The organism is Fredinandcohnia onubensis, from assembly GCF_002734215.1.
In the GTDB taxonomy this organism is placed as follows: Bacteria; Bacillota; Bacilli; order Bacillales; family Bacillaceae_L; genus Ferdinandcohnia; species Ferdinandcohnia onubensis.
In genome coordinates, this window is the sequence record NZ_NSEB01000023.1 from 119773 (window position 1) to 177443 (window position 57671).

At 37.4% G+C, this 57671-nt stretch carries 56 protein-coding genes and 1 riboswitch (1 of these 57 running past the window's edge); of the genes, 41 read left to right on the forward strand and 15 right to left on the reverse strand.

Features of this window, described 5'->3' with window-relative positions:
- Window positions 1-938, forward strand: partial view of a kynureninase gene (kynU, locus tag CKK03_RS21805; RefSeq protein ID WP_099364607.1) — the 3' portion only. Its footprint begins 331 nt before the window's first position; the window shows 938 of its 1269 coding nt (coding positions 332-1269); its start codon lies off the left edge, out of view; it ends in the stop codon at window positions 936-938.
- Between the two features lie 48 nt (window positions 939-986).
- On the forward strand, window positions 987-1730 hold the full coding sequence (locus CKK03_RS21810; protein ID WP_099364608.1) for a hypothetical protein: 744 nt from the start codon (window positions 987-989) through the stop codon (window positions 1728-1730).
- Window positions 1731-1883: 153 nt separating this feature from the next.
- Here CKK03_RS21810 and CKK03_RS21815 read toward each other — a convergent pair whose 3' ends face one another.
- Window positions 1884-2879 carry a zinc-binding dehydrogenase gene (locus CKK03_RS21815; RefSeq protein WP_099364609.1) on the reverse strand — a complete coding sequence of 332 codons (996 nt, stop codon included), beginning with the start codon at window positions 2877-2879 and terminating at the stop codon, window positions 1884-1886.
- Between the two features lie 528 nt (window positions 2880-3407).
- Between CKK03_RS21815 and CKK03_RS21820 the strand changes: the two genes are divergently transcribed.
- The gene (locus CKK03_RS21820; RefSeq protein ID WP_099364610.1) at window positions 3408-4460 is read left to right on the forward strand and encodes a DmpA family aminopeptidase; all 1053 of its coding nucleotides are present in this window, start codon (window positions 3408-3410) and stop codon (window positions 4458-4460) included.
- A 12-nt stretch (window positions 4461-4472) separates the two neighbouring features.
- Window positions 4473-5174: a gamma-glutamyl-gamma-aminobutyrate hydrolase family protein gene (locus CKK03_RS21825; RefSeq protein ID WP_099364611.1), complete on the forward strand. Its 702-nt coding sequence runs from the start codon at window positions 4473-4475 to the stop codon at window positions 5172-5174.
- A 46-nt stretch (window positions 5175-5220) separates the two neighbouring features.
- Here CKK03_RS21825 and CKK03_RS21830 read toward each other — a convergent pair whose 3' ends face one another.
- From CKK03_RS21830 to CKK03_RS21840, 3 genes are all read right to left on the reverse strand, one after another.
- A complete protein-coding gene (locus tag CKK03_RS21830) occupies window positions 5221-5544 on the reverse strand; it encodes a hypothetical protein (RefSeq protein ID WP_099364612.1) in 324 nt (107 codons plus the stop codon).
- A gap of 99 nt (window positions 5545-5643) precedes the next feature.
- Window positions 5644-6645, reverse strand: a complete 1002-nt coding sequence (locus CKK03_RS21835) for an HAAS signaling domain-containing protein (protein WP_099364613.1) — start codon at window positions 6643-6645, stop codon at window positions 5644-5646.
- Complete coding sequence (locus CKK03_RS21840; protein WP_099364614.1) at window positions 6632-6979, reverse strand: PadR family transcriptional regulator; 348 nt, start codon at window positions 6977-6979, stop codon at window positions 6632-6634. Before CKK03_RS21840 ends, CKK03_RS21835 begins: the two co-directional genes overlap by 14 nt.
- Before the next feature lie 170 nt (window positions 6980-7149).
- Between CKK03_RS21840 and CKK03_RS21845 the strand changes: the two genes are divergently transcribed.
- The 4 genes from CKK03_RS21845 to thiD all read left to right on the forward strand — a co-directional run bounded on the left by CKK03_RS21845 (window position 7150) and on the right by thiD (window position 10361).
- On the forward strand, window positions 7150-7848 hold the full coding sequence (locus CKK03_RS21845) for a YetF domain-containing protein (protein ID WP_099364615.1): 699 nt from the start codon (window positions 7150-7152) through the stop codon (window positions 7846-7848).
- A gap of 99 nt (window positions 7849-7947) precedes the next feature.
- A riboswitch (TPP riboswitch) is annotated at window positions 7948-8057 on the forward strand.
- Window positions 8058-8117: 60 nt separating this feature from the next.
- Window positions 8118-8942: a hydroxyethylthiazole kinase gene (gene thiM / locus CKK03_RS21850; RefSeq protein ID WP_099364616.1), complete on the forward strand. Its 825-nt coding sequence runs from the start codon at window positions 8118-8120 to the stop codon at window positions 8940-8942.
- Entirely contained in the window at window positions 8929-9576 is a 648-nt protein-coding gene (thiE, locus tag CKK03_RS21855; RefSeq protein ID WP_099364617.1) for a thiamine phosphate synthase, read from the forward strand. Before thiM ends, thiE begins: the two co-directional genes overlap by 14 nt.
- Entirely contained in the window at window positions 9576-10361 is a 786-nt protein-coding gene (thiD, locus tag CKK03_RS21860; RefSeq protein ID WP_099364618.1) for a bifunctional hydroxymethylpyrimidine kinase/phosphomethylpyrimidine kinase, read from the forward strand. The genes thiE and thiD overlap by 1 nt, the downstream gene beginning before the upstream one ends.
- Window positions 10362-10447: 86 nt before the next feature.
- Here thiD and CKK03_RS21865 read toward each other — a convergent pair whose 3' ends face one another.
- The 5 genes from CKK03_RS21865 to CKK03_RS21885 form a co-directional block, all read right to left on the reverse strand.
- Window positions 10448-11521 (reverse strand): NAD(P)H-dependent flavin oxidoreductase, encoded by a 1074-nt coding sequence (locus CKK03_RS21865; protein WP_099364619.1) that lies wholly within the window; start codon window positions 11519-11521, stop codon window positions 10448-10450.
- A 52-nt stretch (window positions 11522-11573) separates the two neighbouring features.
- Complete coding sequence (locus CKK03_RS21870; protein WP_099364620.1) at window positions 11574-12344, reverse strand: class I SAM-dependent methyltransferase; 771 nt, start codon at window positions 12342-12344, stop codon at window positions 11574-11576.
- A 508-nt stretch (window positions 12345-12852) separates the two neighbouring features.
- Window positions 12853-13317 carry a spore coat protein gene (locus tag CKK03_RS21875; RefSeq protein WP_099364621.1) on the reverse strand — a complete coding sequence of 155 codons (465 nt, stop codon included), beginning with the start codon at window positions 13315-13317 and terminating at the stop codon, window positions 12853-12855.
- Between the two features lie 44 nt (window positions 13318-13361).
- Window positions 13362-13673: a hypothetical protein gene (locus tag CKK03_RS21880; protein ID WP_099364622.1), complete on the reverse strand. Its 312-nt coding sequence runs from the start codon at window positions 13671-13673 to the stop codon at window positions 13362-13364.
- 480 nt (window positions 13674-14153) lie between these two features.
- Window positions 14154-15416: an ATP-binding protein gene (locus CKK03_RS21885; RefSeq protein ID WP_099364623.1), complete on the reverse strand. Its 1263-nt coding sequence runs from the start codon at window positions 15414-15416 to the stop codon at window positions 14154-14156.
- Between the two features lie 255 nt (window positions 15417-15671).
- Between CKK03_RS21885 and CKK03_RS21890 the strand changes: the two genes are divergently transcribed.
- Both CKK03_RS21890 and CKK03_RS21895 read left to right on the forward strand, forming a co-directional pair.
- Window positions 15672-16379 (forward strand): oxidoreductase, encoded by a 708-nt coding sequence (locus tag CKK03_RS21890; protein WP_245864253.1) that lies wholly within the window; start codon window positions 15672-15674, stop codon window positions 16377-16379.
- A gap of 139 nt (window positions 16380-16518) precedes the next feature.
- Complete coding sequence (locus tag CKK03_RS21895) at window positions 16519-17064, forward strand: histidine phosphatase family protein (RefSeq protein WP_099364624.1); 546 nt, start codon at window positions 16519-16521, stop codon at window positions 17062-17064.
- A gap of 85 nt (window positions 17065-17149) precedes the next feature.
- On the opposite strand, the gene trhO is transcribed toward CKK03_RS21895, so the two are convergent.
- Together trhO and CKK03_RS21905 are read right to left on the reverse strand one after the other, a co-directional pair.
- Window positions 17150-18070 (reverse strand): oxygen-dependent tRNA uridine(34) hydroxylase TrhO, encoded by a 921-nt coding sequence (trhO, locus tag CKK03_RS21900; protein WP_142354051.1) that lies wholly within the window; start codon window positions 18068-18070, stop codon window positions 17150-17152.
- 94 nt (window positions 18071-18164) lie between these two features.
- Complete coding sequence (locus tag CKK03_RS21905) at window positions 18165-19418, reverse strand: helix-turn-helix domain-containing protein (protein ID WP_099364626.1); 1254 nt, start codon at window positions 19416-19418, stop codon at window positions 18165-18167.
- 129 nt (window positions 19419-19547) lie between these two features.
- Here CKK03_RS21905 and CKK03_RS21910 point away from each other — a divergent pair, with 129 nt between their 5' ends.
- The 5 genes from CKK03_RS21910 (at window position 19548) to CKK03_RS21930 (ending at window position 24473) form a co-directional block, all read left to right on the forward strand.
- Window positions 19548-20849 (forward strand): MFS transporter, encoded by a 1302-nt coding sequence (locus CKK03_RS21910; protein WP_099364627.1) that lies wholly within the window; start codon window positions 19548-19550, stop codon window positions 20847-20849.
- Window positions 20850-21110: 261 nt separating this feature from the next.
- Window positions 21111-21827, forward strand: coding sequence for a GTP pyrophosphokinase (locus CKK03_RS21915; protein WP_099364628.1), 717 nt, complete (start codon window positions 21111-21113; stop codon window positions 21825-21827).
- A gap of 12 nt (window positions 21828-21839) precedes the next feature.
- Entirely contained in the window at window positions 21840-22445 is a 606-nt protein-coding gene (locus tag CKK03_RS21920; protein ID WP_099364629.1) for a TetR/AcrR family transcriptional regulator, read from the forward strand.
- A 119-nt stretch (window positions 22446-22564) separates the two neighbouring features.
- Entirely contained in the window at window positions 22565-23488 is a 924-nt protein-coding gene (locus tag CKK03_RS21925; protein ID WP_099364630.1) for a DMT family transporter, read from the forward strand.
- Between the two features lie 199 nt (window positions 23489-23687).
- Window positions 23688-24473: an SDR family oxidoreductase gene (locus CKK03_RS21930; RefSeq protein ID WP_099364631.1), complete on the forward strand. Its 786-nt coding sequence runs from the start codon at window positions 23688-23690 to the stop codon at window positions 24471-24473.
- A gap of 34 nt (window positions 24474-24507) precedes the next feature.
- Here the strand turns inward: CKK03_RS21930 and aspA are convergent, their stop codons facing one another.
- Window positions 24508-25926 (reverse strand): aspartate ammonia-lyase, encoded by a 1419-nt coding sequence (aspA, locus tag CKK03_RS21935; protein ID WP_099364632.1) that lies wholly within the window; start codon window positions 25924-25926, stop codon window positions 24508-24510.
- 276 nt (window positions 25927-26202) lie between these two features.
- Between aspA and CKK03_RS21940 the strand changes: the two genes are divergently transcribed.
- From CKK03_RS21940 to CKK03_RS21965, 6 genes are all read left to right on the forward strand, one after another.
- Window positions 26203-26514 (forward strand): hypothetical protein, encoded by a 312-nt coding sequence (locus CKK03_RS21940; RefSeq protein WP_099364633.1) that lies wholly within the window; start codon window positions 26203-26205, stop codon window positions 26512-26514.
- 172 nt (window positions 26515-26686) lie between these two features.
- The gene (locus CKK03_RS21945; protein WP_099364634.1) at window positions 26687-27259 is read left to right on the forward strand and encodes an RNA polymerase sigma factor; all 573 of its coding nucleotides are present in this window, start codon (window positions 26687-26689) and stop codon (window positions 27257-27259) included.
- Window positions 27231-28043, forward strand: coding sequence for a hypothetical protein (locus tag CKK03_RS21950; RefSeq protein WP_099364635.1), 813 nt, complete (start codon window positions 27231-27233; stop codon window positions 28041-28043). The genes CKK03_RS21945 and CKK03_RS21950 overlap by 29 nt, the downstream gene beginning before the upstream one ends.
- Complete coding sequence (locus CKK03_RS21955; RefSeq protein WP_099364636.1) at window positions 28027-28899, forward strand: ABC transporter ATP-binding protein; 873 nt, start codon at window positions 28027-28029, stop codon at window positions 28897-28899. The genes CKK03_RS21950 and CKK03_RS21955 overlap by 17 nt, the downstream gene beginning before the upstream one ends.
- Window positions 28900-30000: a hypothetical protein gene (locus CKK03_RS21960; RefSeq protein ID WP_099364637.1), complete on the forward strand. Its 1101-nt coding sequence runs from the start codon at window positions 28900-28902 to the stop codon at window positions 29998-30000. It begins immediately after the preceding gene.
- Window positions 30001-30428: 428 nt separating this feature from the next.
- Window positions 30429-31994, forward strand: coding sequence for an FAD-dependent oxidoreductase (locus CKK03_RS21965; protein ID WP_099364638.1), 1566 nt, complete (start codon window positions 30429-30431; stop codon window positions 31992-31994).
- A 142-nt stretch (window positions 31995-32136) separates the two neighbouring features.
- Here CKK03_RS21965 and CKK03_RS21970 read toward each other — a convergent pair whose 3' ends face one another.
- Both CKK03_RS21970 and CKK03_RS21975 read right to left on the reverse strand, forming a co-directional pair.
- Entirely contained in the window at window positions 32137-33039 is a 903-nt protein-coding gene (locus CKK03_RS21970; RefSeq protein ID WP_099364639.1) for a selenium metabolism-associated LysR family transcriptional regulator, read from the reverse strand.
- Between the two features lie 214 nt (window positions 33040-33253).
- Window positions 33254-34432 (reverse strand): YeiH family protein, encoded by a 1179-nt coding sequence (locus tag CKK03_RS21975; RefSeq protein WP_099364697.1) that lies wholly within the window; start codon window positions 34430-34432, stop codon window positions 33254-33256.
- Window positions 34433-34664: 232 nt separating this feature from the next.
- Here CKK03_RS21975 and CKK03_RS21980 point away from each other — a divergent pair, with 232 nt between their 5' ends.
- The 8 genes from CKK03_RS21980 to CKK03_RS22015 are packed head-to-tail and all read left to right on the forward strand — an operon-like array spanning window position 34665 to window position 40511.
- Window positions 34665-35042: a NifB/NifX family molybdenum-iron cluster-binding protein gene (locus tag CKK03_RS21980; RefSeq protein ID WP_099364640.1), complete on the forward strand. Its 378-nt coding sequence runs from the start codon at window positions 34665-34667 to the stop codon at window positions 35040-35042.
- Between the two features lie 17 nt (window positions 35043-35059).
- Window positions 35060-36298, forward strand: coding sequence for a CaiB/BaiF CoA transferase family protein (locus CKK03_RS21985; RefSeq protein WP_099364641.1), 1239 nt, complete (start codon window positions 35060-35062; stop codon window positions 36296-36298).
- 36 nt (window positions 36299-36334) lie between these two features.
- Window positions 36335-37069 (forward strand): enoyl-CoA hydratase/isomerase family protein, encoded by a 735-nt coding sequence (locus CKK03_RS21990; protein WP_099364642.1) that lies wholly within the window; start codon window positions 36335-36337, stop codon window positions 37067-37069.
- A 44-nt stretch (window positions 37070-37113) separates the two neighbouring features.
- Window positions 37114-37503: a hypothetical protein gene (locus tag CKK03_RS21995; RefSeq protein WP_099364643.1), complete on the forward strand. Its 390-nt coding sequence runs from the start codon at window positions 37114-37116 to the stop codon at window positions 37501-37503.
- Window positions 37504-37521: 18 nt separating this feature from the next.
- Window positions 37522-37881 carry a MaoC family dehydratase gene (locus tag CKK03_RS22000; protein ID WP_180271355.1) on the forward strand — a complete coding sequence of 120 codons (360 nt, stop codon included), beginning with the start codon at window positions 37522-37524 and terminating at the stop codon, window positions 37879-37881.
- Between the two features lie 24 nt (window positions 37882-37905).
- Window positions 37906-38688 (forward strand): enoyl-CoA hydratase/isomerase family protein, encoded by a 783-nt coding sequence (locus tag CKK03_RS22005; protein WP_099364645.1) that lies wholly within the window; start codon window positions 37906-37908, stop codon window positions 38686-38688.
- Window positions 38689-38701: 13 nt separating this feature from the next.
- A complete protein-coding gene (locus CKK03_RS22010) occupies window positions 38702-39883 on the forward strand; it encodes a CaiB/BaiF CoA transferase family protein (protein ID WP_099364646.1) in 1182 nt (393 codons plus the stop codon).
- Window positions 39884-39932: 49 nt separating this feature from the next.
- Complete coding sequence (locus tag CKK03_RS22015) at window positions 39933-40511, forward strand: cysteine dioxygenase family protein (RefSeq protein ID WP_099364647.1); 579 nt, start codon at window positions 39933-39935, stop codon at window positions 40509-40511.
- A 71-nt stretch (window positions 40512-40582) separates the two neighbouring features.
- Here CKK03_RS22015 and CKK03_RS22020 read toward each other — a convergent pair whose 3' ends face one another.
- Window positions 40583-41500 (reverse strand): LysR family transcriptional regulator, encoded by a 918-nt coding sequence (locus CKK03_RS22020; RefSeq protein ID WP_180271356.1) that lies wholly within the window; start codon window positions 41498-41500, stop codon window positions 40583-40585.
- A gap of 477 nt (window positions 41501-41977) precedes the next feature.
- Between CKK03_RS22020 and CKK03_RS22025 the strand changes: the two genes are divergently transcribed.
- The 12 genes from CKK03_RS22025 (at window position 41978) to CKK03_RS22080 (ending at window position 57543) form a co-directional block, all read left to right on the forward strand.
- Window positions 41978-43540, forward strand: coding sequence for an ABC transporter substrate-binding protein (locus tag CKK03_RS22025; RefSeq protein WP_099364649.1), 1563 nt, complete (start codon window positions 41978-41980; stop codon window positions 43538-43540).
- 76 nt (window positions 43541-43616) lie between these two features.
- Complete coding sequence (locus CKK03_RS22030; protein ID WP_099364650.1) at window positions 43617-44567, forward strand: ABC transporter permease; 951 nt, start codon at window positions 43617-43619, stop codon at window positions 44565-44567.
- A gap of 14 nt (window positions 44568-44581) precedes the next feature.
- Entirely contained in the window at window positions 44582-45469 is an 888-nt protein-coding gene (locus CKK03_RS22035; protein WP_099364651.1) for an ABC transporter permease, read from the forward strand.
- 74 nt (window positions 45470-45543) lie between these two features.
- A complete protein-coding gene (locus CKK03_RS22040; RefSeq protein WP_099364652.1) occupies window positions 45544-46563 on the forward strand; it encodes an ABC transporter ATP-binding protein in 1020 nt (339 codons plus the stop codon).
- Window positions 46544-47527: an ABC transporter ATP-binding protein gene (locus tag CKK03_RS22045; protein ID WP_099364653.1), complete on the forward strand. Its 984-nt coding sequence runs from the start codon at window positions 46544-46546 to the stop codon at window positions 47525-47527. The genes CKK03_RS22040 and CKK03_RS22045 overlap by 20 nt, the downstream gene beginning before the upstream one ends.
- Window positions 47528-47626: 99 nt before the next feature.
- On the forward strand, window positions 47627-48736 hold the full coding sequence (locus CKK03_RS22050) for a histone deacetylase-like amidohydrolase (protein WP_099364654.1): 1110 nt from the start codon (window positions 47627-47629) through the stop codon (window positions 48734-48736).
- A gap of 157 nt (window positions 48737-48893) precedes the next feature.
- Window positions 48894-50321 carry an NAD-dependent succinate-semialdehyde dehydrogenase gene (locus tag CKK03_RS22055; protein WP_180271357.1) on the forward strand — a complete coding sequence of 476 codons (1428 nt, stop codon included), beginning with the start codon at window positions 48894-48896 and terminating at the stop codon, window positions 50319-50321.
- A gap of 88 nt (window positions 50322-50409) precedes the next feature.
- The gene (locus CKK03_RS22060; RefSeq protein WP_342744923.1) at window positions 50410-51792 is read left to right on the forward strand and encodes an aminotransferase family protein; all 1383 of its coding nucleotides are present in this window, start codon (window positions 50410-50412) and stop codon (window positions 51790-51792) included.
- Between the two features lie 558 nt (window positions 51793-52350).
- On the forward strand, window positions 52351-53361 hold the full coding sequence (locus tag CKK03_RS22065; RefSeq protein WP_099364656.1) for a TAXI family TRAP transporter solute-binding subunit: 1011 nt from the start codon (window positions 52351-52353) through the stop codon (window positions 53359-53361).
- 127 nt (window positions 53362-53488) lie between these two features.
- Complete coding sequence (locus CKK03_RS22070) at window positions 53489-55429, forward strand: TRAP transporter permease (protein ID WP_099364657.1); 1941 nt, start codon at window positions 53489-53491, stop codon at window positions 55427-55429.
- A gap of 93 nt (window positions 55430-55522) precedes the next feature.
- Window positions 55523-56458, forward strand: a complete 936-nt coding sequence (gene trxB, locus CKK03_RS22075) for a thioredoxin-disulfide reductase (RefSeq protein ID WP_099364658.1) — start codon at window positions 55523-55525, stop codon at window positions 56456-56458.
- 92 nt (window positions 56459-56550) lie between these two features.
- Complete coding sequence (locus CKK03_RS22080; RefSeq protein ID WP_281254550.1) at window positions 56551-57543, forward strand: NADPH:quinone oxidoreductase family protein; 993 nt, start codon at window positions 56551-56553, stop codon at window positions 57541-57543.
- Window positions 57544-57671 lie beyond the last annotated feature (128 nt).

Genomic DNA, 57671 nt, shown 5'->3' on the forward strand with positions numbered 1-57671 from the left:
AGCCAAAAGGGAAACGTACAAAGATTGTAGCGGATGAATTAAATTTTCCATCTGATATATATGCCCTTCAAAGTCAGTTGCAGATTCATGGGCTTAATCCTGATGAACATCTTATTCGGGTAAAAAGTCATGAGGGCCGTTATGTAGCTGAAGACGACATTATTGCGGCAATGACCGACGAGGTGGCTTTGGTGGTTTTGCCAAGCGTATTGTATCGGAGTGGTCAAATTTTAGATATGAAGCGTCTTACTGATGAGGCACATAAGCGCGGAATTATAATTGGGTTTGATAGCTGTCATTCGATCGGTGCCATTCCACACTCCTTTTCTGAATGGGATGTTGACTTTGCCTTTTGGTGCAATTATAAGCATCTTAATGGTGGGCCTGGAGCGGTTGCAGGGTTGTATGTGAATCGAAAGCATTTTGGTGTGTTACCGGGCTTAGCGGGCTGGTTTGGGTCAAATAAAGAAAAGCAATTTGATATGGAGCATACGTTTACGCCAGCAGGCAATGCGGGGGCCTTTCAGATTGGGACTCCTCATGTGTTAAGTTTGGCTCCTTTACTCGGTTCACTTGAAATGTTTGCTGAGGCAGGGATTGAAAATATTCGGAGTAAATCTCTTGGTTTGACGAATTTTTTAATCGAACTGATTGATACTGAACTAACAGGGATGGGATTCACGATTGGCTCACCACGTGACATGTCTGTTAGGGGAGGTCACGTCAGTCTTGAGCATAGGGAAGCAGCACGAATTTGTAAGGCGCTCAAAGAAAATGGAGTGATTCCAGATTTTCGAGCTCCTAATATCATTCGACTTGCCCCAGTGCCCCTGTATAATTCCTATGAGGACGTTTGGAAAGTTGTTCAAATGTTAAAAACAATAATGGACGAAAAACAATACGAAAAATATAAAAATGAACGAGACGTAGTAGCTTAAAGGTATACCAATCCGGTATACCTTTTACAACTTAAGGGAGGAATTCATGTGGCAATCGTAGCGGGTTCAAAGTTCGATACATACAAACAAAAAATTTTGTCCTTGCCCATGGACTATCGGGAAGAAGACATAAAGAGTGAGACATTTTTATTGGACAAGGATGAAAAAAAACACCTTGAAATCTACTATGCTCCATTTGAATACGTGAATGAGTCTGCAAAAGTCATGATTGTCGGAATCACACCAGGACTACATCAAATGAAAAAATCATATTCAACAATCCTTGATCCGAAAAATAAAGGTCTTTCTGATGAGCAACTTCTACACGAGGTGAAAAAGAATTCCAGCTTTGAAGGGCCAATGAGGAAAAATCTGATTGGGATGCTCGATGAACTTAGGTTACACTCATACCTCGAAATTGAATCGGCCAGTGAGCTTTTTGCTTCTGCCAGTCATCTTGTTCAAACCGCTTCTGTTATTAGGTATCCAGTATTCTATAAGGGTAAAAACTACAGTGGCTCAACTCCAAAGATGTTAAAAACGGACTTGTTAAAGAAGCATATTATGGATAGTTTTACAGAAGAGTTAGTGCGTATTCAACATCCGCTCATCATTCCTTTAGGGGTTAATGTGACAGCAGTGTTCAACCATCTTGCAGAAAATGGCTATGTATCACCAGATAGCGTTCTTTATGGTTTTCCACATACATCAGGTGGAAATGGGCACCGACACAGGCAATTTGCTGAGAACAAGGAGCAAATGAAGAAAAAATTAGCTTGTTATTTTGGTTGAAAAAACTGCACCCTTATTTAGGTGCAGTTCTATTTAGTCTAGCTTCAGGCAAAATCGGCTCGAAGTCACAAGCGAATCGCATCGGTAGGAAAAAAACGTCTTTTGCTGGTGCTTTCTTGTGCTTGTCGCCGGTATGCGGTGGCCTTGAGCTTTTTAGTCCGCGATTTTTATCGCGATTTTTCCGAATTGTTCAGCTTCATCAATACGCCGCATTGCTTTTTTAGTTTCTTCAAGAGGATACACTTTATCAATGACAGGGTTAATTTTATGTTCATTTACAAATTGCAACATCTCATTAAACTCTTCTGTACTCGCCATTGTGGAGCCGAGTAATGTATATTGACCGTAAAAGAATTCGCGAAGATTGAAGTCCACCGAATCACCAGCAGAAGCGCCGAATGTAACCATTTTTCCACCTTTTCGAAGCTGTCCAAGTGATTTATGGAAGGTGGCTGCTCCAACTGTTTCAACGACGATATCTACTTTTTCTCCATTTAACGCCTCATTCCAGTCGCCATTGCTATCTATCGCGACATCAGCGCCCAATTCAAGAGCTTGTTTTAACTTCGCTTCAGAGCGAGAAGTAACGATAACACGAGCCCCGATTGCTTTCGTGAATAGTAGAAGGAACGTTACGGCACCACTTCCGATTCCAGGTAATAAGACAGTATCAGTCGGTTTTACATCCGCACGAGTGAATAATGCGCGATAGGCAGTCATGGCCGCAAGTGATAAGACACCAGCTTCATCCCATGATAAATGTGCTGGCTTTGGACCAACATTATCCGCAGAGAGTGTGATCTTTTCGGCAAAGGTTCCGTGATCGGGTAAACCAAGAATCTCATGACCTTCAGGTGGAGCATCACTTTTTTCTTTCCATCCTAAAGACGGATTGAGGATGACTTCATCTCCGACCTGAATACCTTCAACACCAGGGCCAACCGCTTCAACAATCCCAGCACCATCCGACCCAATTACTAATGGCGGATCTGTTTCTTTATGTCTATGTAAAACAAATAAATCACGGTGATTGAGTCCAGCGCTTTTTAGCTTAACCTTCACCTCACCTTGTTTTGGTTCAATTTCATCAATATCCGAATACGATGTTCCGTCCATTCCAGGAACTTTGTAATGTACAAACGCTTTCATATTTTCCCCTCCTAAATAGTCAAAACGATAGTTTAATTCTAAAGGAATTCTACAGAACATTTCAACTAATTCGATTGGGGGAGAGGGGGATGTGAGAGTGGAAAGGGAGCGCAAGCGTGGGATACGTGCCCGATTGGTAGAATAGTAGTGGAAAAGAGTAACGCAAAGGCTAAAAGTGTAGATAGATCGCCTACTAAACACTCAAAAGAGGTCAATATTTGGATAAAATTAGGAGAATGCGAATCAGCAAAGCCGCGAAAGAAGCCTGCATCTGGATAAAATTAGGAAACAGCGAACCAGCAATACCGCGAAAGAAGCCCGCGTCTGGATAATATTAGGAAACTCCGAACTAGCAACACCGCGAAAGACGCCCGTATCTGGATAGAAGTAGGAAACACCGAACCAGCAACACCACAAAACATAAAACTCATTCCAATAAAACATAAATATCCCTCCCCACCACCTATACTCAACCCGCCCATCTAACCTATACTAATAACAAATACCAATCGGAAAGGGTTAAACAAAATGAAAAAAAGACTAAAAGATTACGGGATAAATATCGGCAACTTACCAACAGGAGCTTTAAATAAAATCACAGATGTAAAAGGCGTGAGAGTCGGCCACTCCACCATATCCAACGTGGATATCCAGACAGGGGTGACAGCCATCATCCCACATGATACAAATATTTTTAACAATAAAGTGGTTGCTGCTTCATATGCTATGAATGGGTTCGGAAAGACGATGGGAACTCTTCAAATCGATGAACTAGGCACGATTGAAACACCTATTCTGCTCACAAATACGTTAAGCGTGGGGGTTGTCGCCAATCACCTTATCGGCTATATGCTTGAGCAAAATAAGGAAATCGGTGATACAACCGGGACAGTAAATCCTGTCATTGGTGAGTGCAATGATATGTTTTTAAATAATATCCGAAAACAGTCAATCACGGAAACAAATGTCCGGGAAGCCCTCGAAACAGCAACAACCAATTTCGAAGAGGGCATTATCGGAGCAGGGGCAGGAATGAAATGCTTTGGGCTAAAAGGGGGGATTGGTTCTTCGTCACGCATCCTTACATATCCTCATGGAAAATACACCTTAGGCGTCTTGGTGCTCTCCAATTTTGGGGAGATTGATCAATTTCGCCTAAACGGAATCCATGTGGGGCCAATCATTAAAGAGAAGCTCCCGACAAAAAGCGAAACGGGTGACAAAGGCTCCATCATGATTATTATCGCAACCGATTTGCCGGTGACTTCACGTCAATTAAAGAGAATCATCAAACGTGCATCGGTGGGACTTAGTAGAACAGGTTCTTTTATTGGTAATGGGAGTGGGGATGTTTTCATCGGTTTCTCAACCGCAAACACAATCAGTCATGAAAATAAAGGGGAACTACAGACTCTAAAAGTCATCCACGAAGATGACCTGGATCAAGCCTTTTTAGCTGCAGCAGACGCCACGGAGGAAGCGATTTTACAGTCATTACTAACAGCGAAAACGACAACTGGCCGAAATGGAAACACACTTTATTCATTGGCTGAACTGATGAGTGAGATTATTTCAAAATGAGGGGGAATCAACATGGATAAACCGATTATTGGTGTGACCTCGCATGTTGAGTTGGATTATAAACATACGCTGTCGAATGATTATATTCAAGCTGTGATTGGAGCCGGAGGAATTCCGGTTATTTTACCAATTGGCATTGATGGAGATGTTTCACAGATTGCAAGTAAGTTAGATGGGCTTCTTTTAACAGGGGGAGGGGATATCGATCCAACCTTATTTGGGGAGGAGCCACATCCGAAGCTAGGTACGATTTCGCCAGGAAGAGATGATTTTGAGCCTGCCATCATTCAGGAGATGTTAACTGCAAATAAGCCAATCCTTGCGATATGTCGGGGAATCCAGATTTTGAATATCGCGCTTGGTGGGGATATGTATCAGGATATTTATGATCAGCATGAAACCGGGCTTCTTCAGCACTCCCAGAAGGCAACAAGGTATCATCTTGCTCATTTTGTGAAAGCGAAGGAAGGCAGTTTGCTAGAGTCCATTGCAGGGACTTCTGAGTTTAAGGTGAATACGTATCATCATCAGGCTGTTCGCCATGTACCCTATCCACTTGAGGTTTCAGGGGTTGCTTCAGATGGAATCATTGAGGCAATCGAAAGTAAGGGACATTCTTTTGTTTTAGGTGTGCAATGGCATCCCGAAGGTTTGGCGGTCAACGGAGATGAGATTGCGAAGCGTATCTTTAAAAGATTTGTAGAAAGTTGCTAAGAAGAAAAGGAGTTAAGCCTCATACATGGGACTTAACTCCTTTTCCTTATCTCCAGTACTCTAAATACTCATAATTGTCGGTGGGAACTCTCTTAATTACTTCATTCGCTTCATTGCGATAAACTTCATATTCTCGGTAGATGTCAACTTTATTTCCGTTGACAATCTCTGTGTCAACATACTGCATTTCCAATTCTGGAATTAGTTCCTCGTCTAAAGTATCCTCTTCCGGGTTTGCCGTTACTTCTTCGTCTGAAGACATACCAGATACAGAGATTGCATTTTTGTATTCATAGACATCATCTGATTCAATTACACCGGTCACAAATATAATAGATAGAATCCCGATTGCGATCAAAAATTTATTCAAGGTCACCAAACTCCTTTGTTCCATATCTATTACTCATCTATATGCATTCGAGAAAAAGATTAGGACAACTAATCCCTCGGGAGTTTGGTAAAGGTCAAATTATCGGATACGGGCCTTTCGAAAACCATCATAGATACTGATTGCTGCAAATACGAAGAGAATAATAATGACACCGATAATTATTCTTGAATTAAAGTTGTCAGGGTTCATGGTAAAAAGGTCTTCGGTCATATAGGTAATAAAGCCAGGGTTCATGATATTCGGATGTAAGAATATGACAGTGAATACAATAGTACCGATTAATTCGACGACGGCATTAAAAATGGCCAAGCCTTTTGTCCATTGTCCCTTGATAAGTTTGTAAAGAGCAAGTGAAATTTCGATAGCAATTACAACTAGAACCATAGGCCAATACTTTAACAAAATGTCTTGGTTTAAGGCAGATATAACAAATTCCAGACCATCTTTTCCGCCTTCGTAGATCCCTAAAAGCTGATTTGCTTTAAAATATAGAGTTGCCCAGATAGCCGTCCATAGTAGTCCACCAAAAACCTCAAACTTTGAGATAGCCTTTTTCTTTGGGATATAGGTAATACTTTTTAAATCATCTGGAGTCCATTTCTTTAGACTGGCTGTTAATGGTTGGTCATCTTTTGATTTATCAGTTCGCTCTATAATGGCAAACACAATAGTCAGCCAAAAAAATGTTTGGATCGAAACATCGATGATTCTCCAAACGCCAAAACCGACAATGTCTAGTACCATATTAATGATGGTTTCCTCATCTTGTTGCCCAAGAAAATACTCAGGGATGATTGCGATGAGTGAGATAACAGCTGCTATCGGTATTATCATCTTTAGTAAGGTAACATACACATCAAAATAACGTGGGCCAATAAGATGCATGGGCCGGTCGAGATACCCACTCGCCAATTTTGCGGGGCTCCCTAATTTTTCTAGCGCGGTCTTTACATCTTCGTCATTGTAATCGTCAGGCAGCATATCCTCGATGGTCGACCGTAACTCAAGTGCAATGTCTTTCCGATTTTTTTCAGGCAGTCTTCGAGTAACTTCCTGAACGTAGATATCAATCAGATTCATAATCTTCCTCTCCCTCTAATAATCTATATAGCTCTTTCGAACTTTGAATCCATTCCTTTTTTAATTGTAAAAAGATTTCCAGACCGAACTCACTTAACACATAGTACTTACGTGGTCTGCTTTCAGATGTATCCCAACTGCTTGTCACCAACTCCTGTTTTTCCAGACGGCGTAGCAAAGGATATAACGTACTTTGGTCAATGGCGATACCTGAACCCTCTAATAATTGGACTAGGGAATATCCATACTGGGGGGTTCGTAATTGACTCAAAACAGCTAGTGTTAAGGTTCCTCTTCTAAGTTCAGTCATTAATGAGTTAAATAGATCACTCATTCACCCACCTCATTTTTTAATACTATATGATGTACAGTATTTGATTCATACTATGTATCGTACACTATTGTGGTGACGAAAGCAATTCTTCTTTTTAAAATTAGGTGTATTCATTAAATCGCTTTATTAGGGATAGAATAAATTTCAACAAGTTAAAAGGAGTTTTTTTGATGGATACTTCACAACTTTTACTAAGGATTACTCTTGCGTTTGTGGTGTTATTTATACTGGCTAGATTAATGGGACGAAAAGAAATCAGTCAAATGACGTTTTTTAATTTTGTTTCGGCAATTGCTATAGGCTCTATTGCCGCAAATTTTGCAATGAATTCAAATGTAAGTATATTAAATGGGGTACTAGCGTTAATAGGCTGGACTGTTTTTACATTAGCAATTGCTTTTATTGATATAAAGTCGAAAAAAGCAAGGAAAGTAACAACAGGGGAACCGATCATTGTGATAAAAGAAGGAAAGGTTATGGAGAATTCACTTCGTTCAACACGACTAGATATGGATACCCTTAATTCAATATTAAGACAAAAAGGGTACTTTTCTATTAAAGATGTACAATATGCCATCTTTGAAACTAGTGGCCAACTTTCGGTGATGCCATACGAACATAAAATGCCTTACACAAAAGAGGATGCCAGTGTTAAGAGTAATCCCTATATATATCCAACCTCGACCGAGGTCATCTCAGACGGTGTAATTAATAACATGAATCTTTCAAGACTAAATTTAGATACAAACTGGCTAAACCAACAATTAAAAAATGCTGGGGTGACGGATGTATCTGAGGTCTTTTATGCAGAAGTACAGAAAGATGGGACTCTTTACATAGACAACAAAGACGATAATCTGTTGCATTAAGAACCATAGTAAGAACCATAGGGACGGTTCCTGTGGTCCCTGATTTTCGAGGGAGCCACTAGAACCGTCCCCGTGGTTCTGTTATAATAGAATCAAATTGAATAAATGCAGGGGAGCTCACACTTGTGGGCTGAGAGTAAGCGAAATGTAGCTTTGACCCTTTACCTGATTTGGATAATGCCAACGTAGGGAATGTGTGTAAGTATGACGATTCATGCGGTATATCTATTTCAGGTATACCGCATTTTTTATTTGAATGGAGGATAACCATGTTTGAGCAAATCTTAAAAAACGTTAGGCGACATACACCGCTCGTCCATAACATTACAAACTATGTGACGGTTAACGATGTTGCAAATATCGTCCTTGCTTGTGGAGGTTCACCAATTATGGCGGACGATCCAAAAGAAGTGGCGGATATTACAAGCATCTGCAATGCGCTTGTGATTAATATCGGTACTTTAAATGAGAGAACAATAGAATCTATGATTTTAGCAGGGAAAACAGCGAACAAACTAGGGCATCCTGTAATTTTGGATCCAGTGGGAGCAGGTGCGTCTAGCTTACGAACCAATACTGTTTATCGACTTTTAGACGAGGTACAATTTGCTGTTATCAGAGGGAACTTATCAGAAATAAAAACGGTACATGCAGGAAGTGGGAATACTAAAGGTGTGGATGCAGCTGCAGAAGACGTCATCAACGAAGGTAATCTCGATGAAATGGTTCAGTTTGCAAAGCAGGTAAGTAAACAAACAGGTGCGGTTATTGCAATCACAGGTGCTATTGATATTGTTGCGAATACGGATGAAGCCTTTGCAATTAGAAATGGCCACCCAATGATGTCAAAAATCACAGGGACAGGCTGTATGCTTACTTCTGTTGTAGCTGCTTATTGTGGAGCGAATCCTGGTGACATTTTAAAAAGTACAGCTGCAGCGGTGAGTGCGATGGGATATTGCGGTGAATTGGCCCATCAAAAAGTAGAAGAAATGAACGCGGGAACTTCATCATTCCGTATGTACTTGATAGATGCGATGAGTAAAATAGATTTTACACAACTACAAGGTGGTATGAACATTGAAAATCGATAAAAAATGTATGCAACTATATGCAGTAACAGATCGTGCCTGGACAGGCAGCCAAACCTTAGTTGAACAAGTGGAAGCAGCGATAAAAGGTGGCATTACATTCCTTCAACTTAGAGAAAAAAGTCTTGGGTATGATCATTTTTTACAAGAAGCCATTGAACTTAAAATGTTAACGGCTTTCTATGATGTTCCTTTTGTAATTAATGATAATGTTGAAATTGCGCAAGCTTGTGATGCAGATGGTGTGCATGTTGGGCAAGAGGATATGCCGGTTGAAAAGGTACGTGAAATGATTGGGCCAGATAAAATTCTCGGTGTGTCGGCTCAAAATGTAGAACAAGCGATTGCTGCCGAAAAAGCGGGTGCAGATTATCTTGGAATTGGTTCGGTATTTCCGACAGGTACAAAAAAAGACGCGAAACCGATGACATTCGAAACTGTTCAAGAAATTTGTAAGAGCGTTTCGATTCCTATTGTTGCAATTGGCGGGATTAATAAAACGAATATTTTAGAGTTAGCTGGAAGTGGGGTAGATGGTGTTGCGGTAGTATCGGCAATCTTTGCACAGTCCGATATCACAGTGGCTACAAAGGAATTACAAGAGCTTTCAGCTAAGATGTTAGGGAGTGAAGGATAATGAAAAAGGTATTGACGATTGCTGGCTCTGATTGTAGTGGGGGAGCGGGTATTCAGGCAGATATTAAAACAATTACAGCCCATAATATGTATGCAATGAGTGCCATTACAGCTCTTACTGCTCAAAATACAACTGGCGTATACGGGGTTCTCGATTCGACTCCTGAATTTGTCGGGCAACAGTTGGATTGCATCATGACTGATATTTTTCCTGATAGTGTGAAAATCGGGATGGTGTCATCACCTGAAATCATCTATAAAATCGTGGAAAAACTAGAAGAATATAAGCCTTCAAATATAGTAGTCGATCCAGTCATGATTTCGACAAGTGGGAGTAGACTTTTGAGTGAATCGGCGATGGACGCCTTGATTAGCAAATTAATTCCGCTTGCTACTATTATTACACCCAATATACATGAGGCTGAGGCGCTTGGCGAGATGGAGATTACCACGAAGAAAGACATGCAAGTGGCTGCCCAAAAATTGTCCGAAACCTATAAAGGTTCCATTTTAATTAAAGGTGGACATCTTGAAGATGCAGCGGATGATCTATTATATAGTAATGGCGAGTTTACATGGTTCCCAGGAGAACGGATCAGTAACCCGAACACACATGGCACAGGTTGTACGCTTTCATCAGCGATTGCTTGTAATTTAGCAAAAGGCCATGATATTAAAACAAGTATACAGGAAGCAAAACACTATATTACGGGAGCAATAGAAGCGGGACTTGACCTTGGAAAAGGCAGTGGACCGTTGAATCATTGTTATGCCATAAAGAACTGATTATAGGAGCAGTGTCCGAAGTTGCTGTGTCAACTTCGGACAAGGGACCGCTACAAGCAAGCCAGTGTCTGAAACGGAGGACAATATTAACATTTTATGTGCTCCACTTCCGAAATGATTGATTCTATTAAGTTTGCAACGCTTTGGTTCTTTGCTAATCTTGGACTTTGTCCAGACCAAAGCGACATAAAGTCCTTATTATTCTGTGAACTTGAGGCCTTCCGGATATCCTGTGTCAGTGAATTCTGAATTGGAAACTCCGGGAGGTCGTTTTCGTGTTCCTTCATGTTTTCAATAAAGGGATTGACGAGTCCTCGTGCCCATTTACCAGAAAATGAACGGGTTACGACCGTTTCGTCATCAGAAGCATTCAGAATGGCATCTTTATGTGCAGGATGTGCCCCACTTTCCATACAGGTCAAAAATGCTGTCCCCATTTGAACCGCCTGTGCGCCTAAGCAAATAGAGGCCATTAAACCTCTGCCATCCATGATTCCACCAGCGGCAATAACGGGAATTTTAACACTGTCGGCCACCTGTGGTATAAGTGACATTAAGCCGATTAAGCCCTCGTGCCCGTTGTTCATAAATCCTCCACGATGTCCGCCTGCTTCACTGCCTTGAACAACAACTAGATCCATTCCTGATTCTTCGACTGCAATGGCTTCTTTAACAGATGTTGCCGTTCCCATTAACACCATTTGATGTTGTTTTAATTCGGCAATCACAGCTTTAGAAGGAAGGCCAAATGTAAAAGAACAGATCGGAACTTTTTCCCCGATGATCACTTTAATTTGCTCATTAAATTTTTCTAATGCATCTGTAAATGAAGGGAGCTCAACATGTTCTCTTGGAGGTACGTTCAATTTTTCACGAATCGGGTTGAGTAATTGATTTGCTGATTTCACTTCATTCTCTTTCGCATGAAATTCGGTCGGAACAAATAGATTAACGCCAAAAGAATGGGAGGTTAGCTTTCTGATTTCCTTAATTTGTTCCTTTAGTTGCAAAGGCGTCATATATCCAGCACCTATCATTCCTAAGCCTCCAGCATTTGAGACAGCCGCAATTAATTCTGAAGTTGTAATTCCACCAGCCATCGGTGCTTGGATAATCGGGTGTTCAATCTTTAACAGTTCAGTAACATTATTTTTTAACAAAACGAAGACCTCCTAAAATAAAAGAAAGTGGAGGTGATCCCCCACTTTTATCCTATAGTTTTGTTGCTTTTAAGACAACTGCTTCTCCTTGGAAGGAGATGATCATGTTATTTTCAATTTGAATCCGAAATTTCTGTTTGACCTTTTCGGAAGAGTGTAGCATATAGCCGTTCAGTTCGGCTTTCTCGGTGTCTAACACATGCATACGGTTACACCAGCTTTCAAAATCAAATGGCTTCTCAAATCGATAGAGTTCTTGGATTTCAAATCCTTCATTTTCTAGCATTTGTAGCCATTCTGACTTTTTCCAAGCACGGAAATGACTATAGTCTCTCTTTTTTTCCACTGTGTTATAAAATTCATCAAATTCCTTGTTTTCAGGAGCTACATTATCATCTAACAAGAATTGTCCACCTGTCTTTAAAACACGTGATACTTCACTCACAAAGCTTGTAATGTTAGGGAAATGGTGAGGAGCAATCCGGCAAGACACTATATCGAATGTCTCATTGGAAAACGGTAGTTTTTCAGCATCGCCTTCAACAAATTCAACGTTTTCATGGCCATTTCCTTTAATGAATTTTTCAGCAGCAGCTAACATTTCTGGTGTTAAATCCAATGCTGTAACCTTTCCTACAAGAGGAGCAAGGGCATTAGCAGTATGTCCGCCACCCGTAGCAACATCAAGGGCTAGCTCTGTTCCTTGGGCATCGGCCAATGCGACCAATGTTTGTAAATCTCCACCTTTTCGGTGACCTTCACTCGTTACATAAGAGGCAGCACTACGGCCAAATTGTTTTTTAACGTCTGATTTAATGTCCATTTTTTTCTCCTCCATTGCGATTGTTACTTTTATCATATAGTAATATCCGATATAAGAAAATTATAAATATTTTATAAATTAATATAAGAAAAGGTTATGAGAAAGCAAAAAAAGAGCATTTCCTAATACATTAAAATGAATAATCGGTGGGGGCCAACAATTGACTGAAGTAATAAAGGTTTTTGTTGGGATTTAAAAAGTGGGGTGGGCGAGACTACGAGCATCTAAAAACATTGCGTTTCGCCTGGCAATATAAACAAGTAGGGGCTTTACATTAATCCAAATCGTCACCTTGTTACTTGGGGTGCTCATTCTTATGTTAAAAACAGTAAACTTGCTAATAAGTATTGTTATATATTAGTAAATAGAGGTGCAAGCTAATTGCACCTCCAAAAGATATTCTTTTTTCCTAGACTCCACTAGTTCCTAATTAAATTATTGTGAAAAAATCAGGCGATTTTTATGTCATGGATCGCCCCATTACCATAGAATACTAGCAGGGGAGTGATTAAAGGATATCAACTTCAACTAATAAAGCAAGTAAAACTTGAAGTAAAAGTTGAATGTTAACTGCAATCTGAGTGTCAGTTGTTGTTACATTAACATTTCTTGAGTTATCAATGACAGTCTTTTGGCGAGAAATCTGTCTGTTTCTAGCTGCTTGTAATAAATCCTGTGTCACTCTCTGAGCTTGTGAGCCATCGGCAATTGAAATGCTTACAACTACAGCAATGGCAGCTTGTAAAGCAGCCTGTAAATTTAGAGCAGCCTTTGTATCTGTAGTTGTTACAGTAACATCACAAGAATCTTTAATAAAAATTAATTCCTCATTAAACTGTAAATTATCTGCAGCTTGAGTGGCCTCTTGAACGAATTCATCATTGTCTTTAAAGCATGGGTGGTCAGAACTTGAATCCAATGCAGACCATCTGTTTTGATCTGCTGTGTTGAAACGGTATGTTTCTTGATTCATAATTATTTTTCCTCCTTTAATTTTTAACCATTTAAGGTATTGAATTATTTTAATTTACGACTTTGGTTTGTTGGTTTGTTTGTAACAACCGATTTATAGACTTTTGGTCTATTTGTATTTTCAACGATACCTGTTTCTGGGTTTACATCATTTTCTGTTAAATTTGTTTGTGAGTTATTTAAAAATTGTTGAGTTTGCTCTTGTAATTTACGAATTGTATCCCGAAGTTCTTGTTTTTGATTCCTTGAAAGATTAGCTGTATTTAATTGAACTCCATTTTTATTTAAAATATTTTTAACAAGCATGGCTGTGAGCTTTTGCTGCGTATCTTGAAAGTTTTGTGGATTTACTCCCATTGTCAACCCTCCTTTATCAATTACACATTGTCACTATATGTAAATGTCATGTATATTGTATAAGTCATTCGTGGAATTTCCTTATATTTATCCAATAATTGGGTAGATGTAATTGCTTAAGAACTGACATTTAATAACACGATAAGTTTAAGAGAAATTTCTAAGTAACTCGGAGGTAGATTTAAAAAACGTAGTGGATGTACAGTGAGTTGGGGAGAAGCACAACCTTTTTTAAATATATAGGTAGAGCATGGGATACTATATATATATATATATATATATAGTATTTAAAAAGGTAGGATAATAACCTAGTTTATAGTTGGATATGCTACACAAAAATAAAAGGCTTAGAGGAAATATTCCTTTAAGCCTTTTGGTTTGAACGATAATGGAATTTATTAATAGAACCGTGTAATGACCTATGTAATTTTGTATATGTAATTCACCAATTTATATTTCTTAAGTACTCGTTCCACAAACTTATTCATGTTGTTCATTTGTAGAAAGGACGGATGGGAATTGGAAGGTGAATTCAGTTCCTTCTCCGATAGTACTTGAAACTTTTATCGTACCTTTCATTGCCTTTACAATACTATAAACGACCATCATTCCAAGACCTGTTCCTTTTGGGCCTTTAGTAGAGTAATAAGGTTCACCAAGTCGCTCAATTTGTTCTTTAGTCATACCCATTCCTGTGTCACGGATGATAATGCTTACATTGAATCGGTCATAACTGGTTTCAACATATAATCTTCCACCACCAGGCATTGCCTCTATCGCATTTTTCATGACGTTGATAAAGCATTGATGGAACTTTTGTCGGTCGCCTTCCATCGAGCCTATCAAAGAAAAATTCGTAATAACTTCTACCGAGTGCTGGTTTGCTGTAGGCTTTAAAATAGATATCACTTGTTGCAATTCGCGTTTGATTTGGAGGGTTTCAACCGTATCTAATGCTGGTTTTGAAAAAGATAGATATTCTTGAATAACATGTTCAGCAGAAGCCAACTCTTCTTTTATAATCGTCAAGTATTCTTTTTGCTTATGTCTCGGTAGAGTATTAGACATCAACAATTGTACAAATCCCATTGCTGCCGTTAAAGGATTTCGGATTTCATGAGAAATCGCCGCTCCCATTTGTTCGACTGCATGGAGCTTCTCAGATTTTAAAATGGTTTGTCGCAATTGGATATTATTACGAAAAAACTCAGTTAAGTAAGATAAAATGCCTAAACCAATCGCTGGAATGAGTATATAGGCAAACCAAGCATCGAAAGTATTTACATTCGGTTTCGAAATTTGAAGTGCGGCCGCTGTAAGGACAGATACAAAAAAGGTCAAAAGTACGGATATGCACACACGCTTATTGGAACTCTGTTTCCAAAACAACGGGTATAGCTTCCACAAACAAAAAGCCAATGGAAGATAAAGGACAATTGTCGCGTAAAAACCAAAATTAATGCCGTAGAACCCTCTTATAATAATAACTGTCAGACACAGGATCGGACCAATTCCAAGATATAGCCCTCCTATTAATACAGGAATAAGACGAAGATCAAAATGGTAAGAAGGGGTAGGTTGATATGAAACGATAAAGCAAGTCAAAATAAGCACAACCAACCCTATGTACGCTTCCCACTTTGAAAGGGTAAGATTTCGTTTTCGTTCAAACCAAATTAAACCTATAAATGAGAGAATGATTAATAATGCAAGGTTAAACAAAATGTGCTTAGTAATTTCCATGATTCACCTTCAAGTAATAAAAATTTACAATATAGTAAATAGTTAGATAAAAGTATTAAATCTATTATAATACAGATGAAACTACTTTTGTGTCTAATTGAGTGAAAATTTTGGTAAAATTAAATGAAAAAGAATGAAATATGGGACTTGTTTCCTAATTTTACCATTATCATCTCTATAAAACTATACTTTTTTCATAAGAAAGTCCTACAACAGATTAGTAACATGCCAAATGAAATAAAAATGGGTATACTTATGAAGGAAAATGAGCGTTTCTTTATGCGAAAGGAAGTTGGCAAAGTGAAAGAGAAGACGGCACTTATTGCTGGGGCTACAGGTTTAATTGGGAATGAACTACTACATAAATTGCTAGAGACATCTGAATATAAACAGGTGAATGCTCTAGTTCGAAATCCACTGAAGATGAATCATCCAAAATTAAAAGAAGTAATCGTCGATTTCCATCGTCTTAATGAATATAAACAATATTTCGCAGTGAATGATGTGTTTGTATGTTTAGGCACTACCATTAAAAAGGCGAAGACCCAAGAAGCTATGTACAAAGTAGATGTAGATTGTCCAGTTGAGATTGGTCGAATTGCAAAAGAGGCTGGCGCAAAACACTATTTAGTAGTTAGTTCAATGAATGCAGACCGTAATGCGAAGCTTTTTTATCCAAGAATGAAGGGTGAACTTGAAGAAAAGGTTCGTCAACTTAACTTTGAACAACTTTCTATCTTTCGTCCATCACTTCTACTTGGAAAGAGAGGCGAATTTCGTCTTGGAGAGAAAATGGCGGCTGTCTTGTTTAAAGGTTTAAAGTTTATATTTACTGGCCCCCTTCAAAAATATAGAGCAATCGAAGGAAAAACAGTAGCAAAAGCGATGTACAAAGTGGCTCAGGAAAAAGAACAAGGGAAAGTGGTTTATGCTTCGGAAGAGATTGAAAAAATAGCAAAATGATGATGAAAAATGTCTGAAAAACAACCGGTAAAAGGTCTTATTATGCCGGTTGTTTTTTTATTGGTTAATGACCGTTGTTGTATAGCTTAGCATACATTAGCAATAAACCAAAAAATGACTTAGAAGGGGGAAGGGTGGTTTGAAGAAATCCTTACTTGATTCCCTTAGAAAAGGTGGATTTATATTTTATGCGAGGCATGGGGAAGCGCCTGTTGGAATGGATTTACCCAATTTAAATTTTCAAAACTGTTTAACTCAAAAAGGTCTTTCTGAAAAGGGACGAAGACAAGCTATTTATTATGGTGAAATTCTCAGATACCTCCGAATACCGGTTAATTACCCAATAGAAACAAGTCCTTTTTGTAGGACAATTGAAACTGGACAGTTAGCATTTGGAAGTGGAAATGTTCAAGTTAATCCATTTTGGTTTGAAGTATATCGGTTGAGTGGAAATGTACCAAGTGGAGACAAACAAAGAATCCTGAATAGTCTTCAGTCAGTTTTAGAATCAAAGCCAGCAGGTGGAAGAAATAATATTATCATTGCCCACAGTTTTCCCGAAGGAATTGGTTTAGGGCAAATATCAAATATGGGGACAGTCATTGTAAAACCTGAAGGGAGAGGAAACGGTTATGAAGTAGTGGGTCGATTATCTTTATTCGATTTAAGTAAATTAGGGAGTTAGCCATTTCTACTCAAAATTTAATATCAAAATTAGACTTAAAAAACGCTCGGAGTTTTTTGAACTCAAAGCGTTTTTTTGGCTATATTTACACCAAGTGATGTTCCTTCACATAGCGATTATGTGGGTGGTCTTTGCATTCCTGGCTACAAGATCTATAGTGTTCATGTTCGCAGTCCTCACATAATAGGAGATGCTTGTTGCACTCCGGATTACCGCATTTTACATAACGTTCTTCTGGTTTCCCGCAGTGATGACACTCTCCAACCACCGTTTCCTCACCAGTTCGGTTGACTGGTACAGAAATGCGTTCATCAAACACATAGCATTTTCCGTCCCAAAGTGCACCTTTTACCTCTGGATCATATCCGTACGTAATGATGCCACCTTCAAGTTGAGAAACATCCTTGAAGCCTTCGTTTACAAGGAATCCAGAGAATTTTTCACAACGAATTCCGCCTGTACAATAGGTTAATATTTTCTTATCCTTATGCTCGCTTAAATTTTCTTCGACCCATTTTGGCAGCTCGCGGAACGTTTCGATATCTGGTCGAATGGCCCCCCTAAAATGACCTAGATCGTACTCATACGTATTACGCGCATCAAGAACGATGACATCGTCTTGTTGCAACGTTTCAAGGAATTCTTTTGGTGAAAGATGCTTACCAGTAATTTGATTGGGATTTAAGTCCTCATCAAGACTTAAATTAACAATCTCTGGTTTCACCTTTATTTTGAGCTTTTTAAAAGCATGTTCTTCACTTTTCTCCATTTTGAAAACCATATCCGAAAAACGGGCATCGTTGCGCATATACTCCATGTATCTTTCTGTCTGTTCCACCGTACCTGAAACAGTACCATTGATACCCTCTGTTGCAACAAGTATTCTGCCTCTCAATCCAAGGGAAGAACAAAATTCAAAATGTTTGTCTCTAAAAGCCTGCGGGTCATCAATTTCGATGTATTTGTAATAAAGTAAAACTTGATAATCCAATTTATTCACCTTCATTTAATACTTTTTCTTTAAGTATGATATCAAATATTGAGATTCAAATAAAAGTACTTTTTATTTCCTGCTTCTTTATTATTTCAAATGAGTATGGTCATCCATCATGATTTACACCATTTGCAGATTTCAATGCCTGTATTTTTTCATAAGTCTCCAAACTTAGCTCTTTAAAAGGAGAATCAGGAAGGTGATCAAATAATTCAACCGCTTTTTTCGCAGCTACTAATGCCTCATCAATTTTTCCGAGTTCAACGAGACATTGCGCCATAAATGTTTCTTTCAAATAAAATTGTGACAAGTCAAAAGGGTGGTGGTGATAGTTAGGGATGATCACCTTTTCGAAATACTGACATGCTTCTTCATAACTTTTTAGTCCATGTAATGCTTTACCTTTTTCAAGATGAAACCATTCAATTAATTGATGATGATTTAATTCTGGATCATCTAAAAGCTGCTCGACCATTGAAAGAGCTACCTGGTAATCATGTTTATAGGCATTTAGGGATTCAATGTGAAAAAGTTTTGATGTAACTTGTGACATCAGATCATCCGAAAACTCAGCATATTGATTCAATTTATTCAGGTAATATTCATGTTGCTCCCATTCCTTTGCCATCATCGAATAAGCTGCTGCTAGCCTGTATAAATCATCAATTCGATAGAACGTTTTATTTTTTTGGGAGAACGAAATTGCATCCTCCATAACTTGTTTCGCCGCTTCAATATCTCCAACAGCAAAATACATAATGGCTTCGTTATAATCAAGGTCCAATCTTGAAATGGGGTCAATATAGACATGCTTACTTTCAATTTCTTTGCGTTCGTGCAAGATTGTCTCCAATGATTGTTCATAGTTATGTTCGATAAACTCGGTAAGGCAGCGAAATGAGGCAATGCCTACCCGTTTTGTTGTTACATTCATTTGATCATACAGAATGGCTGCTTGTTCAAGAGGTTGTTTCCAGTCTCCTTGCTTTTCCCAGTACAAACTGTACCCATATAGCTCCAGCAACCTTGCAGCTACATAGCCCTGGTTTAATTGGGAAACAACTGGCTCAATGAGCGTGAACAGATGTTTATATTTTTCAGGGTAATCCTCTGAGTTACGTGAAAAAATTTTTTCAGCCTCATCCAATACTTCTCGTAACTCTTCAAAATTCACTTCATTTAAAAGCTGTGATAAATCTATCTCAAGTCTCTCTGCAATGTACGTTAAACTCTCCATAGATGGATTTGCTTTATTATTTTCAATCAGGCTCAGCATGCCTTTTGTTAATTTTGTACCTGCAAGTTCTTCTAGCGTTAATTTCTTCTGTTTACGTAATTTACGGATGCGTTCACCTAGCATAAGAAATAGGCACTCTCCCTATTTTTAATATTTTGTTTAATTATATTAAACTTTTTGTTGAAAAGAAAGTAATATGATGATATGATTTGTTTAATCAAATTAAACTTTTCCAAAATTGGAGGAATTAGCATGACTGAACTACAAAAGCTTAAAAGAGCATCTTATCATTTGTTTACGTTCACAATTAGTAAAATCATTTCCTCATTCGGCGCACAAGTATACGCATTTGCAATCAGCTTTTATATACTTCAACTAACAGGATCAGCAACAAGCTTTGCGACAAATCTAATCTGTAATCTTTTACCGAGGGCACTTATAGCACCGCTAGCAGGATATGCAGCAGACAAATATTCTCGGAAAAAAATCGTGATTATCTCACAGCTCGTTACGACATTAGCGATTATCGGACTGCTTTTTGTTAGTATGACCTATGGTTTATCCCTGATTGCGATTTACACAACAACCGTCGTATTATCAATCGCAACCTCATTTACTGGTGTAACCTTTACGTCATCGATTACCGGTTTGGTGGATGAAGAACGTATCCAAAGAGCAATGTCACTTAACCAGATTTCAATGTCTTTTGCAGCCATCGGTAGCCCAGCAGTGGGTGGACTGTTATATGGTACAGTATCGATGGAATTGTTCTTAGGAATGTATATCGTAGCTTCTATCATTGCGGTTTTACTAGAATCCACAATGAATTTCAATCTGTTCTCAAACCGCAAGGCGAAAGAAGAATCGGAACAGAAGGAGACAATGTGGGAAAGCATTAAAGCAGGTATTACCTATTTAAAAACAAAACAGGTACTAATGACGATGATCTGGATTTCATTAATCATCAACTTCCTTTTCGGTGCTTTTGAGGTCGGATACTCATTTATCCTAATTGAAAAATTAAAGCTGGAATCACAACATTTTGGCTTTACACAAGGGGCATTTGCTATTGGGATGCTGTTATTCTCGATTTACTTCTCGATTCGAAAAGAAGTGAAATTTCCATTCCTTGTTTCAAAACGTGGAATCATTGGGTTAGGGGTCATTATGGGAGCGATGGCTGTCCCATTACTGATTTCCTTATCGTATTGGTCAGTGTTTGTGTATTATTTTGTAGCAATGTTTACGTTCGGTTCGATGATTATTGTTGTAAATACACCGATTCAAGTCATGATGCAAAAAATGATTGATGATGACTTCAAAGGGCGCGTATTCTCGATTTTAGAATCGATGGCTGTTGCCTTAATGCCACTTGGAATGATTATATTTGGTTACTTATACGATGTATTGCCTGGCCAATATATTCTCATCACATCAGCTGTTATTTTAATCGGAGTGATCCTTGTTCTAGCAAGACCAAGTGTTGTGAGAAAAGCTCACCCGGAATTGAATGAACAGAAGCCTGTTGTGGAAAAAACAAGTACCGCTTTGTAACGGTTTAGGCCTTTCTCTTAAATGAGGAAGGCTTTTTCTATGGATGTGAACATAATGTGACAATGTGTCATGTTCGGTTGACGTGTGACATGGTGTCATCTAGAATGAAACTGTGAGGTGACCGATGTCATGTTAAAGACAGAACCTAAAAATGAACTAAACCAAATGAAACTAAGAAAGCTTGCAAAGAAACTGCAGTCGCTTGGTGTCAAGGCTTCAATCATTAAAAGACCAATAGCTTCACATTAAAGGAGACGAATTATGTCTATAGGAATACGAATGAATCAGTTTAAAGATATGAAAGTAGAACTGATACGATTTATGATGTCATACAAGTTTGCGCTTGAAGAAATGATGACCAAAATCAATATTTTAAAACAGGAGTTTAAATATATACATGATTACAATCCCATTGAGCATGTATCATCCCGACTGAAATCACCAGAAAGTATATTAAACAAAATTCAACGCAAGGGATATGACTATAGTTTTGAGTCCATCACAGAAAATATCCGGGACATTGCGGGGATTCGAATCACATGCGCCTACATTTCCGATATTTATAAAATCAGTGAGATGCTGCAAAAGCAAAAGGACGTTACCTTAATCGAGTGTAAGGATTACATTAAAAATCCAAAACCAAATGGGTACCAAAGTCTACATTTAATTGTGCAAATTCCAATTTTTATGTCAGACCGTGAAGAGCATATTAATGTTGAAATTCAAATCAGGACGATCGCAATGGATTTCTGGGCAAGCCTAGAACACAAAATTTACTATAAATATAATAAAGAAATCCCTCAACACATGAAGGATGAATTAAAGGAAGCTGCTGTAACTGCAGCACAATTAGATAAAAAAATGGAGAAACTTCAAAGAGAAATGAACAAACTAAAGGAATCAACGAAAACGGAAGAGCTTTATACTTTGGATGATAAAATCCTTCTTCCTTATGACTTTTTATCCTTCGACAAATAGGGAGAGGTGAAAATGCCTAAGATTACTTTCTTTAATTTACCCGACGACAAAAAACGGACGCTGCTCGAAGCGGCAAAGCAGGAATTTTCAAGTGTTCCGTTATTCGACGCTTCAATCTCCAATATTATAAAATCCGCTGGAATTCCACGCGGAAGTTTTTATCAATATTTTGAAGATAAAGAAGATGTCTTTTTCTTTTTATTAAGTGAATACGCGAAAGAAAAGAAAGTAGCGTTTTTATCCATGTTAGAAAAGCATGATGGTGATTTGTTTCAAACAATGGTTAACTTTTTCGAATTGTTCTTAGAGGAAGATGAGGAAGAATTCACCTTTTTAAAAAATGCATTGCTTAACATGACCCATAAGATTGAACGTACGTTTGACAGAATAACGGGCGAAGTCGAAATGAACGAAAACTTTATGAAGTTAAGTTCTCGAATTAATAAAAGCAAATTGAATGTCTTGAATGATGAGGAATTGTTTCATGCGATGCAAATCATTACATCCGTGATGCTGCGCAATTTAATCCATGCCTTTGCTTATGATTTATCATCAGAATCCGCATTAAGAAGCTTTACAATCGAAATGAACCTTTTGAAAAAAGGACTTGTCCGGTAGAAGACACGATTTGTGTTTTCTCACCAGACTTTTATTTTTCGAGCCATTTTTTAGCAGATATGGAGTATAATAGAGTGCATTAATGATCAGATGGATCACATCAGAATGGATGGGTGAATGTGCGAAAACTTTATTTATACGGCATTCTGTTATTTGTCATGGTTGCGTGGGGGCTAAACATTGTAGCGATTAAAATATTGGTTGAAAATTTTCCACCTGTATCCATTACCGGTCTACGAATCATGGCAGCAGGCCATGTGATTTTTGTCTTTTTATATGTGAAAAAAGATCTCCAAAAAATGAACCTCCACGAGTTTGGGTATGTTTCACTTAGTGCTTTGACTGGCATTCTTGGCCACCAAGCATTACTTTCTGTCGGCTTGACGGGCACGAGTGCCACAAATGGTGCATCCATTCTAGCCTTAATACCGCTCGTTACCAATATTTTGGCGGTGCTTTTTCTAAAAGCGAAAATGACCATTTTGAAAATCAGTGGTGTGTTTTTAGGAATCATCGGTATTTACTTTATCTTAATCCTGGGTGGAGGGTCATTTACGAAGCTTGCCCTCGGGGATTTTTATGTGTTTTTATCCGTCATTGCGCAGGCGGTAAGTTTTATTTTTATTCGAAAAGCCTCTTATACATTAAATGCAAAAACGATTACCTGTTACGCTTTACTAATGGGGGCGGGCTTCTTGATCATGTTAAGCTTTGCGTTGGAAGGGCAGTCTATCACTACAACTGGAGCTGTTCCAGCCTATGTGTGGGTCGTATTTGCTGCATCTGCGATTATCTCAACAGGTATTGGAAACCTGTGTTATAATTTTGCGATCTCCAAAATTGGACCAGGTGAAACGGCCATTTTCTTAAACCTTGCACCATTCTTTTCATTGATCGGATCGGTGTTGTTTTTAAATGAAGCATTCAAATTGATTCAGTTAATTGGCTTCGTTTTAATCGTGTGTGGCGTGTTATTAGGAACTGGTATTTTCGAACGGAAACCTAGGATCGATAAGCAGGTTGAGGTTTCGGTGTCGAAATAGATATAGGGTCAGCTCTTTTTGTGGGAGCTGGCTCTTTTTTTGCTTAGGGCACAATTATCTGGAGTTAGGGGACAATTATTGAGTGGTAGGGGGCAATTCAATAAAGTTAGGGAACACTTCAACATTCAAAGCACAACACAAAACGATGAAAATGGGCTAAAATGGAAGAATAAACTCAAATTTAAGGAGAGAATGACATATGGAATTAAATTTAAGCGGGAAAACAGCTATCGTTGCAGCTTCTAGCCAAGGCCTCGGAAAAGCAATTGCAACCCAGCTCGTAAAAGAAGGAGCCAATGTGGTGCTGGCGAGCCGGAGTAAGGACAAACTAAATGCAGTTCATGACGAATTATCAGCATTCAATAAGGGAAAAGTTTCTTATTATCAAACGGATATTACCAATAAAGAAGACATTGAAACACTCATAAAACATACAGTTGATACGTTTGGCACTATTGATATTCTCGTGAACAATGCGGGAGGGCCACCAGCAGGAACATTTGAACAATTAGATGATGAAGCATGGCAGGGGGCATTTGAATTAAATCTATTAAGTTATGTTCGCATGATTCGAGGCGCTCTACCATACTTGAAAGAAAATGGCGGAAAAATCATCAATATTGCATCTTCGTCTATCAAAGTGCCTATTCCTGGTCTAATTCTTTCTAATACTTTTCGACTAGGAATTGTCGGATTATCCAAAACATTAGCTGACGAATTAGCGCCTTATAAAATCCTCATCAATACGGTCGCACCCGGACGTATTGCAACAGACCGAGTGGCACACTTGGACCAAATCAATGCCGAAAAACTAGGAAAGCCGATTGAAGAAATTGAACAAATGTACAAAGAAACCATTCCGTTAAAACGCTATGGCGCACCTGAAGAATTCGCCAATTTTGTTACGTTCTTAGTGTCGGATGCTAACTCCTATATGACTGGGCAAGCCTACTTGGTTGACGGTGGAATGGTGAAGGCGATTTAACATGAAAAAGAGGACTGTCGCCAGTCCTCTTTGTTTATGCTCGTTGTAACAATGATGAACCGGAAATCCCTGGTTCTGTCATTTCATATGGGTTCAAAATAAGATCCAATTCTTCCTCGGTTAACACATCATATAGCAAGCAAAGTTCACGTACTTGTTTTCCATTTAAAATGGCTTCTCTAGCAATTCGAGACGCGACTTCATAACCAATATGTGGATTTACAGCTGTAATCAAACCAACACTTCTCTCAACATATTCCTTCATACGCGCTTCATTTGGTTTGATTCCTGATAGGCAGTAATCAGTAAATGCTCTGAATGCGTTATTCATAATGCTAAGTGATTGTAATAAATTAAATGCTAAAACGGGTTCCATGACATTCAACTCTAGTTGCCCAGCTTCTGTAGCTAAGGAGATTGTATGATCATTTCCAATTACCTGGAAGGCTACCTGGTTAATCATTTCAGGCATAACAGGGTTTACTTTACCTGGCATAATGGATGAACCCGGTTGTCTAGCTGGTAAGCTAATTTCTCCTAGTCCAGCACGTGGGCCAGATGCCATTAATCGTAAATCATTTGCGATCTTTGACATACTCATCATATTTATTTTTAACGCAGCTGAAACTTCTGCGTAGGCATCGATATTTTGGGTGGCATCTACTAGATGTTCAGCACCGACTAAAGGAAGTCCACTAATCTCCGCTAAATATTTGACTACATTTTCGATATAACGTGGTTCAGCATTAAGTCCGGTACCTACAGCAGTAGCCCCCATGTTAACTTCATACAAATGCTGACGTGATTGTTGTATACGCTTAATATCACGATCTAACACGCGAGCATATGCAGCGAACTCTTGTCCTAGTCGAATGGGCACTGCATCCTGAAGATGAGTTCTTCCCATTTTAATGATATGGTCAAATTCTTGTGCTTTTTGTTGTAAAACATCTTTCATATGCTCCATTGTTTTCAATAATTTCTCTATTAAATTAAGTGTTGCAATATGAAGTGCCGTTGGAAATGCATCATTTGTAGATTGAGACATATTCACATGGCTGTTTGGACTTACTTCATTGTATTTTCCTTTTTCATGTCCAAGAATCTCGAGGGCACGATTAGCAATGACTTCGTTTGCATTCATATTAATAGATGTTCCTGCTCCACCTTGGATCGGGTCTACTATAAATTGATCATGCATTTTTCCATTTATAATTTCATCGGCCGCTTGTACAATTGGCTTGCCAATACCTTCATATAAATGTTTCACATCCATATTTGCTAATGCCGCTGCTTTCTTAACCATTGCTAATCCGATAATTAATTCTTCATGGATACGGTAACCAGTTATCGGAAAATTCTCAACTGCACGTATCGTTTGGACGCCATAATAGGCATCAACTGGAACCTCTTTTTCTCCAAGAAAATCCTTTTCTATTCGAACTTGGCTCATGATGTCCTCTCCCTTTTACATATACATTCTAGTAGTAGTAAATTCCGTTTGCTACTAGTTTGCAACTGTCATCCACCTCATTATAACACGTATTTTTGACTTACCAACTAAAACCGCTTACAATTTAAATAATCTATTAATTGGTAAAGTCCAAGCCCTGGTTTGTCCGGACTAAAGGATGAAAAAGCTGAATAGTATATACTAAGTATTCCGAAACTTTTCTCGTGCTCAATCGTAATAAACGGTATCAGCGGTTTGAGGAAGGAGGGATGAACAATGGTACGATACATGACATTTGCGCTCCTTGTTACTACTATAGAGATAGCAATCCTCTTTGGAGTTTCCCTCTATTTAGATGCAAATACGTTAACTACCTTGTTTGTTGGCTCTTGTTTCTTTATTATAGTCGCATTCATAATGGGCTCCTCAGGCGATATTTTTACAAAAAACTCAGAAATGGCCGTTTTTAATACATTTCTCGGTAGCTACAGAGGAAAGCATGAAAAAGTACGACTCCGAATTAGTCCATTTTTAACAGGATCTATCCTTTGCTTGATTGTCTATTTTGTACTGAATCATTTTATGTAGAACAATATTTACTAAGCATCTATCCATTTTTTTGGATGGGTGCTTTTTTGCGTAATGATCACTTTCCCGTTGCAGCCTTCTCATTATAAATAGATAATCAAAGCAGAAACTTTTTTTGACGGAATAAATCTTTTTTCAAATCTTTTCGTCTTACATAATTGAGGTGATAAAAATGCCTGAGGATCAAGAACTAATTGAAGAAATCTTGCGGGGTAGTCAAGCGGCGATGGAGGTTTTGACAAGGAAGTATTACAAACCGATTTACGCATTTGTCTATCGAAAAGTGGGAAACAAGGAAATGGCGTACGATTTAACACAGGAAATTTTCATAAAAATGATGCAGCGGATCAAATCTTATTCCAATAAAGGTAGTTTTAAAAGCTGGCTCTACACCATTGCCGTCAATCATTGCCGCGATTATTGGAGAAGTGCTGACTATAAACAAACATCTACGCAAACGGAGCTTCAGGAAACAATCAAAAGTGAAAACAGTCATGTTCCCTACATATTTGAACGGAAGGAAACAAGGGAGCAAGTAAAGGCTGCCATTAATAGTCTACCAGATATTCAACGAGAAGCTGTGATTCTGAAATACTATCATGGCATGAAAATTCAAGAGATAGCTGACATCACGAGAGCTAATGTGTCGACCGTTAAATCAAGATTGAAGCAAGGCCTTGGGAAACTTGCAACAGCATTAAAGAGAGGTGAGGGAAATGAACAAAAACGACAGAAAAACCGATAAATTTGAGATCGATGATGAGATTTTAGAATGGGAACAGGAATTGGGAATGACTTTGGACGAGTTTGATGTCGAATTTCCAAGTGAGTCTGAAATCATGATGACAGTTGATGCGCTTCGTCCTCACGTTCCTAAGAAAGAAAATAAATGGAAAACACTTGTTGCCAGTGTATCAACCGTAATGAAGCATTCAACAAGGGAAGTCTTTTATTTTTCACCATTGTTTTGGGGTTTAAATCTATTGTTTTTACTAATCGGAGTAACTTCAACTCTTTTTTACGAGGTAGACCCATATCTCATTATGCTGTATGTGGCTCCACTCCCAACATTCATTGGATTAATCGAGGTGTTTAAGAGTGGAAATACCGAGATGGCTGAACTAGAGATGTCATTTAAATTTAGCCTACAAGAAATTATTTTATCGAGAATGGTTGTCGTAGGAGTCTTCAATATTACCCTGAATATCCTGTTAACGATTAGTTTTACAGTCCTTATCCCAGAGGTGATGATTGGAAAATTAATTCTTTATTGGGTAACACCATTTACCATCATTGCAGCGATCATGTTAGTGGTAGCTTCAAAATTTCGTCGAGCATACACGCTAACCGGTGGGCTAGTCGTTTGGACAGTCGTTGCTGTTTTTCTTCCACAACAAGATGTAATGGAAAGAATCGAAACGGTTTCAGCAGTGGCATATATTTTGGTAACTGTAGCTGCAACGATTTTTATCTTGATTAAAATGAGTAGAATTTACAAAAGGGGTATTTCATATGAATTTAACCATTGAAAATGTGTCAAAAGTCTTTGAAGATAAAAAGGCTTTGGATGCCATAAGTTTAGAATTTACAACAGGAGTGTACGGGATTTTAGGAGCAAACGGGTCAGGGAAGACGACATTGATGCGCATCCTCGCTAGTGTCATGAAGCCGAGCTCCGGGAGAGTATTGCTGGAAGGTCAAGATATTTCGGTTTTGGATTATCGATATCGAGATGTCATCGGATATTTGCCTCAGCATGTGGGGCTTTATAAAAATTTTACAGCTGAAAAGTTTTTGCTTTATATTGCAACATTAAAAGGATTATCAAAGGCAGATGCAAAAGCAAAGGTCATGGAGACATTGGAATTGGTAGGATTAACTGAGCACGCGAAGAAAAAGGTAGGGAAGTTTTCAGGAGGTATGAAGCGACGAGTTGGAATAGCGCAAGCTCTCTTAAATGACCCGAAAATTCTAATCGTAGACGAACCAACGGCAGGCCTTGATCCAAAAGAGAGAATCCGGTTCCGAAATCTGTTATCAAAAATCTCAACAAACCGAATTGTATTGTTATCCACACATATTGTGTCAGATATCGAATTCATTGCGAAGGAAGTTTTGATTTTAAAGTCAGGAAAACTGATTCAAAAGCAGACACCTCAATCGTTATTAAAAGGAATCGAAGAAAAGGTGTGGTCTGTCACAGTTGAAACTGAATCTGAAATTACAAAGTTTCAATCTATTTATAAGGTAGGCAACATTGCTCGTGTTGAGGATAAATTCGAGTTACGGATTTTAAGTGATGTTAAACCTCATCAAAATGCTGTAAATGAACATCCGAATCTAGAGGATTTATATCTCTATTATTTCGATGAGGAGGTGGCTTAATTGGAGCTATTGAAATTTGAATTATATAAAATTTTCAAGCAAAGAATGGTGTATGTTGCGTTCCTTTTGTTGATTGTTTTTTCGACGGGATTTACCTATTATCCTGGTGCTGATCAAGAAAGAGCAATCTATAAGGAATGGGAAGGGAAAGTTACCGACGAAAAACTTGAAGTTGTTGCCAAGGGCAATGAAGAGTTAATGAAAAAGCAAGACGAAATGATGGAAACCGATCAGTGGTTGTCTGAAGATGAATGGACATTGATGGGAGTTTACGAAAATATCGCGTACGGACATCAGGTGGAAATGAATGCTCAGGAAAAAATCAAAGAGCTTGCTGGGGAAAATAAATATAATACTGAACTTAAAGCATCCATGTTAAAGGAGATTGATACCTCTTATTTCGCTTATAACAAAGGCCCGTCAGAAATCATCGATTATGCAAGTGTTTTTTCGGTATTCATCACTGGAGCCATGCTTTTGGTGGGGCTATCTAGTATGTACACCCAGGAATATAGCTCTGGGGTGGACAACTATATTCTTAGCTCGAAAAAGGGAAGAGGATCATTGCTAGGTGCAAAGATTGGAGCTGCCTTAATTTATACCGCTATTGTTGTAGTGGGATGGGAGATTTTTAACATTGCGTGGAACCTGATTCAATATGGGAACAGTGGCTGGGAAACGTCCATCCAATATACCTTTAAATACTATTTTTCGCCTTATAGTTTTACAATGCTAGAGTACCATTTACTTCAAATAGGATTTCACTTGCTAGGAGCATGTAGTTTTGCCATTATGATTGTGCTTATCTCGTCTACTTGTAAAAATGCTTTGGTTTCACTTATCGTCAATGGTGCAATCTTTTCGATACCATACTTTTTGGTAGAAACACTTCAACTTCCTAATTGGGTAGAGGATATCTTCCAATTTTCGTTTATATATTACATGAATGTTGAGCCATTTTTTGATGATTTTAACACAATCAATCTGTTTGGATTCCCTCTACTCTACTCGGTTGTTGCGCTGGTTGTGATGATTGGGGTTTTCGTTGTGATTCCAATTTTAACATCACGCGTTGTGAAAAATAAGGAAGTTACTTCTTAAGTTTTTTCACCTGTCCTGTGGGCGGGTGATTTTTTTTATGAAGAGGAAAACTCTGCGGAAGCGATCGGCGAATCCCCTTCATAAGTGGAATGAAGAGGAAACCCAATGGAATAGATTGAGGAATCCCCTTCATAAGCGGTATGAAGAGGAAAACCCCCCAGAAAAAAACAGCGAATCCCCTTCATAAGCGGTATGAAGAGGAAAGCCCGCCAGAAAAAAACTTCGAATCCTCTTCATAAGCGATATGAAGAGGAAAACTCCGCAGAAAAAACCCGCGAATCCCCTTCATAAGCAAATAAACAATATTTCACCACTATCCTAATTTCTTTCACCCACCCACCCCAATTTCATCACAACCCATGCATGATACCCAAATTACTGGAAATCCTAAACCCAAACTTACTTATTTTAGGAAATGAGGGTTTATTGTGGCAAATGAGAAAAAGCTTCCCGAAGCACCCGAGCCTTTATGGAGAGCCGATGTTGACATTCCAGAGTTTCCTCCACTCGAAGAAGACCTTGAGGTAGATGTTGTGATTGTAGGTGGGGGGATTGCAGGTATAACCTCCGCGTATGTCTTAGTAAACGAGGGATTGAAAGTCGCCGTATTAGAGGCGGATCATTTAATTAACGGTACTTCCGGACACACGACTGCAAAAGTTACGGCACAGCATGACCTTATCTATGATGAGTTCATTACAAATTTCGGAAGAAGCACGGCAAGGCTTTATTATGAAGCAAACACGGATGCATTAAATTTTGTCAAAAAAACAGTAGAAGAGCACCAAATCGATTGTGATTTTAAGGAACAGGATGCCTACCTGTACTCCACAACAGATGAGTATGCACAAAAGATTGAGAGCGAGGCACAAGCCTATGAAAAAATTGGAATTGATGGTGGCCTTGTAGACACTATTCCTTTTGACATTGAGATAAAAAACGCAATTGTGATGAAAAATCAGGGACAATTCCATCCAGTCAAATATTTAGCGCACCTTGTCAAAATCATTAAAGAAAAAGGTGGCCACATTTTTGAACATACGGTTGCGGTCAATGTTGAAACAGGCGAAAAACCTACCGTACTAACTCGCAATAACAAACGGGTAACTGGTGGTTTTATCCTCGCGTGTTCTCATTTCCCATTTTTCGAAGGGACAGGGCTTTATTCGGCTAGAATGAAAGCGTCGCGTTCATACGCTGTTGCCATTAAAGCACAGGAGAGTTACCCGGGTGGGATGTATTTGAGTGTCGATAAGCCAACTCGTTCGATTCGATCTGTTTCAACGAATGGCGAAGAGTACATTATCCTTGGAGGCGGAAGCCATCAAACGGGTGAAAGAACGGACACAAAGGAAGATTACAATTCCTTACGTATTTTTAGTGAACAGGTTTTTGAATTAGAGGATATTCAATACCACTGGTCCGCACAAGATCTTGAGACACTGGACAAAATCCCATATATCGGGGAGTTAACAACCAGTGAACCAAACATTCTGGTCGCAACGGGTTTCCGTAAGTGGGGTATGACAAACAGTGCAGTAGCTGCGTTACTATTTAGAGATATTATTTTGAAACGCAATAACCCATATCGCGATCTGTATTCACCAGCTCGATTCTATGCACATCCATCTCTGAAAAATTTCTTTGTGAACAATGCGAAAGTGGTGAAGCATTTAGTACAAGGAAAAATGGAAATTCCTCAGAAAAATCTCAATGACATTCAGAATGGGGAAGGTGCCGTAATCTCCATTGATGGACATCGAAAAGGGGCTTACAAAGACGAAACTGGAAAACTGTACATTGTAGATACAACCTGCACCCATGTTGGCTGTGAAACTCATTGGAATAATAGTGAAAAATCGTGGGACTGCCCGTGTCACGGATCACGTTTCTCCTATACAGGTGAAGTTTTAGAAGGTCCGGCAGAAAAGCCACTACAGCAATACGATTACACAATGCTTGATAACTTAACATCAGAGGATTCAGGTTATTAGTAGATAGAACAAATCAGGTGCATTTTTCATTTAGCACCTGATTATTATTTTTAAAAACATCTTACCTATATTTTCATAAGAAACTGACTTATACGTCAACTCTAACACTACGAGTTGGTAGTATTGTAAGTTTGTACTATTTCTAACTTTCTAGAGTATTCCCATTTAAAATTTGATTTAAAAATGCTTCAACAGGGGGTTTAAGAACAGTGTCTCGATGGTAAACAGTATAGAAGTAACGGGAAAATAAAATATCACGAATGGGATACGCTTTAAGTAAATTTAAATTTAGCTCTTTTTTTATAGCGTTTTTGGAAATAATTGAAAAGCCTAGTCCGGCTTCTACTGCTTGTTTAATTGCCTCAGTACTTCCTAGCTCTAAGACAACATTTAACTTTGTAGGGGTGTAACCATGTTTTTTAATACATTGAACCATTACGGTTCTTGTACCAGATCCTTTTTCACGAAGTACAAGTGGTAAGTGAAAAAGTTCCTTCATGGTAATATCCACTTTGTCAGCACCAAAAAAATCGCATGGGGCGATTAAAATTAGTTCATCTTTCATAAATGGTTGCAAAATTAGATCTGGATCTTTAACCGGTGCTTCGATTAGTCCTAAATCGAGTACATGGTCTTTAATTTGCAAAAGTATTTGATCAGTGTTAGTTATGTCAATACTTAATTCTATTAAGGGGTAATTCTCTTTAAAACTCCCTAAAAGTTGGGGGAGTATATTTTCACCAATCGTCAAACTAGATGCAACCTTCAACTGTCCATGTATTTCTCCATGTAAATCGGAAATTTCCTTTTCCGCTGATTCACTTAATCTAATAATCTCTTTTGCATATTTATAAAATATTTTGGCTGAAGCTGTAAGTTCTACTTGTTTAGTTGTTCTCTCAAATAAAGTTGTATTTAAATGACGTTCTAATGATTTTATTTGTGAAGTAATAGTAGGTTGAGAAAGGTAAAGTGTTTTAGCAGATTCAGAGAAATTTTTTTTATCAGCAACAGTGACAAATGTTTTTAACTGGTCAAAGTTCACTAAATTACATCCTTTCCGAAAATAAAAATATATCCAATTATAAGAGATTTATGGTTTCTAATTCGTGTTCTTCGTCTTGACTTGCTGTTTGCAAGCAGTCTTTAGATGCAACCGAAATACCTCAAATAGTAACTCTAATTATGGCCTTATTAACAAAATTAGGGGATAACATTATTAATTTGAAAATTCTAAAAATAAATCTTCGATATCGAAATTATATCGTAATAAATCCTCCGAGTAAATAGACCATTCCGAGGCTTACGAGACCTACTGATAAAGCCGCAATAAACCCAATATAGAGTGGTTTTAAGCCTAATCCTTTAAATATACGGAAACTAGTAGATAATCCTACAGCTGCCATTGCAATTCCGAGCATGTACTTAGATCCCACGGTACTAACAAACGAATGAGTAGCATTCCAGTTTTCTGGACTCAGAAATCCAAATGCTGAATTATTGTGTACTAGGTTCGCATCTCCTATAGAACGTATGATGGCCATTGCTAGAAACCCAATAACAAAATAAGGAATTAATTTATACCATTTTGGAATTGTTTGTTCCTCGGTTTTTGCCTGTTTATTTTGAAGAAAAAAATAAGACATAATTGGAACAACTGCAATAATAAAGAAATTGCGAGTTAGCTTTGTTATGGTTGCGATATCGATTACTTTCTCAATATTAAAGGATTGATTATACATTAAGGCTGCCCCGGTAACTTGAGCTGTGTCGTGTATTGCTGTTCCAAGAAATAATCCTACTCTTATAGGATCATTATTAAATAGATAGAATGCCATAAACGGATAGATTAACATCCCTATTAATCCAAAGAGAGTGATATTTGCAACAGCATATGAGATCTCATCATCACTTGCTTTTATTGCAGGGGAAACGGCCATAATTGCTGTAACTCCACAAATCCCTGTTCCGCAAGCAACTAGCGTACCTAATCGGGTAGATTGCTTTAACTTTTTAGTGAAAAATATTGTAATGAACAATCCACTTAAGATGCATACTACTACGATTGGGAGACCCCATCCCCCTAGCCGAATAACATCTACGATACTTAATCGAAATCCGATAAAAATAATCCCCAACTTGAGGAAAAATTTCATTGCAAACCTTACTCCATCAATAAATAAGTTATGCATGCCGATTACGTTTCGAATGAGCAATCCTAGGATTATCGAAACAAATATTCCTGAAATTGGGCTGGAACTTCCACTTGGAAGTATGCCTAAATACGTTAAAACAGAACCTAACCAATTTGATAATACAATACCTACAAACATAATAGTAATGCAGCACAAAATACCAGGTAAAATTTTAGCTAACTTTTTAGATCTAACGATTGTTTGAATTTTACCAGTTACTTTTAATTCTTTACCGCGAGCCATTTCCAATTGAAACTCCCCCATCAAAAATTGTTAATAAGAACGTAACACATAAAAGCTTTAAAAGGTTATTGATGTTTTTGATGAAGGTTATTAAATATTCTAATAAGTAAAATATAAATTTTAATGGATATTAATCTCTTATTGATAGTTTTAAGTTATCGATGTTAAAAAACACCAAATATTTTTACTATTCTAATTAAACTATAATTAAAACAAGGAGGAGATGAAAATTATGTTATTAGGAATGGTATTGTCAAACGATAAGGAAACGATTGTCCCAATAGTTGAAGGAGAGATTGCTCGTATTTACGATACTGAAACAGGTCAATTTACAGATGCACCTAACCCTGCTTTAGGTCTTAAGGAGGGGCGAAGAGGAGCTACTGTCAATTGGATGGTAAATAACGGAGTAAAAATTTTATGTGCACCGCCGGGTATGCTTTGTGAGCTATCCTATTCCAAGGCACAAGAAAAGCAGTTGACTTTTTATAGATTAGAACCAAGTACCAAATTTATTACATTGCAAAATCAAATAAAAAGTGGACAACTGAATTTGAGTGAAACGTTGCCAGATAATGAGGTTGAGCCGAGCGGACCAGTTACAAAATAAGGAGTGTGACATCCAATATGGACAGATTAGGTACTAAGAAGTTACCAGGAAGTTCAGAATTCGGTCCTTTAAAAGGGCTTAAGGTTTTGGATATAGGAACGCTAATTGCAGGACCTTTTGGAGCAGGACTTCTTGCAGATTTTGGAGCAGACGTTATCAAGATTGAATTACCTAAAGTAGGTGACCCAATTAGACAATACGGCAAGCCAACATCAAATGGCAGTTCACTTGCCTGGGTAGACGGTGCTCGTAATAAACACTGTATTACCCTAGATATGCGGAAGCCTGAAGGGCAAGAATTACTTAAACGTTTAGTTGAATGGGCTGATATTCTAGTAGAGAACTTTTCTCCTGGAACCCTTGAATCCTGGAATTTAGGTTATTCTCAACTTTCTGAGATCAATCCCCGATTAATCATGGTAAGGGTATCTGGTTATGGTCAAACTGGACCATATAAAAATAAACCTGGCCTTGACCGTACTGCATTAAGTTATAGTGGACTAAGTTATGTATCAGGGCATCCCGATAAACCACCTGTAAAAATGGGCATTTCAATTGCTGATTATCTGACCGGAACATTTAATGCTCTTTCTGCATTAATGGCAGTATATTATCGTGATGTAATAGGTTCGGGGAAAGGGCAAGAAATTGATTTAGCACTTTATGAAGCCCCATTTCGTATTTCCGAGGATATAATTGCATCCTATGGCGTGTATGGAGAAGTGCGTGAGCGGGTTGGTAACCGTCATCTTTCTATGGCGCCAGCAGAAACTTATATGTCTGGAGATGGTCGTTGGATTACAATTCACGCTGGATTAAATAGTTCATTTAAACGATTAGCCACAGCGATGAATATGGAATATTTACTTGAGGATCCCCGATTTATCGGTATGCGTAATCGTGCAAAATATACTGACGAATTGAATGAAATAATTGAGAAATGGTTACAAAATCATACTGCAAATCAAGTACTTGAGAAACTTGAAGCAGCAGGTGTCCCGGTTGCTCCTGTAAATAGTGTTGAGCATATTTTTCAGGATCCTCACATAGCCGCACGTGAAAATATTGTTGAGGTCACTGATTCTGAAGAAGGAAAGATTCCAGTCCCTGGGGTCGTTCCAAAGTTTTCACAAACACCAGGAAAGATTGCATGGTCTGGTAAATCATTAGGTGCCGATAATGAACATATATATCTTGGCCTTCTTGAGTTAGATTTATTGGAATATGAAAAGTTAAAGGAGAAGAATGTAATTTAGCTTGCACTTAATAACCAAATGTAGGAGGAGTATTCCATGAAACAGAGTGATGTCGTTAGGTACGAAAATAATGGACATATTGCAATGATCACGCTGCAGCGTCCCGAAAAATTAAATTCATTTAATAAAGATATGGTTGAAGGTCTCTATAGTGCTTGGTGTAGATTTGAACAAGACCAAGAAGCAAGAGTTGCAATAATAACAGGTGAAGGCAAAGCCTTTAGTGCAGGGTTGGATTTGAATGATTTCACGCCTGTCTCCATGGCGATACCTAGTATTGGGGTGGAAGTTACCAAACCCGTAATAGCATCAATCAACGGTTATTGTATAGGAGTAGGATTAGTAATCGCAATGATGTCTGACATTCGAATAGTGAGTGAAAATGCTCAATTCATATACCCAGAGGCAAAAATAGGTTATACAGGTGGTGTGGGTTCACTATTGGCACAATACATACCTAAGGGTATTGCACTTGAAATGTTATTAACCGGTGATGGTATTTCAGCAAAAAGAGCATATGAACTCGGGTTTGCGAATCGAGTCGTACCAACAGATCAAGTTTTAGAAGAATCGATTAAAATGGCTCAAAAAATATCACAAAATGCTCCTAAGGTAGTTAAGGGACTAAAGAAATTGGCTAATAATCCAAATATAATGGAATTAACGGGTATGGGTAATAGAATAATTTCAGATATTGGCAGAAGCGAAGATAGAGTTGAAGGATTTCAAGCTTTTCTAAATAAAAGACAACCCAACTTTACTGATAGCTAGTAGTTTATGAACCTAACATACATGTTAGAGGAAGGGATCTTAATATGAAAATTATTGATTACCACTCACTTTCAATGGGAGAAAAGTTTACGAGTAAATTTATCATTACTGAAGAATTAATAAAAGACTATGTCGATGCCTTAGCAGATCCCCATCCACCTGGGAAAGTTCCTAACTATTTGTTTTTAAATTTTGCACCTATTTATGAAGCTTTTGATGGAAGATTGTCGCCTGGTACTCTACAAATCAAGCAAAAGATAGAGTTTTATCAAGAGGCGCTTGTCGGTGATGAAATAAATGTAACCGCTACCATAAAAGGTAAGTATAGAAAAAATGAAAGAGACTATTTTATTTATGAAGTAGATTTCCTAAAAGATAATGAGTTGGTTTGTAAACATGTTTCCACACATCTTTGGGATTTCCTAAGTAAATAAGAAAGGTAGGATATGCTTTTGAATGAGATAAAGTATGTCAGTGAACGATATAGTTTAACACAGGATCGAATAAATAAGTTTGCAAAAGCAAGTGGGGGTTATGGAAAGATCCATGTTGATCCCGAACATGCAAAAAACACAATTTTCAAGGTGACATTGGCACACGGATTTCATCTGGTAGCAATAATTGAGAAAGAACTCAATAGTCTATATCCTAGTCGGAAGGATGGAATGCTAGAAGTGAAATTCGTTAAACCAATAAAGGTAAACGAAGAATTTATTATTTGTTGTGTACCAGATGAACATAAAAATCTTCTTAAAGTAACAATTCTTAATGAATTAAATGAGGTTGCTGTAGTTGGTACGGCAACAAAATAACATTTTGGTTGAAAGGATACAGAAATGAATAATCTCGAGATTATTGTTCGGAAATATTTACATTCTAATAGAATATTAGTTGTTTCCCTAAATCGTCCAAAACAGCTGAATGCTCTTAATAAAGATTTAATACTCGAATTAAGAAAAATACTGAAAAATCTTGAGGTTAATAATGATATCGATGCACTCATTTTGACAAGCGAAATTACAAAATCTTTTTGTTCGGGGATTGATGTAGGATATGTTCGTGGTTTATCAAATGAAGAAGCAGCTGATTTTTTCTATGAGTTAGCGGCTTTGTTTGAAATGGTTTCCGCCCTACCTTGCATAACAATTGCTGCAATAAATGGTTATGCATATGGAGCGGGAGCAGACCTTGCATTAGCGTGCGACTTTCGTATTGGAGGAGCTTATACTCGTTTTAGCTTTCCGGGTCCACAGTTTGGTGTAGTATTAGGTACTCAACGATTAAAGAATGAAGTAGGCTCTGCTATTGCCCGTAAACTAGTCTTAACGGGACAAAAAATTGATGCAGAATATGCCTTGCAAATTGGATTACTACATGAAATCTGTGAAGAAGGAAGTTGCCTAGAAACAGCATTAGCATGGGCACGTAAAACCTCTCATATATCAAAACATGCGCAAAAGGCAATAAAAGACATATGTTTTTTAGATAATGAGTTTTCCAACCCCGAAAAGCAGTCATCGTTAGTACTTGCTAGAAACTCAGTCTTAGATGGAGACTTTCAATTAAGATTCAATAAATACTTAGAGCGTGTACAAAGCAGAAAGAAAAGTTCAAAATAAGGAAGGATGTCATATGCATAATTTCGTAAATGAACCACCACTTGTAGGGTTGAAAGTAATTGAGTTAGGGCAAATTGCGGCAGGTCCATTTGCAGGAATGTTGTTGGCTGACCTTGGTGCAGATGTGGTGAAAGTGGAGCGACCGGATGGTGGAGATGGGATGCGATCATGGCCACCGTTTATAACTAATCAAATGGGAGAGTCATATAGTGGGAATTTTGCTTCATTGAATCGGAATAAACGAAGTATTACGATTGATTTTAATGACCCGAACCAACTGGAAAAACTGAAAAATTTATGTGCTGAAGCTGATGTTTTAATAGAAAATTACCGTCCAGGTGTCCTTAAAAAGTATATGCTAGATTACGAAAACTTAAAGGAAAGAAATCCAAAATTAGTCTATTGTTCTATTTCTGGATATGGTCAAACCGGGCCGTATTCTAGTAAGGGTGCGTTTGATGTAACTGTTCAAGCGATTAGTGGTCTCATGAGCGTAACAGGAGTAGAAAATGGACCAACTGTAAAGTGTGGAGTACCAGTTGGTGATTTTGTTACAGCATTATATGGAGCATATACAATTATGGCATCTCTGTCTAGAGTACAACGATCAAGTAAAGGCACATATATTGATTGTTCCATGTTAGGAAGTCTATTGGGTATTTCTGCATTACAGACAAGTGAATATCATGGTACAGGGAAACCTCCGAAACGTTTAGGCTCTGCACACCCTAGAAATGCGCCATATCAAGGGTTTGATGCTAGTGATAAGCCGTTTGTAATTGCAGCAGGAAACGATAAATTGTGGAAGGCTGTTTGTGAAATAGTAGAGAAGCCCGAACTTGAAAAGGATGAGAGGTTTATTACTCAGAGTTTAAGAGCAAAGAACCAACGTGAACTGGCTTCTATGCTCCAACCTATTTTTATTAAATTTACGGCCGAACATTGGCTCGGTAGATTTGACAATAAAGGGGTTCCATGTGCACCAATTAATACATTTAAGGACATATTAAATGATCCACACGTAAAGGAAATGGGTTTAATAGAGGATATCCAACTGCCGATAGGATTATTTACAAAAGATATCGGCTTTCCGATTCAATTAAGCGATTTTGAATTTGAAATATTTAAGAGACCTCCTAAACTTGGTGAGCACAACGATGAGGTTTTTAGTGAATGGATTGCTCACAAAGTATGAATCTAGAATATTTTATGTAATCTAATATAAGTTGGAAAGGGTGAATGTCATGCTTAATTCTGTAAAACTCCATCCAGAATTAAAAGATTTTATTAGTTATATTGACATGTTGGTTTTAAGTCAAGAAGACGAGATTAGTATTACGGAAAAAGTAGCGGAACGCATGAAAGAGATTATGGTTAAGGATGGTGTGATTCCTGAGAGGTTTAAAAAACCCAATGCAACTAAGTATACATTGTATCCTGTCTATGTTGATCCAGAAAATCGTTTCTCTATTGCGTCTGCTGTGTGGGATGTAGGGCAGACGACTCCCATTCATAATCATGGTACATGGGGAGTAATCGGGATTTTGCAAGGAGCAGAAAATGAAATCCAATACAAAATTCAAACGGGTATAGCTCCAGTTAAAATTAGTGAAAAAACCCTTGAAAAAGGTGATGTAGTCGTTTGCTGTACGTCAGATCAAGATATTCACAAAGTTTCTTGTGCTTCTTCGGAACCATGTGTCGGTATTCATGTTTACGGTGGGAATATTGGGGAAATAGAGCGTCGTGTTTTCGATGAAAAATCTGGTGAAGAAAAAAAAGTTGTAACAGCATGGGATCCAATTCCTTTTCAAGCAGAGTAAAATAAAAGAGACTATCCTTTACAATGCATTTGTGTTTGGATGGTCTCTATTTTATTAAAAATCATATTAAATTATTTTATACCTACTTGTTTTTCAAAGTTAATTAATATCTTAATGAAACTTTCAAGGTACTCCGGTGTAAAACGATCTCGTTTATAAAAAACACATGGGTCAGGTCTTATATCTACATCTGTAAATTGAAGGGATTTTATTCCTTCTAAATCATTTGTTGACCACGTATCAAAATAAAATTTAGGTATGATCGAAATTCCCATACCTAATCTAACTAGTTCTCTTGTTGATTCATTATTTTCAGTTGAAAAAATAATGTTTTCCTTAAATTCTTCGCCAAATATAGATAGAATATATTCTCTTATTAATCCGGCACGATATAAAATAAGCTGTTCACTAGATAAATCGATTATCGAGATTTTATTTTTAGTTGAAAGTGGGTGATTCGTTGAAACAATTACAATATACTCATCTTTAAACAATATTTTACATTCAGTATTGTTTATTTCCATTTTTTGACGAGTTTTATTGTTTATTGGTGCTACGACGATGTCCAATTTATTACTAAATAATAACTCACTTAATTCCAATACACCACCTTGTACAACATTAAGTTTTACCTTTGGGTATTGTTGATGAAATAATTGGAACAATCTAGGTAAATACCGAATAGCGGTTAGTGGACCTATTCCCAAATGTATTTGGCCACTTAGAGGGTTTGAAATTTCGTTAATTTGTTGTTCCAGATCTTGGACTAAAGTTAAAATGTTACGTATTCTAGGTAGTAGTAATTCACCTTCCTTAGTTAGATTTATTATTCTTCCGTTTTTTTCAAATAAAGGAAAGCCTATTTCCTCCTCAAACTTTTTAATTTGTTGACTTATTGTTGGTTCAGTGACAAATAGTTGCCTTGCTGCTTCTCTCATCGTCCCATAATGTACGATATTTTCAATGTATTCAAGTTGACGCAGGTTCATAAACTCACTCCTCTTGGTTAATATTCTTCTTTTTCCATTAGGGATATATGAATTTCGTTTGAAACACAGAAGGTTTATATTACAACACTGATGCGTATTGATCATCCAACGATAACGATAACAATGAATTAAAAAAGTTTATCAACTATGCATTTGGTTGCAAGAATATCATATTCAACGCCGATATTTTACATATTGTATTACCCTATTGCTATTATAGAACCTTTTATAATAAAGAATATTTAAGTAGGTAGTTAATTTAATATTATTATTACCTATAGAAGAAGTGGTCTTAATTGATAGATAATAGTTATAGATTATAAAAAGTAACTAATATTTAAACTATTCAAATTATTATAACATTAATATTAGTAATTATTAAATAGAAAGGAGAGAATTAGTTCAAAATGATATGAAATGGAATGAAAGCGCTTTTAAGTAATTTTGACAATTGTTTTAATTTTGGGGGGGAGAGCAATGAGAATAAACAAATTTGGCATAATGATAGCATTTTTGATAATACTGTTGTTTGGATGTAGTGGAAAAGAAGTAGGTAGTACATCAGATGAAAATAATGCTAGTAAAGAAATTTATGGTGAGGAATTGCACTACGCAATTAATGCGCAACCACCAACAATTGATCCCCATATAACAACATCATCAGCTACAAGAGATGTAGCCATTCATATATTTGAAACACTTGTCACATTAAATTCGAAGTATGAAGTTGTCCCTATGTTGGCGAAATCATGGGAAGAAAGTGATGATGGATTAACATACACTTTCCATTTAAGACAAGGTGTAAAGTTCCATAATGGCAAAGAAATGACAGCTGAAGATGTGGTAGCTTCGATGAATCGATGGCAAGAAAATGCTAAAGTAGAAGTTTTAAAAGGTGCTACTTTCGAGGCAATTGATAAGTATATTGTCACATTAACAGTGAAGGAACCATCTTTGTTCGTTTTACCTTCCCTCACACCTACTCTCCAAATCTCTGGAATCATGCCGAAGGAAGTAGTTGAAAGTGCCACAGATATAGGGGTAGAAGAATATATTGGAACAGGACCATTCAAATTCGTCGATTGGAAACAAGACCAGAATATCCAGCTTGCCAAATTTGAAGATTATCAAATGGTTGATACTTCTGCGGATGGTCTTGGTGGAAAAAAGGAAGCCTTAGTTGAAAATTTATACTTCCAAATTGTCCTAGATCCTTCCACGAGGCTTGCTGGCCTTCAATCAGGACAATATCACATAGGTTACGCTTATGAACCTGATGTAGTTTCACTTTTAGAGAGGGATAAAAATTTTAATGTTTATGCTCCAGTATTTGGATACACGAATCTTGTTTTTAATAAAAATGCAGGCTTAATGACAAATCAAAAAATGAGGCAAGCAATTAATGCAGCCCTTGATATGGAGGCCATAGCAGAAACCTCACTTGTTGATAATTACAGATTGTATTCTAGTATTATGGTGAAAGAACAAGACAATTGGTACAGTGAAGCTGGTAGCGAACATTATAACCAAAACGATCCTGAAAAAGCAAAGAGCTTATTAGAGGAAGCAGGATATAATGGGGAAACAGTTAGAATACTAACTACACGTGAGTATTCTTATATGTACAATTCAAGTGTGGTTATAAAAGAACAGCTTGAAAAAGTAGGAATTAAGACAGAAGTAGAAGTATACGATTGGCCGACAACCTTGAGTAGACGAAGTGATCCGAATAATTGGGAGTTATTTGTATCTGGATTCCCTACGTCAGCAACTCCTATTGAGCAGTTGCAATATAGTCCTGGCTACATTGACGGACCTGAAGATGAGAAAACCGAAGAATTATTGCAAAAAATAAGAACTGCAAAAACCCAAGAAGAAGCATCTAAATATTGGGATGAATTACAGGGTTATTCATGGGAATACCTTCCATTAATAAAAATTGCAGACTATACATTACCTTCAGCGGCAACTGTTAAGGTTGAAGGCTTAACATTCTTTAGTACCGGACCAGTTCTTTGGAATACTAGAGTTGCAGAATAAGAGGTTCGCTCCTATTTTATATCTTAAATAGGATCTCCATATTTTCAATATCTTGCTTAGAAAAGGGGGGGGATTTTTGAAAAGCTTCGTTATTAAACGCATAATTTACCTTATTCCGATTCTGTTCATCGTTTCTGTAATCGTTTTTATGATTATTCATTTAACTCCCGGTGATCCTGCCGCAGCCATACTCGGGAGTCAAGCTACTCCAGAACAAGTTAATGAATTACGGATTCAACTGGGTCTGAATGTTCCAATTTATCAACAATATATCAATTGGATTTTAGGTATATTTCAAGGAGATTTAGGATATTCGTACTTTATGAGGCAATCAGTCGGTATGGCAATTTTTACACATCTCGGTCCCACAATTTCATTGGCCGTTTTAGCGCAATTGGTAGCCATCTTAATCGGGATTCCGTTTGGTATCATAGCTGCAAATCGAAAAGGGTCATTTTTGGATCAGATGTTTATGGGGCTGTCATTATTAGGACTTGCGGTGCCAAGTTTTTTACTAGGATTATTTCTTATCATATTGTTTGCAGGGATGCTACAATGGTTGCCAGTTGCAGGATATGTGCCATTAAGCGAAGGGGTATTGGAACATTTGAAATATTTAATCATGCCTGTAATTGCATTAGGGAGTATGCAAATTGCATTGACTGCTAGAATGACAAGAACGGCAATGTTGGATATCCTCAATCAGGACTATATAAAAACTGCACGTTCAAAGGGTTTAAAAGAGCATCGTGTCATTTATAAACATGCTTTTAAAAACGCTATTTTACCAGTCTTAACAGTTATAGGCCAGTCATTTGGAATTTTAGTAGCTGGGGCAGCCGTCACAGAAACAATTTTTAATATACCTGGTATTGGCCAGCTAATTATTAACTCTATTGCACGGCGTGACTTTCCGGTCATACAAGGCATTGTATTATTTGTGGCAGTTGTTTATGTTTTTATCAATTTAGTAGTTGATTTCTTATATGGTGTCTTCGATCCAAGGGTTAGGCTAAAAGAAAAATAGAAAGGAGACATAGGATGGAGGTTAGTACAAAATACGAAGAGATTATTTCAATTAAAAAAGAGTTAAAAAAAGAACAGCGAAATTTGTTTATTAAACAATTTTTTATAAATAAATTAGCTATAACAGGACTAGTTTTAATTATCATCCTAACCTTGTTAGCTATTATTGGGCCTGCAGTTGCAAAGTATGATCCATATGAAATGGTAGCCCAAGATCGCCTGTTGGGGCCGAATATGGATCATTGGTTGGGAACCGACAATTTGGGTCGTGATTTGTTTTCTAGGGTAGCAAGTGGAGCACAAGTATCAATGGGCGTAGGATTTTCTGTTGCTATCATAACTTCCATAATTGGAATGGTAATCGGCCTGTATGCAAGTTACTATCGGCTGTTGGATAATGTTTTAATGAGGATTTGCGATGGCTTAATGTCTTTTCCTGCAATTCTTTTAGCTATTGCCCTTATGGCTGCCCTAGGACCAAGTACAAAAAATGTCATAATTTCGTTAGCGATAGTGTATACACCCCATGTTGCTCGGGTTGTGCGCTCAGCTGCTATAGTGATACGGGAAGAAACATATATTGAAGCGATTAGAGCACAGGGGGCTTCCTCATGGAGAATCATCTGGGGACATATCGCACCTAATACAATTTCACCTCTCATTGTTCAAGCTACATTTATTTTTGCTAATGCGATTATCGTTGAGGCAGCTTTGAGTTTCCTAGGGGCGGGTGTTCCTACTCCTGATCCTAGCTGGGGAAATATCTTATATGATGGCAAATTAGTAATATTCAGTTCCTGGTGGATGGTTGTTTTTCCTGGAATATGCATCAGTTTATCGGTTTTAGGGTTAAATCTGTTCGGGGATGGGCTACGCGATATATTGGACCCTCACTCAAAATAATAGGATAGTAGTTTTAGAAATCTAATCAATAAGTAGGGCAGGTTTTAGAGGGGGAAATAAAAGGGGGGATAATAATGGCTTCTAATCCGCTATTGCAAATCAAAGAATTAAAAACACATTTTCAAACAAAACGTGGTCGGGTAACCGCGGTAGATGGAATTACCCTTCATGTAAATGAAGGTGAAATCTTAGGCGTAGTTGGTGAATCTGGGTGTGGAAAAAGCGTCATGTCACAGTCTATTCTAAGACTATTTGATGAGAAACATAATGTTCAATACAACGGTGATATTCAGTTTGAAAATAAAAGTTTGCTTAAAATGTCGAAAAGCAATATGAGAAAAATTAGGGGTAATGACATATCGATGATTTTCCAAGATCCGTTAAGTTCTCTAAACCCAGTCTATACGATTGGGAACCAAATTGCAGAACCTTATATTCAGCATCAAAAATTGCCCAAAAAACAAGCGTATGAAAAAGCGATTACGATGTTAAGGCTGACCGGAATCCCTGATCCTGATAAGAGAATTAATGAGTATCCTCACGAATTATCAGGAGGTATGAGACAACGTGTAATGATTGCGATGGCACTAGCTTGTCAGCCTAAACTCTTAATTGCAGATGAACCAACAACTGCTCTGGACGTGACAATACAAGCTCAAATCCTCGATTTGATTGTTCAATTAAATCGAGAGATGAATATGGGTGTGATATTTATAACCCATGATCTTGGAGTGGTGGCAGAAGTTTGTAGCCGTGTTGTTGTTATGTACCTAGGGCAAATCGTTGAGGAAGCGAATGTTGAGATTCTTTTTGACCGACCTCTTCATCCTTATACAAAAGGACTACTTAAGTCAATTCCACAAATAGACGGTGACAGATCACAAGAACTGCATGTTATTGAAGGGGCAGTTCCCTCTTTGCGTGAAGTTTCAAAAGGTTGTCGGTTTGCTTCAAGGTGTACATTTGCGGATAATCTTTGCCAATCCGAAATGCCCCAATTAGAAACATACAAAACGGGACAAAAAGTCAGGTGTTGGCATTTTGAAGAAATATTGCAAAAAGGAGAAACAGGATATGTCGATAGCAACTTATAAGGAAAATGAACCTCTTCTTAAAGTAAACGGATTAAAAAAATATTTTCCAGTAAAAAGTGTATTAGGTAAGGTGGAAAGTCAAGTCAAAGCTATCAACAATGTTTCTTTTGAATTATTTGAAGGGGAGACATATGGGTTAGTTGGTGAATCGGGATGCGGGAAAAGTACGACAGGCAGAACCTTACTTAGGTTAATTGAGCCGACAGAAGGTTCCGCAATTTACCAAAATAATGATATCTTTCAATTATCCGAAAAAGAGCTTCGGAATGTTAGACGAGAATTACAGATGGTATTTCAGGATCCATATTCCTCATTAAACCCGAAAAAAAGAATCGGAAGCATTCTAGAAGAACCCTTAAAGATTCACAAGTTAGGTACAAAAGATGAGTGGACAGATCGTGTAATGGATATTCTTTGTAAAGTTGGTTTACGTCATGAACACTATTACCGTTACCCACATGAATTCTCAGGGGGGCAAAGACAGCGTATAGGTTTAGCGAGGGCTTTAGTGGTTAATCCAAAAGTCATTATTTGTGATGAACCCGTTTCTGCTCTAGATGTATCTATTCAATCGCAAATTATCAATTTATTAAGAAGGCTACAAGGTGAATTTAAGCTAACCTACCTATTTATAGCCCATGATATAAGTGTTATACGTCATATTTCAGATCGAATAGGCGTCATGTACTTAGGGGAAATAGTTGAAGAGGCAACCACTGAAAACCTGTTTTCAGAGCCACTCCATCCCTACACACAATCTTTGCTTTCTGCTGTGCCACTTCCAAATCCAAAGAGAAATAGAAATAGAATCATCCTAAAGGGGGAAATCCCGTCCCCTCTAAATCCACCTACTGGCTGTGCATTTCATACAAGATGTCCTCTTGCTATGGATATTTGTAAAAAAGAAAGTCCTATAAAGAAAGAAGTAGCGAGTGGACACAAAGTTTTATGTCATCTGTACTAAATTACATGATTTATGAAATTTATCTTGCTATCACTAAGAATTATTAATTCATAACTAAAAGTTAGAACTTGAAATCAAACTTTAAAGGGGAGTTCAGATTTGAGTCAAAAAACGGCCTTTATATGTGATGAAAGCTATTTCTGGCATAATCCAGGAAATGGTGCGCTAGGTCATCTTCCAGGAGGTTACATAGAGCCATACATTTATGCAGAAAATCCAGAGTCAAAAAGGAGAGTGAAAAATCTCTTAGAACGCTGTGGGTTAATAAATAAACTCAAGCTCATAAGTCCGAAAGATGCGACCCAGTCAGAAGTAGAGTATTATCATACGACCAATTACATTGAGAAAGTGAAAGAATTAAGTAATACAACTGGTGGAGATGCAGGAAAGTCAGCCATCGTAGGTAGGGGTTCATACGAAATAGCCTTAAAATCTGTTGGAGGAGCTATAACTGCGGTTGATAAGGTTATGCAGGGTGAAGTTGATAATGCATATGCATTGACTCGTCCACCAGGTCATCATGCTGAAAGTGATATTGGTATTGGCTTTTGTATATTCAATAACATAGCAATAGCAGCTTTACACGCAAAGAGGGTATATAACTTAAAAAGAATCTTAATACTTGATTGGGATGTACATCATGGGAATGGAACAGAGAAAGCTTTTTATTCAGACTCTGAAGTTTTATATATTTCTTTACATCAAGAAAATTATTACCCTGCGGGCAGCGGACTAGTTGAACATACGGGGGTAGATAATGGACTTGGCTACAATGTAAATGTACCATTGCCTGCTGGAACTGGGGATGTTGGTTATATTTATGCCTTGGAGAAAGTCGTTAAACCGATAGCTGACCGTTTTAAACCAGAGTTAATATTGTTATCCGCCGGTCAAGATGCAAGTATGTTTGATCCAATGGGGCGTATGATAGTTACGGCCAAGGGATATGGAGAAATGACATCTATATTAATGGAGATTGCGAATAAACATTGTAACGGTCGTTTAGTAGCTGTTCATGAAGGCGGCTATAGTGCATCATACGTTCCTTTTTGTACTTTGAGTATAATAGAATCATTAAGTGGTATAGATGCAGAAGTAGTTGACCCATTCGTACAAGGTAACCATGAACTACCGTCAGTAGTAACAAATGATCTAAAAAAATCAATAGAGAGAGTTATAAATACACAATTAAATTATTGGAATATTTAAAATTGATTAATAATACCCGTTGTGATTACATTTACTAGTCTAGTCACATAGTAAAGTTATTTTAGAAATTTAAGAATAGTATTACCACATCGCCCTAATATTTGTTGAATAGGTAAAAGGTTTTAATGCAAAAAAATGAGATTTGGGAGTTGGTAAGATGTTTATTAATAACGAATGGATTCAAACCGAAAAAACGTTGAATATTTCAAATCCTGCAACTGGTGAAATTGTTGATAAGGTCTATCTTGTAGGTAAGGAAGAAACAGAAAGTGCAATTAAAGCTGCAAAAGATGCTTTCATTACTTGGTCAAGCAAAACATCAGAAGAACGTTCAGCATATTTAAATAGAGTTGCTGAGAAATTGGAAGAAAGAAAGGAACATTTAGCCAGAATCATAACAATGGAAATGGGAAAATCAATCCATAATGCAAGATATGAGGTAGGAAGTGCAGTTTCCTTTTTTAGGTGGTATGCAGAGGAAGGGAAACGAGTTTATGGAGATACAATACCATCAAATTCTGAAAATAAACGTTTTACCGCCATAAAGCAACCTGTGGGAGTTGTAGGTGCTATAACCCCTTGGAACTTTCCATTATCTATGACAGCAAGAAAATTAGGTCCTGCTTTAGCAGTTGGTTGTACAGTGATATTAAAGCCTTCCAAGGAAGCTCCATTGTCTTCTGTGGAATTATTTAAAATTTTCTCTGAGATTGATTTACCAAAAGGAGTGGTAAATCTGGTTATTGGGGAATCCGCTCCCATTGCAGAAGCTTTAATGGAAAGCCCTGATGTGAGGAAAATATCATTCACTGGTTCCACAGATGTCGGAAAACTATTAATTCGTCAATCAGCTGATACCGTTAAAAGAGTTTCTATGGAACTCGGGGGACACGCACCGTTTATTGTATTCGATGATGCTGATTTGGAATTAGCAGTACAAGGGGCGATTAGTAGTAAGTATGCATCGTCAGGGCAACAATGTGTCTGTGCTAATCGAATATATGTTCATGATTCTATTTATGATAAATTTGCTCATTTACTTAAAGAACAAGTATTTAAATTAACAGTAGGTAACGGATTAGATGAAAACACCACGATTGGACCGTTGGTTAATGAGGCCGGTTTAATAAAAGCACACGAACATGTTGAAGATGCCGTTCATAACGGTGCAAAGGTTATGTGCGGTGGGAATAGAATTACAGAAGGAGAATATTCAAAAGGTTATTTTTATGCCCCAACAGTTTTATTAGACGTAACGGAAGAGATGAAAGTGGCTCATGAAGAAACATTTGGGCCTGTTGCTCCGCTTATTCGATTTAGTGAAGAAAACGATGTAATTGAAAAGGCAAATAATACTCAATACGGTCTAGCTTCTTACTTTTATACAAATGATTTGTCTAGAATGCATAGAGTTGCAGAAAAACTGGAGTATGGAATGGTAGGAGTTAATGATCCTGCACCCTTTGCCGTACAAGCACCATTCGGAGGGGTTAAAGAAAGCGGAATTGGCCGAGAGGGGGGGAAGTACGGCTTAGAAGATTATTTGGAGTATAAGTTGATCTCTGTGTCAATAAAGAACAATTAATTAACAGATGTACTATGTGAATTAACTTACTTAAATCCTATTTAATACAATAAAAAGGACATCAAAACTACTTTTAGGAGTGATATTGTTGGAAAGAAATATCGGTGCTATAAGCGAGAGGACTAGTGAACTTATAGAAATGGATAAAAAGCATTATATACATCCTACCAGTTCACCTAAGTTACAGGCTGAGCAAGGAGCTAGTATCATTTTCTCCGAAGGTAAAGGTGTATATGTGAAAAATACCCATGGTGATACTTACCTAGATGGTATGTCTATGTTATGGAACGTGAATCTAGGTCATGGCCAAAAAGAATTGGCTGAGGCAGCGAAAGAACAAATGAGTAATATGGCGTTTGCTTCATCGTTTCAAGGGTTCTCAAACGAACCAGCAATTAGGCTTGCTAAAAAACTAGCCTCTATTGCTCCAGGCGATCTTAACTCTGTTTTCTTTACTTCTGGGGGGTCTGAATCCAATGATACGGCGATTAAGTTGTCTAGGTTTTATTGGATCCTAAAGGGCCAGCCAAGGAAACGAAAAATTATTGCAATTGAAAATGGATACCATGGAGTTACGGTTGCGGCTCAAACAGCAACATTTATCCCACATTTTCATAATTTTTCAGGTTCCAACATTGAAGAAGTATATCATGCAAAGCCATACTTAACCAATTGTGAATTAGGAGATAAAAGTGACCCGAATTTCAAGGGAAGTATTCGAGATATTGTTGAAAGGGAGGGTGCAGATACTATTGCAGCCATTATTATTGAACCTGTCCAAGGTTCTGGGGGCGTTAATATACCACCGGAAGGCTATATGCAAGCAGTTCGAAAGCTCTGTGACGAATTTGGGATATTATTTATTGCAGATGAAGTTATTTGTGGATTTGGACGTACAGGAAAAATGTTTGGAGTAGAGAATTGGAATGTGGTTCCGGATTTGATGAGTATAGCCAAGGGGATTACGAGCGGATATTCTCAATTAGGTGGCGTTCTATTAAATGATAAGATTCGGAACACAATTAGTCAATATGATGGCGTTTTAGCACATGGATTCACTTATAGTGGGCATCCAACGGCATGTGCTGTTGGACTGAAAAACCTAGAAATTCTTGAACGCGATGAAATTGTTGAAAATGTTAAAAACATGGAAGAAGAGCTGGAAAAAGGATTAAAATATTTAAGTGATAACCATTGGAGTGTTACTAAGACAAGAGTGATAGGATTGCTGGCAGCATTTGAACTATGGGAGGATAGAAATACTGGTAAGAATTTCGATGTATCCATTCAGCCGGGCAATGTTGTAGCCAACGAATGCTTTAACAGAAAGCTAATTCTCAGAGGAGGACTCGGTTCACATCGTCAAACCGTAGTCATGGCTCCTCCTCTTATAATAAATAGGGAAGAGGTACAAAAACTAATCAATATAATTGATGCGTCAATTACAGCTTTCGAAAAAAGCATAAAGTAAATACCTTAATAAATTTCTATTATAAATATACAATTATATATATCCCTTCGCTCGACTCACAAATTAAGTGATCGGGCTTTCTTCATAATCGAATGATCTAGGTTACGGGAAGAGATTAGTAATGAGAAGTCACGATGGCAAAAGAAACTCCATAAATCATACTTACATAATTAATATACCTAATATCTATTGATAGATAAAAACTATCAATAGATATAAATATAGAATTTTCTAATTATTCATTTTATATTATAATTACGTTAAGAAGATTAAAAAAATAAGGAGGTAATCAGCATGTTTATAATTTGGTAATCCCATGCCTTTATTTTGAAAACTAATGTGTAACAATTTGAGGTCATTTTTCTAAATAATGTATTTGTAAATTTATTAACAGTATATGGGCTAAAGTACACAAATTTTTGAAATTTAAATAAGTAGTCAACAGATAAATGAAAGCGCAAACATAATTGGTAATTTAGTGATTAATTGTTTTGTTAATTACTTCAAATGTAATAGATTTAGATAAAGTTTAGTTAATAGAAGTGGGGGAGGAAAAAAATGCTCAAAAGCAAGACTATAAATTTAATAATAATTTTATTAGTAGCAATTTCCTTGGTAGCATGTAGCAATCAAGAATCACAGGCAATCCTTGAGGAGCAAGGTTTTAATGAAGCAGACGAAAAGGTAACAGTTGTTACTGCCGGTCAAGGTGGAACTTGGTATGGCATGATGGGAGCATATGCAGATCTAGTAAATAACGGAATAAAAGGTACAACCATGAATGTTACACCGAGCGGGGGAGCTGCTGAAAATGTAAATTTAATGAAGGATCATTCAGCTGAGATAGGTTTTCTAACCTCCTACCATGCATATGATGCATTGAATGGGACTGGGGTATATGAAGGTGAAGAGCCTATCGAACATCTAACAGCATTGGCAATGACGGATCCCCTATATATTAGTTTTGTAGTAAGAGCCGATTCCGATATTAAGTCCTTTGAAGATTTTAAAGGGAAAAGAATAGGAAGAGGAGAAGCTGGATCTGTATCGTATACAATCCTAAGTCAGATTTTTGAAGAATATGGTATAAAAGAAGAGGATTTGAAAGGACAAAATATTGGTTCAGCTGACCAAGCTGAAGCATTAAAGGATGGAAACTTAGATATATTTGCATATGTGGCAGGCGGACCAAGTGGTGCTTCAGCAGCGCTATTAGAGTTAGGTTCATCAATCGATATTAGATATATAGAAATTACTGGAGAAGTAAGAGATCGCATCGCAGCAAAATATCCATATGTACCTGCTACCATTCCAGCTGGTCATATGGGGAATAAAGAAGATGTAGAAACGATGCAGATAGGAGTAACCTTAACTGCTTCTGCGAATCTAAGTGAAAATTATGTCTACGAATTAACGAAAACACTATTTGAAAATAAAGACCATTTAATTTCTGCACATAAAAGTTGGGCGGGGTTAAGTACGAGTGATATACCTATTCCTTTACATCCAGGTGCCGAAAAATATTACAAAGAAAAAGGTATTGAACCTACATTTATAGATTTAGATTAATAGTTATTAATTATTATTTTACCGATAATTAAAATTTTGATGTTAAAGCCTCTGGACAAATACTATTTTGCTGTGTGTATTTGTCCATTCTTTTATACTCAGTACCTTGTAAAAGGAGGATGAATTTTTGGGAAAAAAAATATTGAAGAGAAAAAAGAAAGTAGTGCTTGAAGAAGGCATTCAACAAAGACACTTCACCGGAATTCCAAATTTAGTCATCATGGCTATCTCAGTATTGTTTTCTTTAGTATTTTTATATACTTCACAATTTGGTGTGATGGCGCCTTTAGCACAGGGGAGCTTATTATTGATTTTCACATTATTATTAGTTTTTTTGTTATTTCCAGGATTCAAGACTGATAACAAGTGGCTAAAAATAATTGATAGTTTGTTTGCAATTTTAGGAGCAGTTGCATTTGTTAGAGTTTTTATAACACACGAGGATTTAGTAGCAAGGGGCGGCCAACCAGAGGTGGCCGATCTTATATTGGGTGGAGTAGCAATCGTCTTATTAATAGAGGCTATTCGGAGAACTATAGGATGGACTCTACCTATTTTGATTGTAGTATTTTTAATTTACGCATTCTTTGGCCCTTATTTTCCAGGATTATTACAACATGCAGGGATGACTTATGAAAGAGTAATTCAAGTGGTGTATTTAACAACTGAAGGAATATTTACAACACCGGTAAAAGCAGTTGCAAATTTTGTGTTAGTTTTCATTATTTTAGGATCTGTGTTGCAACGTTCGGGGACAGGAAAAGTATTTATTGATTTATCTATGTCATTGTTTGGACTTTTTCGGGGTGGTTCCGCTAAAGTTGCTGTTATTGCCAGTAGTCTTTTTGGATCAGTTTCAGGTAGTGCTGTATCTAATGTAATGGGGACAGGTACAATCACTATTCCTCTAATGAAAGGAAATGGATTCAAAGGCCGTGTAGCTGGTGCAATTGAAGCAGTAGCATCAACTGGTGGACAGATAATGCCTCCAGTTATGGGAGCAGTTGCATTTGTTATGGCAGAAATGATGGGTGTCAGCTACCTTGCAGTAGTGATTTCTGCAATAATTCCATCAATCCTTTATTATGTTTCATTATTTTTTATGGTAGATTTAGAAGCTGCAAAATTAGGAATGAAAGGTATACCAAAACAAGACTTACCTAGGTTTCGAGATGTGATGAAAAAAGGTGGACATTTATTAATTCCTATTCTTGTTTTAATCATATTACTGTCAGTCGTGCACTTTTCACCTCAGAAATCTGCCTTTTGGACGATTGTTGTAGCCATGATTGTACCACAATTACGTAAGTCAACTAGAGTATCTTTAAAAACATTGCTCCTTGGTTTAAAAGATTCTGCTGTTAATGTATTAATGGTATCGGTAGTTTGTGCAGGTGCGGGAATTATAATTGCGGTGATGCTATATACCGGTTTGGCATTAAACCTTTCTAGTTTAATAATCCAATTGTCGGGTGGATTACTCCCAGTTCTACTTATACTAACTGCTGTTGCATCTCTTATATTGGGAATGGGTCTTCCAACAACTGCTGCATATATTGTTTTAGCGGTTTTAATAGCCCCAACCTTGTCACAAATGGGTATTGACCCAATGGCTGCACATATGTTTGTTTTATATTTTGGAGTCATATCTGCCATTACACCTCCGGTTGCTGTTGCAGCATTTGCAGGTGCATCTTTGGCAAGTTCAAACCCAATTCAAACTGGAGTTACTTCATTTCGCTTTGGAATAGCAGGCTTTATTGTTCCATTCATGTTTATATACGGACCTGAATTATTGTTATTGGAGGGGTCGGTTATTGACATTATCCTAACGTTTGTTTTCTCGATAATAGGAATATATGCGATCGTTACTACCTTACAAGGATTCTTAATTCGAGCAATGAATGTTATGGAGAGAATTTGTATGTTTATTACTTCAATATTATTGATAGTTCCTGAAATAATTTCAAGTGCTTTAGGGATCAGTTTATTTATAATTGTCTTTGCTTTTCATCATATACGTACAAAAAATAAAAACGTTGAATCACCACATGTAGAAATATCCTAAACTATAGCTTTAAGTTTAGTAGTAGATTATGGCAATTAAATTATATTCGTTGATAAATATCGAGAGGTTTTATGTGAGAAGGGAGTGTCTATCTTGGATGGTGATAAAATTTATGATGTTGCAATTGTTGGAGCTGGTCCTGCGGGATTAACAGCTGGTTTATACGCAGCCCGAGCCAAATTGAAAACTTTAATTATTGAGAGAGGGATTCCTGGTGGACAACTAGCAAATACGGAAGATGTTGAAAACTTTCCCGGTTTTGAACATATATTAGGTTCGGATCTCGCAAATAGAATGTTTGGGCATGCAAAAAAGTTTGGTATAGATTATCAATACGGTGATATAAAAGAAGTCGTAGACGATGAAGAATACAAGACGGTTATTGCAGGAAATCAAATATATAATTCTAGAACCGTAATTATCTCAACGGGTGCAGAATATAAAAAGTTGGGTGTCCCTGGGGAAAAAGAATTAAGTGGTAGAGGTGTATCTTACTGTGCTGTTTGTGACGGTGCTTTTTTTAAGGGGAAGGAGCTAGTGGTTGTGGGCGGGGGCGACTCTGCCGTAGAAGAAGGGGTGTATCTAACTCGTTTTGCCTCTAGAGTAACGATTATTCATAGAAGAGATAAACTTCGTGCTCAAAAAATCTTGCAAAATCGAGCTTTTGATAATGAAAAAGTAAACTTTATTTGGTATCACACGGTAAAAGAAATTAACGAATTAAATGGGAAAGTTGGTAGCGTTACACTTGTTAATACAACTAACGGTGAAGAGAAAGTATTGAAAACTGACGGCATCTTTATTTATGTTGGTATGGCCCCTTTAAATCAAGCTGTAAAAAAACTTGGGATTACAAATGAGTTGGGTTATATTGAGACAAATGAACAAATGGAAACTAAAGTAGCTGGCATTTTTGCTGCAGGAGATATTCGTCAAAAAAAGCTTCGTCAAATTGTAACCGCAACTGGTGATGGAAGCATTGCAGCCCAATCTGTAGAACACTATATTCAGGCTCTTATGGATAAATAGAATAGGAATTAATAAACTAGTTAGCTAGTCTCTATTAAAAGTATTAGTATCTTCATTAGGTTTATAAAATTAAAATGTTAGGAGCAATCAAATTGAAAGAAAATTTTAATGCATTAGTTGTAAATAAAACAGATAGCCAATTTTTAGTGGATGTTAAAACGCTAACATTAGAGGATTTATCCCCGGGGGATGTTACTGTAAAGGTTGCTTACTCTAGTGTCAATTACAAAGACGGTCTTGCTTCCATTCCAAACGGAAAAATTCTGGACACATACCCATTTGTACCAGGCATTGATATGGCAGGAACGGTTGTTGCATCAAAAGATAGTCGTTTCAAAGAAGGAGACAAAATAATTGCAACAAGTTACGAAATTGGAATAAAAAGTTTTGGTGGTTTCAGCGAGTATGCTCGTTTGAAAGGAGATTGGATTGTACCGCTACCGGATGGACTTTCCCTAATAGAAGCGATGGCATTTGGCACAGCTGGCTTCACAGCAGCATTATCAATTCAACGTTTGCAAGATAATGGAATTAACCCTGATAAGGGTGAAGTACTAGTAACTGGTGCTACTGGTGGAGTTGGGAGTTTAGCTGTTTCCATATTATCAAAGTTGGGCTACTATGTGGTTGCAAGTACTGGAAAAGAAAGTGAGTACGATTATTTAAAAAGTATAGGTGCAAATGAAGTTATTTCACGAGAAGAGGTTAATTATGAAAAAATTCCAGCACTTGGAAAACAACGTTGGGCAGGTGCAGTTGATCCAGTTGGTGGGAACACGCTTGCTTCAATACTAAGTAATTGTAAGTATGGGGCATCGGTAGCTGTCAGTGGATTAACTGGCGGACCAAAAGTACCTACAACTGTTTTTCCATTTATTCTTCGAGGGATAAATTTATTAGGAATTGATTCTGCATATTGTCCAATGAATATTCGTAAACCACTGTGGAACCGAATGGCAAACGAGATGAAACCAGAGACTCTTTTAAGTGATATAGGACAAGAAATTACGTTGGAAGAACTTCCTAGTACACTTGAGAAAATATTAAAAGGTCAAGCTCGCGGACGTTCAATTGTAAAATTGTAATATGTTATGAAATAAGAAAATACAATTAGCAGTATTTCTTTAGACTGTAGACAACTCGATACAAATCGTGTTGTCTACAGTCTTTTTTTGGAATATTTTTAAACAATCACTTTTCTACTGCTCACACC

Excerpts from the sequence above, each read along its gene's own strand:
- CKK03_RS21905 (WP_099364626.1), bottom strand. The coding sequence starts at position 19,418 with ATGCTAGGTGAACGCATCCGTAAATTACGTAAACAGAAGAAATTAACG.
- CKK03_RS21940 (WP_099364633.1), top strand. The coding sequence starts at position 26,203 with ATGGTACGATACATGACATTTGCGCTCCTTGTTACTACTATAGAGATA.
- CKK03_RS22055 (WP_180271357.1), top strand. The coding sequence starts at position 48,894 with ATGTTTATTAATAACGAATGGATTCAAACCGAAAAAACGTTGAATATT.
- CKK03_RS21910 (WP_099364627.1), top strand. The coding sequence starts at position 19,548 with ATGACTGAACTACAAAAGCTTAAAAGAGCATCTTATCATTTGTTTACG.
- CKK03_RS22035 (WP_099364651.1), top strand. The coding sequence starts at position 44,582 with ATGGAGGTTAGTACAAAATACGAAGAGATTATTTCAATTAAAAAAGAG.
- CKK03_RS21815 (WP_099364609.1), bottom strand. The coding sequence starts at position 2,879 with ATGAAAGCGTTTGTACATTACAAAGTTCCTGGAATGGACGGAACATCG.
- CKK03_RS21945 (WP_099364634.1), top strand. The coding sequence starts at position 26,687 with ATGCCTGAGGATCAAGAACTAATTGAAGAAATCTTGCGGGGTAGTCAA.
- CKK03_RS22020 (WP_180271356.1), bottom strand. The coding sequence starts at position 41,500 with ATGAACCTGCGTCAACTTGAATACATTGAAAATATCGTACATTATGGG.
- CKK03_RS22065 (WP_099364656.1), top strand. The coding sequence starts at position 52,351 with ATGCTCAAAAGCAAGACTATAAATTTAATAATAATTTTATTAGTAGCA.
- CKK03_RS21955 (WP_099364636.1), top strand. The coding sequence starts at position 28,027 with ATGAATTTAACCATTGAAAATGTGTCAAAAGTCTTTGAAGATAAAAAG.
- CKK03_RS21975 (WP_099364697.1), bottom strand. The coding sequence starts at position 34,432 with ATGGCTCGCGGTAAAGAATTAAAAGTAACTGGTAAAATTCAAACAATC.
- CKK03_RS22045 (WP_099364653.1), top strand. The coding sequence starts at position 46,544 with ATGTCGATAGCAACTTATAAGGAAAATGAACCTCTTCTTAAAGTAAAC.
- CKK03_RS21885 (WP_099364623.1), bottom strand. The coding sequence starts at position 15,416 with ATGGAAATTACTAAGCACATTTTGTTTAACCTTGCATTATTAATCATT.
- CKK03_RS21890 (WP_245864253.1), top strand. The coding sequence starts at position 15,672 with ATGAAGGAAAATGAGCGTTTCTTTATGCGAAAGGAAGTTGGCAAAGTG.
- CKK03_RS21985 (WP_099364641.1), top strand. The coding sequence starts at position 35,060 with ATGGACAGATTAGGTACTAAGAAGTTACCAGGAAGTTCAGAATTCGGT.
- CKK03_RS21820 (WP_099364610.1), top strand. The coding sequence starts at position 3,408 with ATGAAAAAAAGACTAAAAGATTACGGGATAAATATCGGCAACTTACCA.
- CKK03_RS21835 (WP_099364613.1), bottom strand. The coding sequence starts at position 6,645 with ATGAATCTGATTGATATCTACGTTCAGGAAGTTACTCGAAGACTGCCT.
- CKK03_RS22025 (WP_099364649.1), top strand. The coding sequence starts at position 41,978 with ATGAGAATAAACAAATTTGGCATAATGATAGCATTTTTGATAATACTG.
- CKK03_RS21870 (WP_099364620.1), bottom strand. The coding sequence starts at position 12,344 with ATGGACATTAAATCAGACGTTAAAAAACAATTTGGCCGTAGTGCTGCC.
- CKK03_RS21845 (WP_099364615.1), top strand. The coding sequence starts at position 7,150 with ATGGATACTTCACAACTTTTACTAAGGATTACTCTTGCGTTTGTGGTG.
- CKK03_RS22015 (WP_099364647.1), top strand. The coding sequence starts at position 39,933 with ATGCTTAATTCTGTAAAACTCCATCCAGAATTAAAAGATTTTATTAGT.
- trhO (WP_142354051.1), bottom strand. The coding sequence starts at position 18,070 with ATGAAGGTGAATAAATTGGATTATCAAGTTTTACTTTATTACAAATAC.
- CKK03_RS21950 (WP_099364635.1), top strand. The coding sequence starts at position 27,231 with ATGAACAAAAACGACAGAAAAACCGATAAATTTGAGATCGATGATGAG.
- CKK03_RS22040 (WP_099364652.1), top strand. The coding sequence starts at position 45,544 with ATGGCTTCTAATCCGCTATTGCAAATCAAAGAATTAAAAACACATTTT.
- CKK03_RS21840 (WP_099364614.1), bottom strand. The coding sequence starts at position 6,979 with ATGAGTGATCTATTTAACTCATTAATGACTGAACTTAGAAGAGGAACC.
- CKK03_RS22005 (WP_099364645.1), top strand. The coding sequence starts at position 37,906 with ATGAATAATCTCGAGATTATTGTTCGGAAATATTTACATTCTAATAGA.
- CKK03_RS21875 (WP_099364621.1), bottom strand. The coding sequence starts at position 13,317 with ATGAATCAAGAAACATACCGTTTCAACACAGCAGATCAAAACAGATGG.
- aspA (WP_099364632.1), bottom strand. The coding sequence starts at position 25,926 with ATGAGCCAAGTTCGAATAGAAAAGGATTTTCTTGGAGAAAAAGAGGTT.
- CKK03_RS21990 (WP_099364642.1), top strand. The coding sequence starts at position 36,335 with ATGAAACAGAGTGATGTCGTTAGGTACGAAAATAATGGACATATTGCA.
- CKK03_RS21930 (WP_099364631.1), top strand. The coding sequence starts at position 23,688 with ATGGAATTAAATTTAAGCGGGAAAACAGCTATCGTTGCAGCTTCTAGC.
- CKK03_RS21980 (WP_099364640.1), top strand. The coding sequence starts at position 34,665 with ATGTTATTAGGAATGGTATTGTCAAACGATAAGGAAACGATTGTCCCA.
- thiD (WP_099364618.1), top strand. The coding sequence starts at position 9,576 with ATGAAAAAGGTATTGACGATTGCTGGCTCTGATTGTAGTGGGGGAGCG.
- CKK03_RS21995 (WP_099364643.1), top strand. The coding sequence starts at position 37,114 with ATGAAAATTATTGATTACCACTCACTTTCAATGGGAGAAAAGTTTACG.
- CKK03_RS21880 (WP_099364622.1), bottom strand. The coding sequence starts at position 13,673 with ATGGGAGTAAATCCACAAAACTTTCAAGATACGCAGCAAAAGCTCACA.
- CKK03_RS22010 (WP_099364646.1), top strand. The coding sequence starts at position 38,702 with ATGCATAATTTCGTAAATGAACCACCACTTGTAGGGTTGAAAGTAATT.
- CKK03_RS21920 (WP_099364629.1), top strand. The coding sequence starts at position 21,840 with ATGCCTAAGATTACTTTCTTTAATTTACCCGACGACAAAAAACGGACG.
- CKK03_RS21915 (WP_099364628.1), top strand. The coding sequence starts at position 21,111 with ATGTCTATAGGAATACGAATGAATCAGTTTAAAGATATGAAAGTAGAA.
- CKK03_RS21825 (WP_099364611.1), top strand. The coding sequence starts at position 4,473 with ATGGATAAACCGATTATTGGTGTGACCTCGCATGTTGAGTTGGATTAT.
- thiM (WP_099364616.1), top strand. The coding sequence starts at position 8,118 with ATGTTTGAGCAAATCTTAAAAAACGTTAGGCGACATACACCGCTCGTC.